Source organism: Streptomyces sp. NPDC014889, from assembly GCF_043081205.1.
GTDB lineage: Bacteria > Actinomycetota > Actinomycetes > Streptomycetales > Streptomycetaceae > Streptomyces.
This window is the reverse complement of the sequence record NZ_JBIBWH010000010.1, coordinates 112,541-168,937: the sequence shown is the minus strand read 5'-3', so window position 1 is coordinate 168,937 and position 56,397 is coordinate 112,541. Positions and strand designations below refer to the sequence as shown.

The following is a 56,397-nucleotide window of genomic DNA, read 5'->3' as shown; positions in this document are numbered from 1 at the left end:
TGAAGGCAGTGCTCGACGTCTTCCAGTCCAAGCTGATCAAGCGCGGCATCTCCCTGAAGGCCCTGGACGCGGGCGAGCCGCAGCTTTCCGGCAAGGAGTACAAGCTCTTCGCGTCGATCAAGGAGGGCATCTCCCAGGACAACGCGAAGAAGGTCGCGAAGCTCATCCGCGACGAGGGGCCCAAGGGCGTGAAGGCCCAGGTCCAGGGTGAGGAGCTGCGCGTCAGCTCCAAGAGCCGCGACGACCTTCAGACCGTGATCGCGCTGCTGAAGGGCCAGGACTTCGACTTCGCGCTCCAGTTCGTGAACTACCGGTAGGACAGACCGGCAGGACAGAGCAGAGGACAGAGCGAAGGGTGGGCACCTGCGCGGTGCCCACCCTTTTCCCACTCGGCCGCGTCTCCCACTCAGTCGCGCGAGTTGCCGAAGAAGATGCGGTAGGCGATCAGCAGCACGAGCGAGCCGCCGATCGCGGCGGCCCAGGTGGCGCCGTCGTAGAGTTGCCTGCTGATCGGGTGGTGCAGCCAGCGGGCGGAGATCCAGCCGCCGAGGAACGCCCCGGCGACGCCGATGAGGGTCGTGACGATGAAGCCGCCCGGGTCGCGCCCCGGCAGCAGGAGCTTCGCGATGGCGCCGGCCAGGAGCCCCAGGATGATCCAGCTGATGATGCCCATGCTCTGAACCTGCCCTTCCACGCCGTGCCTGCACTGTCCCGGTGCCTCGCGTTCGGTTCGGACAGGCTGTGCTGCTGCGCCCGCAGGCCGCGCGTCGTTCGTGTCGTGCGTGTCACGTGCTGTGATCGTGCCTACCACACGCGTGTGCGTCTCGCGCCAGGAGCGCGTCGTGGAGGAGGACGCCGCGGCCGCGTCCCGCGGTTGCACCGGTCGGCCGCGATCGCACAGGTCAGTAGGGTTCGGACCATGACTCGGTCCGCTGCTGCCCCCTCCCCGCCCGGGCTGCGGCGCACCCTCGGGGTCGGGGACGCCGTGGTCGTCGGGCTCGGCTCGATGATCGGCGCCGGGATCTTCGCCGCCCTGGGTCCAGCGGCCCGCGCGGCGGGCCCCGGGCTGCTCGTCGGGCTCGCGGTCGCCGCCGTGGTGGGCTACTGCAACGCCACCTCCTCGACACGGCTGGCCGCCCGGTATCCGGCCTCCGGCGGCACGTACGTGTACGGGCGGGAACGGCTCGGCATGTTCTGGGGGCACCTGGCGGGCTGGGCGTTCGTCGTCGGCAAGACGGCCTCCTGCGCGGCGATGGCACTCACCGTGGGCGCGTACGTCTGGCCGGGGCAGGCGCACGCGGTGGCGGTCGCGGCCGTGGTGGCGCTGACCGCCGTGAACTACGGCGGCGTCCAGAAGTCCGCCTGGCTGACGCGTGCGATCGTGGCGGTCGTGCTGGCGGTCCTCGCCGCCGTGGTCGTGGCGTGTCTGAGTTCCGGCGCCTCCGCCGCCGACCGGGCGGCCGTCGGCGGCTCCGTCGGCGCCGGCGGCGTCCTCCAGGCGGCCGGGCTGCTGTTCTTCGCCTTCGCCGGGTACGCGCGGATCGCGACCCTCGGTGAGGAGGTGCGGGATCCCGCGCGCACGATCCCGCGCGCGATCCCGCTCGCCCTCGGCATCACCCTGGCCGTGTACGTGTGCGTGGCGGTGGCCGCGCTCTCCGTGCTGGGGCCGGACGGGCTGGGCCGCGCGGCGGCACCGCTGGCCGACGCGGTGCGCGCGGCCGGGGCGCCGGGCCTGGTCCCGGTGGTGCGGGCCGGGGCCGCCGTGGCCGCCCTCGGGTCGCTGCTCGCCCTGGTCCTGGGCGTCTCGCGGACCACGCTGGCCATGGCCAGGGACCGGCATCTGCCCGGCGTGCTGGCGGCCGTGCACCCCCGTTTCCAGGTGCCGCACCGGGCGGAGCTGGCCGTGGGCGCCGTGGTCGCGGTGCTGGCCGCGACGGTCGACGTCCGGGGCGCGATCGGCTTCTCCTCCTTCGGCGTCCTGGCGTACTACGCGATCGCCAACGCCTCCGCCTGGACCCTCGACCCCGCTCCCGCCCGGCGCGCGGTGCCGGCCCTGGGCCTCGTCGGATGCGTGACGCTGGCGTTCGCCCTGCCGTGGCTCTCGGTGGCCGTGGGCGGCGGGGTGCTGGCGGCGGGCATGGCCTCGTACGGCGTTCGACGGTGGCGGGCGGCGCGGTAGGGCGGAGCGTGCGGCGCCGGTGCGCCGCGGGATCGTCTCCGAACGTTCCCGATCGCGCTACAAGGGAGCCCCGGACCACCCCCGATTCCCCTGACAGCGCTGATACTTGGGTCAGCAGGCAGTGCCGGCGGAAACGACCCTGAACGACCTTGGAGGATGCCGATCATGAAGGTGATCAACCTGCTGCTCAATCTCGTGTGGCTGGTCTTCTGCGGCATCTGGATGGCGATCGGCTACCTGATCGCCGCGCTGATCTGCTTCGTCCTGATCATCACCATCCCGTTCGGCATCGCGTCGCTGCGCCTGGCGGGGTTCGTCCTGTGGCCGTTCGGCCGCGACGCGGTGGAGCGTCCGGGGGCCGGGGCCGCGTCGTTCGTCGGCAACGTGATCTGGTTGGTCTTCGCGGGCTGGTGGCTGGCGCTGGGGCACCTGATCACCAGCATCCCGCTGTTCCTGTCGATCATCGGCATCCCCTTCGGATGGGCCAACCTGAAGCTCATCCCGGCCTCGCTCATGCCGTTGGGGCGTGAAGTGGTGCGGACGGACAACGGGTTCGGCGGGCGCTGAGCGGCACGCCTCGTCCCCGGTCGTCTCGTCCCCCGTCGTCTCAGAGCCGGCGGCCGGCCATCTGCTCGAGCCGGGCGATGCGCTCCGCCATCGGCGGGTGCGTGGAGAACATCTTCGACAGTCCCTGACCGGGGCGGAACGGGTTCGCGATCATCATGTGACTCGCCGTCTCGATGCGCGGCTCGGGGGGCAGCGGAAGCTGCTGGGTGCCCGTCTCCAGCTTGCGCAGGGCGCCTGCGAGGGCGAGCGGGTCGCCGGTGAGCCGGGCGCCTGACGCGTCCGCCTCGTACTCCCTGGAACGGCTGATGGCCAGTTGGATGAGGGACGCGGCGAGCGGGCCGAGGATCATGATCAGGAGCATGCCGATCAGGCCGGGGCCCTCGTCGTCGTCGGAGCGGCCGATCGGGATCAGCCAGGCGAAGTTGACCAGGAACATGATCACGGAGGCCAGCGCGCCGGCGACGGACGAGATGAGGATGTCGCGGTTGTAGACGTGGCTGAGCTCGTGGCCGATGACGCCGCGCAGCTCGCGCTCGTCCAGGATGCGCAGGATGCCCTCGGTGCAGCACACGGCGGCGTTGCGCGGGTTGCGGCCGGTCGCGAAGGCGTTGGGCGCCTCGGTCGGGGAGATGTACAGGCGGGGCATGGGCTGGCGGGCCTGGGTGGAGAGGTCGCGGACCATCCGGTACAGGGCCGGTGCCTCGAACTCGCTGACCGGGCGGGCCCGCATGGCGCGCAGCGCCAGCTTGTCGCTGTTCCAGTACGCGTACGCGTTGGTGCCGAGGGCGACGAGGACCGCGACGATCAGGCCGGTACGGCCGAAGAAACTGCCGATGAGGATGATGATTGCGGACAGTCCCCCGAGGAGGACTGCGGTCCTGAGCCCGTTGTGCCGGCGGTGCACGGTACGCCCTCCAAGTGGTGCGGCAGGGGAACCCTTCGCTTGCTGCGCTTCGACTCCACCGGTGCCGTGTGGTTGTCACGTCCAGTGGACCCTTCCGAACTGGTCAACGCCAGGCGGCGGCCACGGGTTCCCTGGTGGGTGCGTCGGCGCGCGGGCCGTCCGGGTGAGCGGGCACCGGGCGGCACGCGCGCGTGAGGGCCGGGCGGCACGCGTGCGCGTGGCGGGCCCAGGTGACCCCTACGCGCGCGCGGCGGGGCCCCGGGTGCTCAGAACAGGCCGGTACCGGCGAAGCGCAGCACCAGCTGCGGGGCGCCGGAGAGCGCTACGCCGAGGACGCCCGTCAGGGCGAGGGCGGCGGTGAGAGGGGCCGGAACGCGGTACCGGACGGGTTCACCCTCGGGGGCGCGGAACAGCAGGGCCGTCCACTGGAGGTAGTAGAACAGCGCGATGACGACGTTGACGGCCATGACGACGGCGAGCCAGCCGAGTCCGGCGTCGACGGCCGCGGAGAACACGGTGACCTTGGCGAACAGCCCGATGACGCCCGGCGGAAGGCCGGCCAGGCAGAGCAGGAAGAACGCCAGCAGCAGGGCGGCCGCCGGGTTGGTGGCGTACAGGCCGCGGTAGTCGCTGACGCGGTTGCGTTCCCTCGTACGGCCCACGAGCGCGGCCACGGCGAAGGCGCCGATGTTCACGGCGGCGTACATGAGCGCGTAGGCGACCGTGGAACCGATCGACTTCTGCGGGTCCCTGGAGTAGCCGGCGGCGGCGATCGGCACCAGGAGGTAGCCGGCCTGGCCGACGGAGGACCAGGCGAGCAGCCGTACCGCGCTGTACGCGCGCGTGGCCTGCTGGCGCAGGGCGCCGACGTTGCCGATGGTCATGGTGAGCGCGGCGAGCACGGCCATCGCGGGACCCCAGGCGCCGGAGTACGAGGGGAAGGCGACGACGGTGACGAGGATCAGTCCGGTGAAGCCGACGGCCTTGCCGACGACCGACAGGTAGGCGGCGATCGGCAGGGGGGCTCCCACGTAGGTGTCGGGCACCCAGAAGTGGAAGGGGACGGCGGCCGTCTTGAAGGCGAAGCCGACGAGGGTGAGGACGACTCCGGTCTGGGCGAGCGTGTGGAACTGTCCGTCGACGTGCTGGATGCGTTCGGCGATTCCGGTCAGGTAGAGGGTGCCGGTGGTGGCGTAGACGAAGCTGACGCCGAGCAGGCTGACGGCGGTGGCGGTGACCGAGGACAGGAAGAACTTCAGGGCCGCGTCGGAGGACCTGCGGTCGCCGCTCCGGAGGCCGACGAGGGCGAAGGCGGGCAGGGAGGCGACCTCCAGGGCGACGACGAGGGTCGCCAGGTCGCGGGCGGCGGGCAGGAGCGCGGCACCGGCGGCGGAGGCCAGCAGCAGGAACCAGAACTCCCCTTCGGGCAGTGCCCTGCGCGCGTCCTTCAGCGCGGTGACCGACAGCAGGGCGGTCAGGAGGGCGCCGCCGAGGACGAGGAACTGGATGACGAGGGTGAAGCGGTCGGCGGTGTAGCTGCAGAGGTCGGGGTGGCCGGTATGGCAGAACGTGGCCCGGTGGCCGTCGAGGAGCGGCAGGAGCAGCAGCGCGGCGGCGGCGAGTCCCGCGACGGAGAGCCAGCCGAGGAGCGGCTTGCGCGCTTCCGGCAGGAAGAGGTCGGCGACGAGGACCACGAGGGCGATCACCGCGGTCAGGGTGGGCGGCGCGACGGCGAGCCAGTCGACGGACTGGACCACCGACTGGGCCGCCGTCTGGGCCAGGGCGCTCATCGGGTGCCTCCTGCGAGGAGCTGCTGCACGGCCGGGTCGGTGAGCCCGAGCAGGGCCTTCGGCCAGAGTCCGGCGAGGACGGTGAGGGCGACGAGCGGGGTCCAGGCCGCGAACTCGTAGCCGCGGACGTCGGCGAGCCGGGGTGCCTGCCGCGGTACGTCGCCCATGCAGACGCGGCGGACCACGACGAGCATGTACGCGGCGGTCAGCAGGGTGCCGAAGGCGCCGATCGCCATGAAGGTGAGGAAGGCGGGCCGGCTGAGGTCGGCGGCGGGCCGGAACGAGCCGAACAGGGCGAGCATCTCGCCCCAGAACCCGGCGAGGCCCGGCAGTCCGAGGGAGGCGACGGCGCCGAAGGCGATGAGCGCGCCGAGGCGCGGGGCCTTTCCGTACAGCGCGGCACCCGATTTCTCTGCCAGGGCGTCGAGGTCGGTGGTGCCGGTGCGGTCCTTGAGCGCGCCGACGAGGAAGAACAGCAGGCCGGTGATGAGGCCGTGGGCGATGTTGGCGAACAGGGCGCCGTTCACGCCGGTGGGGGTCATGGTGGCGATGCCGAGCAGGACGAAGCCCATGTGGCCGACGGACGAGTAGGCGATGAGCCGCTTGAGGTCGCCCTTCGCGCCCCGCCTGGCGAGGGCGAGGCAGGCCAGGGATCCGTAGATGATGCCGACGACGGCGAGGGCGGCGAGGTAGGGCGCGAAGGTGCGGAAGCCGTCGGGTGCGATCGGCAGCAGGATGCGGACGAACCCGTACGTGCCCATCTTCAGCAGGACGCCGGCCAGCAGCACCGAGCCGACGGTCGGGGCGGCGGTGTGGGCGTCCGGCAGCCAGCTGTGCAGCGGCCACATCGGTGTTTTGACCGCGAGTCCGATGCCGATCGCCAGAACGGCGATGACCTGCACGGACGCGGTCAGTGACCGGCCGTTGTCAGTGGCGAGTGCCACCATGTCGAAGGTGCCGGCCCTGAGCCCGACGAGGAGCAGGCCGAGCAGCATGACGACCGAGCCGAGCAGGGTGTAGAGGATGAACCGCCAGGCGGCGGCCTGACGGCCCTCGCCGCCCCAGCGGGCGACGAGGAAGTACATCGGGATGAGGACCATCTCGAACGCCAGGAAGAACAGCAGCAGGTCGAGGACGGCGAAGGTCGCGAGGGTGCCGGACTCGAGCAGGAGCAGCAGCGCGACGAACGCCTTCGGGGTGGGGCCCGTGGGCGGCTTGAAGTAGGAGTACAGCGCGCAGAGGAAGGTCAGGAGCGCGGTCAGTACGACGAGGGGGAGGGAAATGCCGTCGACGCCGAGGTGGATGTGCACATGGAGTGCGGGGATCCAGCTGATGTCGGTCGTGGCCTGCATCTTCGACGGGTGGGCGTGGTCGAAGCCGGCCGCGAGGACGATCGCGGCGGCGAGGATCGCGCCGGTGACGGTCACGCCGTGCCGGAGCACGGCCTGCTCGGGTGACTTCCCCTTCAGTCCCGGCGGCGCGGGCAGGAGGGCGGCGAGCGCGCCGAGGAGCGGGCCGGCGACGAGGAATGCCAGAAGGAACTGCATCACGGACTCGTTGATATCGATCACGCCTGCTCACGCTCCCGTGGCCAGAAGGACGGCGGCGACCGCCAGGACGACGGTGCCCGCGAGCAGCGCGCTCACATAGGTCTGCACATTGCCGGTCTGGGCGCGCCGTACGGCGGCCCCGAGCAGGCGGGGTACGGCTCCCGCACCGCGTACGTAGGTCTCGACGACCTCCCGGTCGAGGAACCGGACGAGGCTCGCCCCGGCCAGCACCGGGCGGACGAAGAGGGCCGCGTACACGGCGTCGAGGTGGAAGCCGACGGCCGCGTGCCGGTGCAGCGGCCCGAGCAGCAGCCGTCCGGGGTCCGCGGGGTCGGGCGCGTGGGCGATGTCCCCGTACGCGGGCGTGTGGGTGGCGATGGCCTCGGCCTCCACGAGTGCGGCGTCGCCCTCGGGGTGGGCGGCGACGGCGCCGAGGGGGGTCCGGGCGGCGAGCGCGGTGGTGTGCTGCCAGGCCCCGTAGATGACGATGCCGCCGACCAGGGCCACGCCGGTGCCGAGGACGGAGGTGACGAGCGTCGGGGTCAGGTCGCGGCCGTCGAACCATCCGGGCAGGAGGCGGAAGGCGAGGCCGCCGAAGGCGAGGGACGGGATGGCGAGCACCCAGAGCACGGCGTTCATGACGAGGGGCTGCCTGCCGTGGTCGGGCGCCTCGGCGCCCCGGCCGCGGAAGGCCAGCAGCCACAGGCGCATGGCGTAGGCGCCGGTGAGCAGGGCGGTGACGAGGCCGGCCACGAGGACGCTCCAGCCCGCCGCCGCGGGGGCGTGGCCGGTGGGACCGGTGGCCACGTGTTCGGCGGCCCCGAGGACGGACTCCTTGGAGAAGAAGCCGCTGAAGGGAGGGAGCGCGGCGAGCGCGAGGAGCGCCACGGTCATCGTCCAGTAGGCGTCCGGGACGCGGGCGCGCAGGTTGCTCATGCGGGACATGGCGGCCAGCGAGTTGGTGCCGGAGGCGTGGATGATCACGCCGGCCGCAAGGAACAGCAGCGCCTTGAAGGCGCCGTGCGACAGGAGGTGGAAGACGGCCGCGCCGCGGTCGCCGACGGCGAGCGCGCCGGTCATGTAGCCGAGCTGGCCGATCGTCGAGTAGGCGAGGACGCGTTTGATGTCGTCCTGGGCGAGCGCGGCGAGCGCCGATCCGGCCATCGTCACGGCGGCCATGACGGCGAGGACGACCATCGCGGCCGAGGACGCCTGGAAGACGGGGAGGAGCCGGGCGACGAAGTAGACACCGGCGGCGACCATCGTCGCGGCGTGGATCAGCGCGGAGACGGGCGTCGGGCCCGCCATGGCGTCGGGGAGCCAGGTGTGGAGCGGGAACTGCGCCGACTTGCCCGCCACGCCGGCGAGGAGCAGCAGGGCGATCAGGGTCGGGTGGTGCAGTCCGCCGCTCGCGACGGTGCCGAGGACCCGGGTGATCCGGAAGGATCCCGCGTCGGTGCCGAGCGCGAACAGGCCGATCAGGAAGGGGACGTCGCCGAGCTTGGTGACCAGGAAGGCCTTGATGGAGGCGGCGCGGGCCTCGGGGGTCTCCCAGTAGTGACCGACCAGGAAGTAGGAGCAGATGCCCATGACCTCCCAGCCGACCAGCAGCACGATCAGGTCGCCGGAGTAGACGACGAGCAGCATCGCGGAGGTGAACAGGGAGACGAGCGCGGCGTACGAGGGGTAGCGCGGGTCGTCGCGCAGATAGCCCGTGGAGTAGATCTGCACGCAGGTGGCGACGACGCCGACCAGGACGGCGACGAGCGCGGCGAAGCCGTCGATGTGCAGGGCGAGTTCGACGGGCACCGAGCCGGTGGGGGTGAGCTCGGTGGCGGCGTCGACGGCCCGGCCGCCGCCCTGGTCCGCGGCGACCAGCACGGCCAGGACCAGGGAGGCGAGTGTCGGCAGGACGGCGAGCGGGCGGACGAAGCCGGGCGCGGTTCGGCCGAGCAGCAGGCCGGCCACGGCGCCGAGGAACGGAAGGAGCGGAACGAGGACGGCGAGGGTGGTCGTGGTCACGCGGTGGCCTCAGCCTTCTCAGCGGCCTCCGGGGTCGCGGCGCCGTGGGGGCCGTCGTCGGAGTCGTCGGGGCCCTCGGCGGAGTCGCGGAGCCGGTCGATGTCCGAGGTGCCGCGGTTGCGGTGGACGGCGAGGACGATCGCCAGGCCGATGCCGATCTCGGCGGCGGCGATGGCGATGGTGAACAGGGTCAGGGCCTGACCGGAGTGCAGGGTCTCGATCGCGGCCCTGCTGAGCCAGACGTCGAAGGCGACCAGGTTGAGGTTGACGGCGTTGAGCATGAGCTCGACGGACATCAGGACCAGGATCGCGTTGCGGCGGGCGAGGACGCCGTACAGGCCGGTGCAGAACAGGAGGGCGGAGAGCACGGCGGGATAGGCGAGGTGCATCAGCGGACACCTTCCTTCGCACCCGCGTCGCCGTCGGCGCCCGGGGCGGGGGCGGCGGCAGCGGCTCGGGCGGCGGCGTCGGCCGCCTTCGCCCTGCGGGACAGGACGATCGCGCCGACCAGCGCGGCCAGGAGCAGGACGGAGAGGGCCTCGAAGGGCAGGACCCAGTTCTGGAACAGGCTCTCGCCGGTGACCTTCGTCGATCCCGCGGCGGCGCCGTCCAGGTCGATCCAGGTGGCGCGGAAGGCGTCGACGACCACCCAGACCAGGGCGGCCGCGGCGGCGACGGCCACGGTCAGGGCGGCCCAGCGGTTGCCGGAGTCGGCGTCCGGGGAGCGGCCGATGGGCGCCTTGGTGAGCATCAGACCGAACAGGAGGAGGACGACGACGGAACCCACGTAGATGAGGACCTGCACCCAGGCGATGAACTCGGCGGTGAGCAGGAGGTACTCCACGGCGAGGCCGCCGAGGGTCACCACCAGCCACAGGGCGGCGTGCACGAGCTGCCGGGTGGTGACGGTGACGAGGGCGGCGCCGAAGGTGACCAGGCCGACCAGGAGGAAGGCGATCTCGACACCGGTCGGGGAGAGGAAGCCGTGGCTTGCGGCGGCGATGCTCACGCGTCCCCCTCCCGCGGTTCGGCCTGCGCGGCCGCCAGCTTCTCGGCGGTCTTGCGGGCGGCGGCGATCTCCTTGGGCTCCTCGGCGCCGGAGTCGAGGGCGGGCGGCGCGGGCACGGTCCACATCCACTCGCGCAGCTTGTCGCGCTCGTGGGTGAGTTCGCGGATGTCGGTCTCGGCGTACTCGAACTCCGGGGACCAGAACAGGGCGTCGAAGGGACAGACCTCGATGCAGATACCGCAGTACATGCACAGGGAGAAGTCGATGGCGAAGCGGTCGAGGACGTTGCGGCTGCGTTCGCGGCCGCCGGGGGTCGCCGCGGGGACCGTCTCCTTGTGGGAGTCGATGTAGATGCACCAGTCCGGGCACTCGCGGGCGCACAGCATGCAGACGGTGCAGTTCTCCTCGAACAGGCCGATGACGCCGCGGGTGCGCGGCGGGAGGTCGGGCTGGACGTCGGGGTACTGCTCGGTGACGGTCTTCTTCGTCATCGTGCGGAGGGTGACGGCCAGGCCCTTGGCCAGGCCGCTGCCGGGGATGGGTGCCATGGCTACTGGATCACCACCTTGACGATGCCGGTGAGGGCGATCTGGGCGAGGGAGAGGGGGACGAGGAGGGTCCAGGAGAACTTCTGGAGCTGGTCCTCGCGCAGCCGCGGGTAGGTGACGCGGAGCCAGATGACCACGAAGGCGAGGAGCGCCGTCTTCAGCAGGGTCCAGACCCAGCCGAGGCCCTCGGCGCCCCAGGGGCCGTGCCAGCCGCCCAGGAAGAGGACGGTGGTCAGGCCGCACAGGACGACGATCCCGGCGTACTCGGCGAGCAGGAACAGGGCGAAGCGCAGACCGGTGTACTCGGTGTACGCGCCGAAGATGATCTCCGAGTCGGCGACGGGCATGTCGAACGGCGGGCGTTGCAGTTCGGCGAGGCCCGCGACGAAGAAGACGATCGCGCCGACGATCTGCCAGGGCAGCCACCACCAGTGGAAGGCGTGGACGATGCCGGGCAGGGAGACCGTGCCGGCCGCCATCGCGACGGAGGCGGCGGCGAGCAGCATCGGCAGCTCGTAGGCGAGGAGCTGTGCGGCGGTGCGCAGGCCGCCGAGGAGGGAGAACTTGTTGGCGGAGGCCCAGCCGGCCATCAGCGAGCCGAGGACGCCGATGGCCATGACCGCGAGCACGAAGAAGATGCCCGCGTCGAGGACCTGGCCGACCGCGCCCTCGCCGGGGCCGATCGGGATGGCGAGCAGCACGAGGAGGTAGGGCAGCAGGGCCACGGCGGGGGCGAGCTGGAAGACGCGGCGGTCGGCGCCGGCCGGGACCACGTCCTCCTTCTGCGCGAACTTCACGCCGTCCGCGACAAGTTGGGCCCAGCCGTGGAAGCCTCCGGCGTACATGGGGCCGAGGCGGCCCTGCATGTGCGCCATCACCTTGTGCTCGGTCTGCCCCACGATCAGCGGGAAGGTCAGGAACACCACGAAGACGATCAGGAGTCGCAGGGCGACGTCGAGGGCATCGTTCACTGCGGGCCTCCTTCCGGGTCGTCGGGGGTGGTGTGGGGGTTCGTGGCGTCGGGGTCGTCCTCGGGGGACGGCCCTGGTTCCGGCTCGTGTCCGGGTTCGTCGAACGCCGGGCGGGCGTGGTGCCAGGGGGCGTCCGAGCTGCGCGGCGCCGTGGGCGGCTTCCGGGCCGCCGCCTGCCCGCGCTGCGACGCGGAGCCCTCGCTCGCGCTGCGCGCCCGCCGGGATCCCGTGGCCCCGGCCCGCTGCGACGCGGATCCGCCGGCCGCGCTGCGCGCGCGCCGGCCCCCTGCGGCGGGTTCGGCCGGCACGTCCGCGGCCGCGCCTTCGCCTTCCGTGGCCCGCGCGGCCGTACCGGCCTCCGCCTCCTCTGCGGCACTCTCGCGGCCGACGGCCCCGTCGCGCCCGGGCGTGCCTTCGGCACCGTCCGCGGACTCCGCCGCCGACTGACGGCCGCCGTCCTCGGGCGTGCCCTCAGCCGCGGCGTCCGTGCGTTCCGTCGTCTCGCTCTCGCGCCGCGCCGCCGCGCTGTCGGCCTCCGGGCGGCGGCCGCCGTCACCGGGCCTGCCCTGAGCCGCGGCGCGCTGGGGCGCGTCGTTGGCGTCGGCGGGAACCTCCGCCGCGCCCTCGGGTGCGGCCGCGGACTCCGCCGCCGCACGTTCCGTGCGTTCGGCCGTCCCGCCCTCCGGCCGCGTCACCGCGTCCTCAGTCGCCGGGCGGCGGACGCCGTCTCCCCGCGTGTCCTCGGCGGCCGGCCCGGCCTTCGGCGCCGCCTGCGCCGCGGTCGCGGCGCGCTCGGCCGCCACCCCGGTCTCCGCCGCCGCGGCAATCTCGGGCGCCGCCTCGTCGCGGCGGGCCGCCTGGCTTGCCGAGCCCTCGCCGGCGCTGCGCATTCGGCGCGGCCCGGCGGGGGGTGCCGTGGCCGCGGGTGCCGTGGCCGACTGGCCCGTGGAGCCCTCCGCCGCCGTGCGGGTGCGGCGGGCCGGGCGGTCGCCCGCCGCCCGGGCCGCGCCCCGGGCGGGGCGGGACGGGGCCGGTGGGAGCTGGCCCTTCTGGGGGCCCCACTCGTTGGGGTCGGGCACGCCCGGCGGGAGCATCTGGCGGCGCTTGGGCCCGCCGTGGTCCGAGTCGCCCGGTTCCTTGGCGCCCGGCCAGGCCTTGGCGACGCGGGCCGCGAGGACGAAGTCCTTGCGCAGGGGGTGGCCCTCGAAGGTCTCCGGCAGGAGCAGGTGATCCAGGCCGGGATGGTCCTGGAAGGAGACGCCGAACATCTCGTGCGTCTCCCGTTCGTGCCAGGCGGCACCCGCGTAGACGTCCACCGCGGTCGGCAGGACGGGCTCCTCGTGCGGAACCGTCGTACGCACCAGCAGACGGCGTACCGGGTCGAGGGCGACGACGTGGGCCGAGACTCGGAAGCCCGTGCCCGGCTCGTCGACGGCGCTCAGCCAGTCGAAGTACGTGCAGCCCAGCTCGTCGCGGGCGGTCAGCAGCGCGGAGACCCAGGTCTCCGGCGGCACGTCCACCGTCAGGACCTCGTAGGACTCCTCCGCCGTGGCCCCGGTCCCGAAGAGTTCCTCGACGGGCGCGGGCAGCCAGCCGGCCCCACTCATCGCGGGTCCCCCTCGCCGGTGGTCGCGGCGGCGGGCGGCCGTACGAGCCCGCTCTGCAGCGCCGCCGTCGAAGGACGGGCCGCCCCGGTCGCGTACCGCTCCCCCAGCGACTCGCGCGCGATCTTCTCCTGGAGTTTCAGGATCCCCTGGAGCAGCGCCTCGGGGCGCGGCGGGCAGCCGGGGACGTAGACGTCCACCGGGATGATCTGGTCGACGCCCTTGGTGACGGAGTACGAGTCCCAGTAGGGGCCGCCGCAGTTGGAGCAGGCGCCGAAGGAGATGACGTACTTGGGCTCCGGCATCTGCTCGTACAGCCGCTTGACCGCTGGGGCCATCTTGTCCGTGACCGTGCCGGACACCACCATCAGGTCGGCCTGGCGGGGCCCGGGCGCGAACGGGATCACGCCGAGGCGGATGAAGTCGTGCCGTGCCATCGACGCGGCGATGAACTCGATCGCGCAGCAGGCGAGGCCGAAGTTGAAGACCCAGAGCGAGTAGCGCCGCCCCCAGTTCAGGACGACCTTCATAGGCTCCGGGGCGAGCCGGGAGAGCGCGCCCAGCCGCTTCGGCTCCGGCAACGCTACCGGTTCGGGGGTGCGGGGGGTCACGTCCATGCCAGGACGCCCTTCTTGTATGCGTACAGCAGGCCCACGGCCAGGAAGCCGAGGAAGATGAACATCTCCACGAGCGTCGTCGCGCCGTAGCCGGGGGCGGCGAAGACCGTCGCCCAGGGGAACAGGAAGATCGAGTCGACGGCGAAGATCACGTACAGGAAGGCGTAGACGTAGTAGCGGACCTGGGTGTGCGCCCAGCCCTCGCCGACGGGGTCGACGCCGCACTCGTACGTCAGCAGTTTCTCCGGGGTGGGGACCACCGGGCGCAGCAGGCGTCCCGCTCCGAAGGCGACGGCGACGAACAGCACGCCGACGAGGGCGAGCAGTCCGACGACCGAATAGGACTGGAAGTAGTCCGCCGCGACGACGGCGGTCGACCCCCGCAACGTCTCCCGCACCGTCCGTTCCTCACTCCCTGGCCCTGTCGGACCCGTTTCCCCGGCCCCGTGCTGTTCGGCTGTTCGACGATCTGTACGCACGGGAGTCTAGGCCCTGATAAAGGACGGGTAAGCAGCCCGTCGCACCGTGGGACGCGAAGGTGGGGTTTTCCCCCGTCGGGTGAGGGCGGCCCACCTCATGGCGCCGTCGGCCGCCGCACGGCACGCTGGCCCCTATGACCGCTCGCATCCCCGCCGCAGATCCCGCGGCAGACGGCGCCGAGGACCGGCTGCCACCGGCTCGTTTCGCCTACGACCTGCCCACCTGGAAGGAGATCACGCATCTCCTGGTGAATCTGCCAGTGTCGCTGCTCGGTTTCGTCTACGTGGTGACGGTGCTGGTGACCGGCAGCGCGCTGACGCTCAACGTGATCGGCTTCCCGCTGCTGGCGCTCGGGCTGACGGGCTCGCGCCTGCTGGGCCGGCTGGAGCGGTCGCGGGCACGGGCGCTGCTCGGGGTGCGGATCGACGAGCCGAGCCCGCTGTCGCTGCACGGCTCCAAGGGACTGGTCGGGCGGATCTGGACGTCGCTGAAGGACCCGGTGGGCTGGCGTTCGTCGCTGTACCACTTCATACGGATGCCCTGGGGCGTGCTCACCTTCGCGGTGACGCTGACCTCGCTCTTCGTGCTCTGGCCGGTGCTGCCCTTCATCGCGCGGGGCCTGGCGAACGTGGACCGGGCGATGGTGCGGGGCCTGCTGTCGCCGTCCGACGAGCTGGAGCGGCGCATCGCCGAGCTGGAGTCGGACCGTGGGGTCGTGGTGGACACGGCCGCCGCGGACCTGCGGCGCATCGAGCGGGACCTGCACGACGGGGCGCAGGCCCGGCTGGTCAATCTGGCCATGGGCCTGGGTCTGGCCAAGGAGAAGCTGCTGGAGGGCCAGTCGGACGAACATGTCGCCGCGATGGTCGAGGAGGCCCACGGTGAGGTGAAGCTCGCGCTCCAGGAGCTGCGCGACCTGGCCCGCGGCATCCATCCCGCCGTGCTGACCGACCGCGGCCTCGACGCGGCCCTTTCGTCGGTGGCCTCGCGCTGCACGGTTCCGGTGCAGGTGTCGGTCGACCTGGAGGCGCGTCCGGCCGCGGCCATCGAGGGCATCGCCTATTTCACGGTCTCCGAACTGCTCCAGAACGTCAGCAAGCACAGCGGGGCGCGCACCGCGTCCGTCGACGTGTGGCGGACCGACGACCGGCTGCTGATCCAGGTCGGGGACGACGGCCGCGGCGGCGCCCGGCTGGACGGCGGGACGGGCATGCGCGGTCTGGCCGAGCGGCTGGACGCGGTCGACGGCCTGTTCGTCGTCGAGTCGCCGCCGGGCGGTCCGACGACGGTCACGGCGGAGCTGCCGTGGCGGGACCGCACGGAGGGGGCGGGCCCGGCCGGGTCCGGCGCGGCCGCCTCCGGCAGGGGCGCCCCCGGCCTGAGGTAGGGAAAACCCCCCGCCCAAGAGGCCGACGTGCTCCATGGTCCCGCCGGACGGGGCCGAGCACCCTGGGAGTACGGCGGAACAGCCGTAGGAAACACCGAACGAGGGGACGGGACGACGCCGATGGCCACCCAGTACCGATCGCAGCACGCACCGGGGTACGGGCCCTACAGCGCGGGCGGGTTCCACGACGGTGGCACCCGCCGGGAACGGCACCTGCTGCCGGCCGGGCTGCGGGCGCCGTTCGAGGCCCGGAGTTGGCGCGAGTTCGGATATGTGCTGCTGAACCTGCCGATCGGCATCATGCTGTTCACGTACGCGGTGACCATGGTGTCGCTGGGCGCGGGCCTGCTGGTGACGTTCCTGGGGGTCCCGGTGCTCGCGGCGGCGCTCGGCGGCTGCCGCCTGTTCGGCGTGCTGGAGCGGGCGCGGGCGCGCCGGCTGCTCGGCCTTGAGGTGGCCGAGCCGCAGCCGCTGCGGGCGACGAAGCCGGGCGTCCTGGCCTGGACGGGGGCCCTGCTGAAGAGCGGCTCCTCCTGGCGGGCCCTGCTCTACGCGATCCTGCACTTCCCGTGGGCGGTGTTCTCCTTCACGGTGTCGCTGGTCTTCTGGACGCTGGGCTGGAGCCTGCTGACGTATCCGCTGTGGTTCTGGGTGTTCCCGATGTGGGCCGGCCAGGGCGGGCTCCAGCTCTACGGCGACGGTCATCACGGCGTCTATCTGGACAACCCGTTCGAGATCACGGTGACCGCGCTGGTGGGGCTGCTGTTCACGCTGGCCACGCCGTGGATCGTGCGGGCGCTGACGATGGTGGACCGGGTGCTGGTGTACGGGCTGCTGGGGCCGTCGCGGCTGTCGGCGCGCGTGGTGGAGCTGGAGTCGGACCGCGGAGTCGTGGTGGACACGGCCGCCGCGGACCTGCGGCGCATCGAGCGGGACCTGCACGACGGGGCGCAGGCCCGGCTGGTCAATCTGGCCATGGGCCTGGGTCTGGCCAAGGAGAAGCTGGCGGAGGATCCGCAGGCGGCGGCGCGGATGGTGGACGAGGCGCACGGCGAGGTGAAGACCGCGCTGCAGGAGCTGCGGGACCTGGCGCGGGGCATCCACCCGGCGGTGCTGACGGACCGCGGTCTGGACGCGGCCCTGTCGGCGGTGGCCTCGCGCTGCACAGTTCCGGTGCGGGTGGAGGTCGATCTGGCCGAGCGGCCGGCGGCAGCCATCGAGGGCATCGCGTACTTCACGGTCTCCGAGCTGCTCCAGAACATCAGCAAGCACAGCGGGGCACGGTCCGCCTCGGTGGACGTCTGGCGGACGGAGGACCGGCTGATGCTCCAGGTCGAGGACGACGGGGTCGGGAACGCGGACGTGTCCAAGGGGTCGGGCCTCGCCGGACTGGCCGAACGGCTGGACGCCGTGGACGGGATCCTGGTCGTGGACTCGCCGCCCGGGGGCCCCACCCGGGTGACGGCGGAACTGCCCTGGCGGCGCTGAGCACGCCCCGGCCCCTTGCTCCGGCGGCGCGGAGCGCCCCCGAAGTCTGCTGACGGCGGCCTGCCGCCCGCGGCCGCACCGGTCGCGGGCGGCAGGCCGAAAGATGTGGTCGCCTCCCTACACTTCCCCTGGCCCGGGCGCGGCACGGTCCGAATACTGGAATGCTGGACCGTGTCGCACGGAAGGCCGTGGGGCGAGGCTGTGGGGGGCCGAGGATCGTGGAGGACAGGGTGCGGGTGGTCATCGCCGAGGATTCAGTGCTGCTCAGGGAGGGCCTGACCCGGCTGCTGACCGACCGCGGGCACGAGGTCGTGGCGGGCGTCGGGGACGCCGAGGCGCTGATCAAGACCATCGCGGAGCTGCACGACCAGCAGGCGCTGCCGGACGTCGTCGTGGCGGACGTGCGGATGCCGCCGACGCACACCGACGAGGGGGTCCGGGCCGCGGTGCAGCTGCGCAAGGCGCACCCCGCGCTGGGCGTGCTCGTGCTGTCGCAGTACGTGGAGGAGCGGTACGCCACCGAGCTGCTGGCCGGTTCCAGCCGCGGGGTCGGCTATCTGCTCAAGGACCGTGTGGCCGAGGTCCGCGAGTTCGTGGACGCGGTGGTCCGGGTGGCCGAGGGCGGTACGGCCCTGGACCCGGAGGTCGTCGCCCAGTTGCTCGGCCGCAGCCGCAAGCAGGACGTGCTGGCCGGGCTCACCCCGCGGGAGCGGGAGGTGCTGGGTCTGATGGCCGAGGGCCGGACGAACTCGGCGATCGCCCGCCAGCTCGTGGTGAGCGACGGCGCGGTCGAGAAGCACGTCAGCAACATCTTCCTCAAACTCGGACTGTCCCAAAGTGATGGGGATCACCGGCGTGTTCTGGCCGTGCTCACCTATCTGAACTCGTGATCGTCCGACACTGTCTCGGAGCCTGCGAGCCGTCTCATCGGTACGTCCAGCATGCGAACGATGCCGGGAAGGCGACCCTCGCGGTCGTAGGGTTGAAGCCGGGGAAGGTCTTCGGGAAGGCCGCTCCCACACAGCAGCCTCGAAGGAGGTCCAGTTCAGTGACCAGCCAGGTCAGCAGTCCAGCGGAGCAGGCCGATGGTGCCGTCGTAGGGGAGCAGCGCAGGGTGGCCGGAACGAAGGACGTCCGCCGCCTGGACCGGGTGATCATCCGGTTCGCCGGTGACTCGGGTGACGGTATGCAGCTCACCGGTGACCGCTTCACCTCGGAGACGGCGACGTTCGGGAACGATCTGTCGACGCTGCCGAACTTCCCGGCCGAGATCCGGGCCCCCGCGGGAACCCTGCCGGGTGTGTCCTCCTTCCAGCTGCACTTCGCCGACCACGACATCCTGACCCCCGGGGACGCGCCGAACGTGCTGGTCGCGATGAACCCGGCCGCGCTGAAGGCCAACGTCGGCGACCTGCCGCGGGGCGCGGAGATCATCGTCAACACCGACGAGTTCACCAAGCGCGCGATGCAGAAGGTCGGCTACGAGGCCTCCCCGCTGGAGGACGGCTCGCTGGACGGCTACCACCTGCACCCGGTGCCGCTGACCACCCTGACGGTCGAGGCCCTCAAGGAGTTCGACCTCTCCCGCAAGGAGGCCGAGCGCAGCAAGAACATGTTCGCGCTGGGCCTGCTGAGCTGGATGTACCACCGGCCCACGGAGGGCACGGAGAAGTTCCTGCGGACGAAGTTCGCCCGGAAGCCGGACATCGCGGCGGCGAACATCGCCGCGTTCCGGGCGGGCTGGAACTTCGGTGAGACGACGGAGGACTTCGCGGTCTCCTACGAGGTCGCCCCGGCCGCCAAGGCCTTCCCCGTCGGCACGTACCGCAACATCTCCGGGAACCTGGCCCTGGCCTACGGCCTGGTGGCGGCCTCCCGCCAGGCGGACCTGCCGCTGTACCTGGGCTCCTACCCGATCACCCCGGCCTCGGACATCCTGCACGAGCTGTCCAAGCACAAGAACTTCGGTGTGCGGACCTTCCAGGCCGAGGACGAGATCGCCGGCATCGGCGCCGCCCTCGGGGCCGCCTTCGGCGGGTCGCTCGCGGTGACCACCACCTCGGGCCCCGGCGTGGCGCTCAAGAGCGAGACGATCGGTCTTGCGGTGTCGCTGGAGCTGCCGCTGGTGGTGGTCGACATCCAGCGCGGCGGGCCGTCCACCGGCCTGCCCACCAAGACCGAGCAGGCCGACCTGCTGCAGGCGATGTACGGCCGCAACGGCGAGGCGCCGGTCCCGGTCGTCGCCCCGTGCACCCCGGCGGACTGCTTCGACGCGGCCCTGGAGGCGGCCCGGATCGCGCTGACCTACCGCACCCCGGTCTTCCTGCTCTCCGACGGCTACCTCGCCAACGGCTCCGAACCCTGGCGCATCCCCGAGCCGGACGAACTGCCCGACCTGCGCGTGCAGTTCGCGCAGGGCCCGAACCACACCACGGCCGACGGCACCGAGGTGTTCCGGCCCTACAAGCGCGACACCAAGACCCTGGCCCGCCCGTGGGCGGTCCCGGGCACGCCGGGCCTGGAGCACCGCATCGGCGGCATCGAGAAGCAGGACGGCACCGGCAACATCTCCTACGACCCCGCCAACCACGACTTCATGGTGCGCACCCGGCAGGCCAAGGTCGACGGCATCGAGGTCCCCGACGTCGAGGTCGACGACCCGGACGGCGCGCGCATCCTCGTCCTGGGCTGGGGCTCCACCTACGGGCCCATCACGGCGGCGGTGCGCCGGCTGCGCGCGGCCGGGGAGTCCATCGCGCAGGCCCACCTGCGCCACCTCAACCCCTTCCCGAAGAACCTCGGCGCGGTCCTGGGGCGTTACGACAAGGTGGTGATCCCCGAGATGAACCTCGGCCAGCTCGCCACCCTGGTCCGGGCGAAGTACCTGGTGGACGCGCACTCGTACAACCAGGTCAACGGCATGCCGTTCAAGGCGGAGCAGCTCGCCACGGCTCTCAAGGAGGCCATCGATGGCTGAGACGTCCACGGAAGGCACGGGCACGGCCGAGGCGCTCACCCTGGTGCCGAAGGCCCAGGCCCGGCAGTCCATGAAGGACTTCAAGTCCGACCAGGAAGTGCGCTGGTGCCCCGGCTGCGGCGACTACGCGATCCTCGCGGCCGTCCAGGGCTTCATGCCGGAGCTGGGACTGGCCAGGGAGAACATCGTCTTCGTCTCCGGCATCGGCTGCTCCTCCCGCTTCCCGTACTACATGAACACCTACGGGATGCACTCCATCCACGGCCGCGCCCCCGCCATCGCCACCGGCCTGGCCACCTCGCGCCGCGACCTTTCGGTGTGGGTCGTCACCGGTGACGGCGACGCGCTGTCCATCGGCGGCAACCACCTCATCCACGCTCTGCGCCGCAACGTCAACCTCAAGATCCTGCTGTTCAACAACCGGATCTACGGCCTGACCAAGGGCCAGTACAGCCCCACCTCCGAGATCGGCAAGATCACCAAGTCGACGCCGATGGGCTCGCTGGACGCGCCCTTCAACCCGGTCTCGCTGGCGATCGGCGCGGAGGCGTCCTTCGTGGCGCGGACGATCGACTCCGACCGCAAGCACCTCACCGAGGTGCTGCGCCAGGCCGCCGCCCACCCGGGCACCGCGCTGATCGAGATCTACCAGAACTGCAACATCTTCAACGACGGCGCCTTCGACGCCCTCAAGGACCGCCAGCAGGCCCAGGAGGCGCTGATCCGCCTGGAGCACGGGCAGCCGATCCGCTTCGGCACGGACGGCGAGCGCGGTGTGGTCCGCGACCCGCGCACCGGTGACCTGTCCGTCGTGGACGTCACCCCGGCCAACGAGTCCGAGATCGTGGTCCACGACGCCCACGCGGCCTCCCCGACCACGGCGTTCGCGCTGTCCCGGCTGGCCGACCCCGACACCCTCCACCACACCCCGATCGGTGTCTTCCGGTCCGTCGACCGCCCGGTCTACGACACCGCGATGGCCGACCAGCTCGACGCGGCGATCGAGCAGCGGGGCAAGGGCGACCTGGCCGCGCTGCTGGCCGGCGGGGACACCTGGACGGTCGTCGGCTGAGCCGCCCGCCCGGACAGCCCCGGCTGCTCCGGTCTCACGAGGCCCGGGTCCGCGCGACCCGGGCCTCGTCTCATGCCCGCCGGGCCTCGTCCTGTGCCCTGCGGGCTTCGTCGTACGTCCGCCGGGCCCGCTCGACGTCCGCCATGCGCTCCTGGGTCCAGAGCGCGAGTGTCCGTACCTGTTCGGCGGCCTCCCGGCCGAGGCCGGTGAGGGAGTAGTCGACCCGGGGCGGGATCACGGGCTTGGCGTCGCGGTGGACCAGCCCGTCGCGCTCCAGGGTCTTCAGCGTCTGGGTGAGCATCTTCTCGCTGACGCCTGCCGCGCTGACCCGGCCGACGGCGCGGCGCAGCTCGCTGAAGCGGTGCGGCCGCTCCAGCAGCTCGATCAGGACGAGGACCCCCCACCTGCTGGTGACGTGCTCCAGGACCAGCCGGTACGGGCAGCTCGCCGCGTCGGCGGCGTCCCTGGCCACTCCGGCTGTCCTCACTCCTGCTGTACTCGCTCCTGCACTTACCGCCATGTCAGTACCTTACTTCAAAGTGGGTACTTTCGAAGAGATAGTGCTTCTCCTAGCGTGGGGGCACAGGCACCCCCACAAGGAGACTTCCGTCATGAGCATCGTCGTCACCGGAGCCACCGGACACCTCGGCCGCCACGTCGTGGAACAACTGCTGGAGAAGGTTCCGGCCGGCCAGGTCACCGCTGTTGTGCGCAGCCCCGAGAAGGCCGCCGCTCTCGCCGAGCGCGGGGTGCGGATCGCGGTCGCCGACTACAACGCGCCCGAGACCTTCGAAGGTCTGTTCTCGGCCGGCGACAAGGTCCTGCTGATCTCCGGCAACGAGTTCGACAAGGGCCGGGTCCAGCAGCACCGGGTCGTCATCGACGCGGCCCGGGCCGCCGGTGTCGCGCTGCTCGCCTACACGAGCGCCCCCGGCCCCCTGAAGGCCGCCCTCGCCGACGACCACCGCGGCACCGAGGAGGCCCTGCTGGCCTCCGGGGTGCCCTACGTGCTGCTGCGCAACGGCTGGTACCACGAGAACTACACCGAGCAGCTCGCCCCCGTCCTGGAGCACGGCGCCGTCGTCCACGCCGCAGGCGAGGGGCGTATCTCCTCCGCCTCGCGCGCCGATTACGCGGCCGCCGCCGTCGCCGTCCTCACCGGCGAGGGCCACGAGAACCGGACGTACGAGCTGGGCGGGGACGAGGCGTGGAGCCTCGCCGAGTACGCCGCCGAGCTGAGCCGGCAGACCGGCAGGACGATCACGTCCAACCCGGTCACCGTCGAGGAGTTCGCCGGCGTCCTGGCCGGCGCCGGGCTGCCCGGGCCGATCGCCGCGATCCTGGCGGGCGTGGACGCCTCCATCGAGAAGGGCGAGCTGGTGGTCACCTCCGGCGACCTGTCCCGTCTGACCGGCCGGCCCACCAGCCCGGTCTCGGAGGCGATCACCGCGGCGCTGGCGGGCTGAGCGACACCGGGGGAACGCCGGAGAAACCGCCGGAGAAGCCCCTGGAGAAACCGTCACCCACCCGTCATGACCGTTTGGCGATACGGACATGACAGGCGGGGGCGCGTGGCGCTACCTTCTTTGATGCCCGCCGCACGGCACGCGGCCGGGCACGAAGGAGGAACCAGTGAGCGAGCAGCCGAGGGGTGAGCGGCGCACAGGACTGCTGAACGGCTTCGCCGCCTACGGGATGTGGGGCCTCGTCCCCATCTTCTGGCCGCTGCTCAAACCCGCCGGGGCGATCGAGATCCTCGCCCACCGCATGGTGTGGTCCCTCGCGTTCGTCGGCGTGGCCCTGCTCGTCGTACGCCGCTGGGCCTGGGCCGGCGAACTGCTGCGCCAGCCGCGCAGGCTGGCCCTCGTCGTCCTCGCGGCCGCGGTAATCACCGTCAACTGGGGCGTCTACATCTGGTCCGTCAACAGCGGGCACGTGGTGGAGGCCTCGCTCGGCTACTTCATCAACCCGCTGGTCACCATCGCGATGGGCGTGCTGCTCCTCAAGGAGCGACTGCGGCCCGTGCAGTGGGCGGCGGTCGGCACCGGCCTCGCCGCGGTCGTCGTGCTCACCATCGGCTACGGCCGCCCGCCGTGGATCTCCCTCTGCCTCGCCTTCTCCTTCGCCACCTACGGGCTGGTGAAGAAGAAGGTCAACCTGGGCGGCATCGAGTCGCTGACCGCCGAGACGGCGGTCCAGTTCCTGCCCGCTCTGGCCTATCTGCTGTGGCTGGGCGCGCACGGCACGTCGACGTTCGCCGCCGAGGGCGCCGGGCACGCCGCCCTGCTCGCCTCCACCGGCATCGTCACCGCGCTGCCGCTGGTCTGCTTCGGCGCGGCGGCGATACGGGTGCCGCTGTCCACGCTCGGCCTGCTGCAGTACATGGCCCCGGTCTTCCAGTTCCTGCTCGGCGTCGCCTACTTCCACGAGTCCATGCCGGCCGAGCGCTGGGCCGGCTTCGCCCTGGTCTGGCTCGCGCTGACCATGCTGACCTGGGACGGCCTGCGCATGGCCCGGCGGGCGGCACGGGACAGGGCCCGGCTCGCCGCCTCCCGGCCCGCGCCGGCGGCGACGACGACGGCCGATCCGGTGGACGCGTAGCCGCTGCCACGGACACCGGCCGCGGGACGAGTCGGCGCTCCCTCCCGTCCCCAACTCCGGTAAGTTCCAGCGCCTGGGCGGGCCCTCGCATATAACTGGTGCATGACTCGGACACCCACGGACGCCGCGCCCGCCCCGCTGCACTGGAAGCTCGTCATCGACGCCACCGACCCGCACGCACAGGCCGACTTCTGGGCCGCCGCGCTGCACTACGCGGTGGAGGACAACAGCGCGCTGGTCGAGCGACTGCTGGAGCTCGGGGCGCTGCCGGGCGAGGCCACCGTCGAGTTCCACGGCCGCCCGGCCTTCCGGGACCTGATCGGCGTACGGCACCCCGACGACCCGTACGACAAGGAACGCGGCACCGGTCTGGGGAGACGGCTGCTGTTCCAGCGGGTGCCGGAGTCCAAGGCCGGCAAGAACCGGCTCCACCTCGACCTGCACCCCGGCGAGGACCGGCGTGCGGACGAGGTGGAGCGGCTGACGGCACTCGGGGCTCGCGTGCTGCGGCAGGTCCGGGAGCCCGCCGGGGAGTGGGTGGTCATGGAGGACCCGGAGGGCAACGTCTTCTGCCTGGTGTAGGACGCCGGGTCAGCTCGTGGGCGGCGGTGCCGCCTTGCGGGCCCGGTCGGCCAGGCGGCCCATGCGGGCGCGGGCGGACTCCAGTTGTTCGATGTCGTCGGCGGCGGGACCGTTCTCGGCGGTGAGTCCGGTCCACAGGCCGATCAGGTCCCGGCCGAGCCTCAGGCCCTGCTCGGGGTCGCGGACCGCGCGCCAGGCGGCGGCCGCGCTCTGCACGTCTCCGTAGGCCGCCTCCGTGTCCCCGGCACGGTGACGGATGCGGGCGAGGCCGAGGGAGATGCCGAAGGAACGGAGCGGATCGCCCGCGAGATAGGCGATGTAGGCGGTGAGTTCGCGCGCCCGCAGCACCTCGGGGTGCTCGGGGCCGAGCGTGCCGGACGCCTCCGCGACGGTGCGTTCGGCCAGGGTCGCCGCCTCCTCGATCCGGCCCTCCTTCACGGCCTCGTTGACCCGCGCCAGGGGTTCGGCGAGCAGGACGACGCCCGCTTCACCGGCCGCGGTCCTGGGATCCTCCCCGAGCACCGCCTCGGCCACGGCGTCGAACCCGCGGGCGGGGGTGGGGGTGGGCTTGGGGTCGGGCTCGGGCCCGGGCTCGTCCAGGTCGGGTTCGGCCGGGTGGGGGCCGCGTTCGGACAGGTGGGGTTCAGCCCGGTCGGGTCCGGGGTCCGGATGCCGGCGGTGGGGCGCGGCTGCGCCGGGGGCAGGGGCCTGGTCGCCGGGCGCCGGGACCCCGTCGGCGGGGGCAAGGACCCCGTCGGCGGGCGCGTCCGGTTCCGGGCGCGCCTTCGCGTCGGCCGGGCTCGCGTCCATCACCGGTGGTGGGCCGAACACCCCCGTGGGGGCGACGGCCGTACCGAAGGGCGTGTCACCCGCCGGTTCCGGCACGGTCCGCAGCACGAACGTGGGTGCGGCCTCACCGGCCGGCGCCGGCGGCTGGGGAACCGGCGGCGGCGGGAAAGCGGGCGCGCTCTCGCCGGGCGGCGCGGCCGGCGGGTCCGGCGGTGCCGTGTGCAGGGGTTCCGCCGCGAACGCGCTGGCGCCGTCGGGGTGGACCTGGAGGGGGACGACGTAGCCGATGCGCTCGTCGGTGACCGTGGCGAGGACGGCGTGGCCGCAGGCGAGGGCGATGCGGTGGAGGTGGTTCAGGACGGTCTGCTGGATCTCCTCGCCGGCAGCCGGGTGGACCGGTACGCCGCCGACCGAGGCCCCGGCGCCGTCCACCGGCACATGGACGGCGACCGGCGTCGCCACGGGAGCCGCCGGCCGCACGGCGTGCTCGTGTTCCCGCTTCTTCCCGCGGCTCAGTCGAGACATCGGTTCCCTCACTCGGATGAGTGCCATCCGGTCGTCAACGTACATTCGAGTCTCTCCGCCCGCCTGCCCTCCCCGCGTCACCACGACGTCACAGACTCGCACCAGGAACCGCACTCCTGTGACCCGGGTAACGTTCCGCGGGCGACGATCGTCGGAACGCGACACGGAAGAGGGACGGGCATGCGGCCAGGCGTGCGACAGGGGCCGGAGATCTGGATTCGCGGACCGGTGACCGACGCCCCCGCCGAGCCCGGCGGACGGGAGGGCGGTCCCGAGCGGCCCGCCGGCCGTCCCGTCACGCCCCGCCGGTTCTCCTGGCTGGCCACCCACGGCGGCGCGGGCACGACCACGCTCGCGGCGGTCTACGGCGGCCACGACTGCGGACGCGCCTGGCCGGAGCCGGGTGCTCCCCGGTCGGTGCTGCTGGTGGCCAGGACCCACGCGGCCGGGCTGGACGCCGTGGTACGGGCCCTGGAGATCTTCCGCAGGGGCGAGGCACCCGCCGGACTCGACCTGGACGCCGTGGTGCTCGTCGCGGACGCGCCGGGACGGCTGCCGAGGCGGCTCGCCCAGCGCGTGCAGCCGATCGAGTCCGTGATCGACGTCTACCGCGTCCCGTGGGTGGAGGCCTGGCGGCTGGGCGACCTGAGCGGAGCGCCGCCGCGCGAGACCGAGCCGCTGGCCCGTCTCACCGGGGCGGGAGGCGCACGGCCGGGGACCGCGGGGGCCGCGCCTACGCCGTGATGTCCTTCGCCGTGAACCGTGCCCAGGCCGCCGAGCCGAACACCGCCGCGTACAGGGCCTGCAACTCCAGGTTCTTCACCAGGCCGTCCCAGTAGACCGGCTCGCGCATGAGGTCGGCGAACGACAGCCAGTAGTGCGGGAAGAGGTACGGCTGGATCGCGTGCAGCTGCGGTATCTGGTCGAGGATCTGAACGGTGATCAGCAGACCTACGGTCGTGGCCATCGCCGCGATCCCGCTGCTGGTCAGCGTCGAGACGAACAGGCCGAGGGCGGCGAGCCCGATCAGAGACGCGGCGACGACGAGGGCGATCAGCAGGGCCCGGACCAGTCCGTCGGCGAAGCTGATCCGCGTGCCGGAGATGGTCGTCGGATCGCCGAGCGGGAACAGCAGCGCGCCCACGAGGAGCGCCGAGACGGCGACCACCAGGGTGGCGACCAGGCAGAAGGCCATGGTCGTGGCGTACTTGACGAGCAGCAGGCGGGTACGGCCGGCGGGGGCGACCAGCAGATAGCGCAGGGTGCCGGCGTTCGCCTCCCCGGCGACGGCGTCGCCCGCGACCACGCCCACGGCCATCGGCAGGAAGAACGGCAGGGTGGCGGCCAGCGCGGTGAAGACCAGGAACAGTCCGTTGTTGGTCACCTGCGCGATGAACGCCGGTCCCTCGCCGCCTCCGCCGCCTCCACCGCCGACGGTCGAACCGCCCCTCGTCTCGATCCTGACGGCCACCCCCACCAGCACCGGCACTCCGGCCAGCACGCCCAGCAGCGCGAGGGTGCGCCAGCGCCGGAAGGTGGTCACCAGCTCGCTGCGCAGCAGCCCGAAGGTCCACAGCGGGCCCGGGGCGCGGACGGCCGGGTCCGCGGCCCGCCCCGGTGAGACCTCAGCCCGCGACATCGAAGCCCTCCCCCGTGAGTGCCACGAACGCGTCCTCCAGCGAGGCCCGTTCGACCCCGAAGCCGCGTACGCGCACGCCTGCCTCCACCAGCGCGGCGTTCACGTCGGCGAGGTCGCGCTCCGGCGGTTCACCGGTCACCCGGTCCTCGCCCACGGCGACGTCGCCGACGCCCTGTTCCTTCAGCACCCGGGCCGCCTCCCCCGTGTCGGGCGTGGTCACCACCAGCCGGCCGCGCGCACCGGCGGCCAGCTCCGCCACGGCTCCCTGGGTGATCAGCCGTCCCTGCGCCATGACGGCCGCGTGGGTGCACACCTGCTCGATCTCGTCCAGCAGATGGGAGGAGAGGAAGACGGTCGTGCCGTCCGAGGCCAACTCCCGGACCAGGGAGCGGATCTCGCGCATGCCCTGCGGGTCGAGGCCGTTGGTCGGCTCGTCCAGGACGAGCAGTCTGCGCGGCTGGAGCAGCGCGGCGGCCAGCCCCAGGCGCTGTTTCATGCCCAGGGAGTAGGCCTTGGCCCTCTTGCCCGCCGCGGCCGTCAGGCCCACCCGGTCCAGGGCGGCCGCGACCCGGGCGCGCCGGGTGCGGGGGTCGGCGGTCGGGTCGGCGGCGTCGTAACGCACCAGGTTGTCCCGGCCGGAGAGGAAGCCGTACAGGGCCGGGCCCTCGATGAGGGCGCCGACCTGCGGGAGCACGGTGGGCGAGGACCGGGGCATGGGGTGCCCCAGTACCCGCGCCGTGCCGGAGGTGGGCTCGATGAGCCCCATCAGCATGCGGATGGTGGTGGTCTTGCCGGAGCCGTTGGGGCCGAGGAAGCCGAAGACGCTGCCCGCCGGGACGGTCAGATCGAGACCGTCGACGGCGAGCTGTCCGCCGCGGTAGCGCTTGGTGAGCCCGCGGGTGTGGATGACGCCGTCATCCGCTTCGTCCATCGGCTCCCCCGATCCCTCGTGTCCGGCGCGTGCTCACTTCGCGGCGTCGGCCGCCTTCACCAGCGTGTCCTTGGTGACGGCACCGACGTACACCTTGCCGTTGTCGGTGATCAGCGCGTTGACCAGGCGGGTGGAGAAGACCGTGCCCTTGCCGAACGTGCCGCTGACCTGGTCGCCGAGCGAGTCGAGGAACCCGCCCAGCTCGCCCTTGCCGGCGGACGACGGGATGCCGCCCTTGGTGCCGGTGTCGATCACGGCGATGGAGTTCCAGCCCTTGCCGAGGATCTCCGGGCCCTTCTCCGCCAGGCCCTTCTCCTGCGCGCCGGGCTCGTGGAACTGCCGGCCCGGGCCGGCCTTCCGCTCGGCGCCCTTTCCGGCGTCCTTCCCAGCGTCCTTCTCCTCGGTGACCTTCGCGCCCTTGGGCGGCGTGAAGTCGAAGGTCGAGGCGGCGGGCCTGGCGAAGTCGATCCGGGTGAAGCCCGCGTCCACCACGGCGGCGCCGCCGCTCGCCGGGGTGAGCGTGAACTTCAGCGGCAGTCCGGTCTTGGCGTCGACCGCGATGCTGATCGCGCCGACCGTGGTGCCGGAGGCGTGCTTCGGCTCGATGACCAGCTTGTAGGCGTCGCGGCCGGCGACCTGCGCGGTGCCGTCGACCTTCACCGAGGTGGTGTCGTCGACCGACTTCAGGGCCTCGTCGGCGAAGTCCTTGGGCGTGGCGGGGACCTCGTCCCGGTGCTTCTTGCCGCTGTCGGCGGCCGTGCCGTGGAAGACCTCGTTCGACTTGCTGTCGTAGCCCCAGACGTCCTTGCCGTTGTGGATGAGGCTGTACTCGGCGGCGCTCTCGATCAGGGAGACCTTCTGCCGGTCCTCGCCGTCGGCGGCGACGCGCAGGGTGTGCGTACCGGATGCCAGCTCGGGCAGCTTTGACGCCGGGTCGGCCGACGAACCGTCACCGCCCCCGAGTGCGCCGGACGCGAGGCCGCTCTCCAGGCCGCCGAGGTTCGGCAGACCGAGATCGGTGCTGATCTTGACCGTGCCGGACAGCTGCTCGACGTCCGACTTGGCGATTTTCTCTATGAGTTGCTGTGCGGTGATCTTCGGCAGGTCGGGGTCGCCGGACGCGGCGAGTGCCGGGACGAGCCCGATGGTCGCCGCGGCCACCCCCACCACCGTGACCGGGACGACGTAGCGCGCGGCCTTGCGGCGCCCCGCGCGCAGGTCGTCGGCTTCGGATCCGTTCGGTGCCATGTGTGCCCTACCTCCGTCATCGGCGGCGGCTGTCCTGCTGCACTGGGGTCTCACCCTCAGCCGCCATTCTCACCCAGATCGGTGAGGAGTGGTGTGGTCCGTGGTCTCCATCTGACCAAATCGGCCGGGCAAAAGCGTCAGACCCCGGAGCCAACTCCGTGTACGCCTGCGGTATGACACACAAAGGGCGACGCCTCCCCACCCCGTAGGGGTAGGCCTGGAGAGCGCCGCTCGGAAGGGGCCGCCGGCGGGGCGTCCGGGCAGGTCGGGGAACCGGGCGTCAGCCGGCCCGGTGCACCACCGCGTCGCACATCTGCAGCAGCGCGGCCTTCGCCTCGCACTCCCGCAGCGGCGCCAGCGCGGCCCGCGCCTCCTTGGCGTAGCGCACGGTGTCCCGTCGGGCCTGCTCCAGGGCCGGATGCTCCCGCAGCGCGCCCAGCGCCTCCGCGAGCCGCGCGTCGTCGGTCAGGTCGGAGTCCAGCAGCTCGCACAGGGCGATGTCTTCGGGCAGCCCCAGCCGGGCGGCGCGCTCGCGCAGCCGCAGCACCGGCAGCGTGGCGATGCCCTCGCGCAGGTCGGTGCCGGGGGTCTTGCCCGACTCGCGCGAGTCGGAGGCGATGTCCAGGACGTCGTCCGCGAGCTGGAAGGCGACGCCCAGCCGCTCGCCGTACTGCGTCAGCACGTCCACGACGGTCTCGTCGGCGCCGGACATCATCGCGCCGAACCGGCACGACACCGCCACCAGCGATCCGGTCTTGCCGCCCAGCACGTCCAGGTAGTGGTCGACCGGGTCCCGGCCGTCCTGCGGGCCCGCCGTCTCCAGGATCTGACCGGTGACCAGCCGTTCGAACGCCACGGCCTGCACCCGCACGGCCTCCGGGCCGAGGTCGGCGAGGATCTGCGAGGCGCGGGCGAACAGGAAGTCGCCGGTCAGGACCGCGACCGAGTTGCCCCAGCGGGTGTTGGCGCTGGCCACCCCGCGGCGCACGGCGGCCTCGTCCATCACGTCGTCGTGGTACAGCGTGGCCAGATGGGTCAGCTCCACCACCACGGCCGACGGCACGATCCCCGGCGCGTACGGGTCACCGAACTGGGACGCGAGCATCACGAGCAGCGGCCGGAACCGCTTCCCGCCCGCCTTGACGAGGTGCTGCGCGGCCCCCGTGATGAACGGGACCTCGCTCTTGGTGGCTTCGAGCAGCCCTTCCTCGACAGCCGCCAATCCGGCCTGGACATCGGCTTCGAGAGCCTGGTCCCGCACGCTCAGCCCGAATGGCCCGACGACGGTCACGAGGGGTCTCCTGTCTGCTGGTGTCTGCTGGGGATTACACGGTTTGTCGATACGTCGCTGCCCTCACTCAAGTCAGCGTATCCGGTCACGTTTCGATCACCGATATCGCCCACCTATACGGGTCAGGCCACATCACCCGACGTGACCACCGTCACGCGTCGGCCACATGGCCCATCCACGCTCACACTCGAAGTCCGATTCGCCCCTATTGGGGTTTCAATTCTCTTTAGTGGTAATTGCCCTTCGGGCACCCAAACCGTGAGTTGGGTCACTTCACCTCCTCTCCGCACCACCCCTCTCATCCCTTCACATTCCCTTTACGCCCAACGGAGTTGAGCGTTGGCGGACGCAAAGGATCAAGCACCACATACACCCCAGACCAAGGTCAAATAGGACGATGTGTGATTCCGCCACTTGTTCGGGACATGTGCTCTCGCATACGTTCCCGGCCATCGGGCGGACGCCGAATCCTGCCGCCGCCCGTCATCCCAACGACCGAATGAACCACGGCAGGAGCGGGGGACCCAGGTAAGCCGCCGGACCGGGCTCGTACGTCCTACGTCGTACGCCGCACCGGAACGGCTCGGGGTGAAGCCGCGCCCAACAGGGCGCGGCCGGGCACCTCCCCGCCCGAACCCGACAGCTCACCTCGCAGGCGACGGAGAGGAATTCCCCCATGCCTGCAAACGGTCAGCGCCGCTCTTCCCGCACCGCCCGCCTCGTCCGCACCCTCGCCGTCACCGGCACGGGCGCAGCCGTCCTCGCCGTGCCGCTGCTCGGCGCGACGAGCGCGTCCGCGGCGACCCCCGCCACCGTCCGGACGGCCGCGAGCTTCGGCTACCCGAACAACCTCGACGGCTGGATCCGCGCCTCCCTGGCGGTCATGGCGCAGAAGGGCATCCCGGGCTCCTACAACGGGATCCACCGCAACATCATCCGCGAGTCCTCCGGCAACCCGCGTGCCATCAACCTCTGGGACTCCAACGCCAAGAAGGGCATACCGTCCAAGGGCCTGCTCCAGGTCATCGACCCGACCTTCCGGGCCTACCACGTGAACGGGACGTCCTGGAACATCTACGACCCGGTCGCCAACATCACGGCCGCCTGCAACTACGCGGCCAAGCGGTACGGCTCCATCGACAACGTCAACGGCGCCTACTGACCGGACCACGGCCGGCTCCACACCGGCTGGTGCCCCGGCACCAGTGCCGCGGCACTAGACAAACAGTCGTTCGAGGACGACGGCGATGCCGTCGTCCTCGTTCGACGTCGTGACCTCGTCGGCCACCGCCTTGAGTTCGGGGTGGGCGTTGGCCATGGCGATCCCCCGGGCGGCCCACTGGAACATCGGGATGTCGTTGGGCATGTCGCCGAAGGCGAGGGCGCTCTCGCGGCCCAGTCCCAGGTGTTCGGCGGCCAGCGCCAGTCCGGTCGCCTTGGTGATGCCGCACGGCTGGAGCTCCACGGTCCCGGGGCCCGACATGGTGACCGTGGCGAGGGGCCCCACCACACCGCGGGCCGCCGCCGCCAGTTCGTCGTCGGACAGCTCCGGGTGACGCAGCAGCACCTTGCTGATGGGCGCGCGCCACAGCTCGTCGCGCCGCTCGACCCGTACGGCGGGAAGCGCCGCGTGCGGCATGCGGTACCCCGGCTCGATGAGCGTGAGCCCCTCGACCCCGTCCTGGTCGACCGCGGCGTACACCTCCCCCACCTCGGCCTCGATCTTGCCGAGCGCGGTCTCCGCCAGCTCGCGGTCCAGGGTGACCGACCACAGCAGACGGTCGCTGCCGGCGTCGTAGAGCTGTGCGCCCTGACCGCACACCGCGAGGCCCGTGGTGTGGAGGACGCCGAGCAGCTCCCGCACCCTCGGCGCCGGCCGTCCGGTCACCACGAGGTGCCGGGCGCCGGCGGCCGCCGTCCTCGCGAGCGCGGCGAGGGACCGTTCGGACACGGTGTCGTCGCCGCGCAGCAGCGTCCCGTCCAGGTCGGTGGCGATGAGGGTGTATGCGAGGGCGGCCATGATCAGAGAATACGGATGCCCCGGCCCACCGACTCGACCGGAGCCGGACGACCGCGCTTCAGGCCGCCTTTCCTCAACTGCCCTTCGGGTGAGGGACCTTCGCGCCGTGCGCGAGGCGGTACTCGACCGTGCGCCGCCGCGGTGGGCGGCCGCGGGGCGGTTCGGGCGGCGGGACGGCAGCCCGCCCGGTCGTGCTCCGCCTCAACCGGTCGTGCCGCCACGGCGGTTGGTCCGCCACAGCTGATAGAGGTGCCGCGCGCCCGGCCGCACGAAACGGGCGAGCATCGTGAGGAACGGCAGCGGATCGTCACCCGCCAGCCAGGCCAGTTCCGTGCCGCTCGCCCTCGCCGGCGCGTGCGGTGTGGTGTAGCCGCTGCGGCGGTAGGCGAGAAGGGCGGGCAGGTCGATGTTCTCCACGACGTAGCGGTGGCCGGTGCGCTGCTCGCCCTCCGGGACGGGGCGCCCGGTCAGGTCGAGGTGCATGGCACGCACGACGTCCACGCCCGACTCGCTCTCGAAGAGCCGGAACTGCGCGCCCATGCGCGGATTGAAGTCGAGGAGCTTGTACCGCCCGTCCCGCCGGTCGAAACGCAGGTCGAGGTCGACGATGCCGGTGAAGCCGATCTGCTTGATGAACCGGGCGGCGAGGTCGGCGAGTTCCGGGTTGTCGACGACGTACGCGTTCGCCGTCATGCCCGCGTGCGGCGGCCAGGAACGGACCTTGACGCCGGTGAACATCGCGAGCGGGGTGGAACTCCGGTCGAAGTAGGCGTGCACGATCCAGTCCTCGGCCTCCTCCCTCGGCAGGTACTCCTGGAGGATCACTCCGGGCTGCTCGCCCCAGTCGCGGGCCAGGGCCAGCAGGCCCTCGCGGCTGTTGATCCTCGTGGTGCCGTTCACCGCGGGGCTGCTGCGCCGCACGAACGCCTCGCGATTCTTGGCCACCACCGGGAAACGGGTCCTCTCGGCGAACGCCACGATGTCGTCGTACGTCTGCGGGAAGGCGGCCTCGGGACTCGGGATGCCGTGCTCCACGCACAGTTCGTGCAGGCCCTGCTTGCTGGCCAGGCGGCGCGGCAGGCCGGGGGCGACGGGCGGGAAGAGGAAGGGGCCCCTGAGCTCCTCCTGGTGCTCCGCGATCAGGACCGCGGCCTCCTCGTCGGTGGGCACCAGGACGGCGGGCCGGCCGATGCGGCGTCCGATCCGCAGCAGCCCCTCCACCAGACGGTCCGCACCCTCCGTGCCCCTGGTCGGCCACACGAACGCGCGTTTGAGATAACGGGAGGAGGCCGCCGGCGTGTAGGCGTCCTCGGTGATCGCGTACATGGGCACGCCCAGACGGCCCAGACTGCGGATCGCTCCCACCCCGCCATGGTGCAGCGGGTAGTCGCCGAACTTCACGATCAGGCCCGGCACCTCGCGGTCGGCCCGGAAAGGCACACTGACGGCATTCCTGGCCACGGGTCCCCCCACGTGTCCCCCATTGAGCGGACCCACCCCGTCCGCGTCCCCAGAGGACGCTAAGCCGGAATTGCCCCCTCCCACAAGACCAATTCGGACATTGCAAACTCTTTAGGCACTGCCCAAGACATGCGATGCCCCCGTAACGTGTGGCCCGACCACATGGCATTTCGGAAAGGAAGGCAGCACCCCATGCCCCCCTTCGAGGTCCCCGAGGGCGACCCCTTCGGTCCGCACAACCTTCCCTACGGCGTCTTCTCCCGCGCCGGGTCGCCGGAGAGGACCGTGGGCGTCCGGCTCGGCGACCACGTGCTCGACGCGGGGGCGGCGGCGCGGGCGCTCGGTTCGCCGTACGCCGACCTGCTCGCGCGGCCGAACCTGAACCCGCTGCTGGCCGCGGGTCGCACCGCGTGGTCCGACGTGCGGCGCGCGCTGACGTCGTGGGTGACCGTGCCGGCCCACCGGGAGACCGTCGCGCCCTTCCTGCACCCGCTGTCCTCGGTGACGCTGCACCTCCCCTTCGAGGTCGCGGACTACGTCGACTTCTACGCCTCGGAGAACCACGCCCGGAACGTGGGGCAGATCTTCCGCCCGGACGCCGAGGACTCGCTGACCCCCAACTGGAAGCACCTGCCCATCGGTTACCACGGCCGCTCCGGCACGGTGGTGGTCTCCGGCACGGACGTGGTGCGCCCGTCGGGCCAGCGGAAGGCTCCCACGGACCCCGCGCCGGTGTTCGGCCCCTCGGTCCGGCTGGACATCGAGGCGGAGGTCGGCTTCGTGGTCGGCACCCCCTCGCCGATGGGGCAGCCGGTCGCGCTCGGCGACTTCCGCGAGCACGTCTTCGGGCTGTGCCTGCTGAACGACTGGTCGGCGCGCGACATCCAGGCCTGGGAGTACGTCCCGCTCGGGCCGTTCCTCGGCAAGTCCTTCGCCACCTCGGTGTCGGCGTGGATCACTCCGCTGGACGCGCTGGAGGAGGCGCGGGTCGCCCCGCCGCGGCGGACGCACCCGCTGCTGCCCTACCTCGACGACTCCGCGCAGGAGCCCGGAGGTTACGACCTGCGCATCTCCGTCGCGATCAACGGTCATACGGTGTCCGAGCCGCCGTTCTCCACCATGTACTGGACAGCCGCGCAGCAGCTCGCCCACATGACGGTCAACGGCGCGTCCCTGCGCACGGGCGACCTGTACGGCTCGGGCACGGTGAGCGGATCGTCCGAGCGCGAACGCGGCTCGCTGCTCGAGCTGACCTGGAACGGCCGCGAGCCTCTGGAACTCCCCGACGGCAAGCGGGCGTTCCTGGAGGACGGCGACGTGGTCACGCTCTCGGCCTGGGCTCCGGGCGCCGACGGCACACGGGTGGGGCTCGGAGAGGTGACGGGCCGGATCGTCTCGGGCTGAACCAAGGCCCTGCGGCCCTTGCGCCGCGGGGATTTGATGGTCGCGCACCCCTGACTCCCGGTCCCGCGGCCGTCATACTGGCGGCAGGCCGCGCGCGCCCGGCGCGCCGGCCGGCCGCACAGCACGCTTCACCGCACGACCCCGACACCCGCCCACCTCCCACGAGGATCCGGAGTCCGAGGCATGACCGCCTGCCTGCTCCTGCTGAGCGCCGTCGCCCTGACGCTCGCCGTGCCGGTCCCCCGCACACTGGCCCGGGCGGGGTGGCCCGAACGGGAGCCCGTCGTCGCGCTGTGGGTGTGGCAGTGCCTGGTCGCCACCGTCCTGCTGTGCTGCCTCGCGGGGCTCGTGCTGGGCACCGCGGCCGTCTTCGGCACCGTTCACGACCAGGTCTTCGCCCCCGCGCCGCCGGCCGTGACGGCCGCCTACGACCTGTCGGTGGCACCGGCCTGGGCCGCCGGCCTCACCCTGCTGCTGGCCGGCGGGGCCGCCTGGACCACCGCGATGCTCGCCCGCGAGTTCGTCGAGGCCCGGCGCCGGCGCGGCCTGGCCCGCGCGCATCTGCGTGAACGCGCCCCCGATCTGCCCGCGGGCCTTCCGGCGGCCCGCGGACCGCTGCTGGTGCTGGAGGACGAGTACCCCGACGCCTGGTGGATGCCCGGTCACCCGCCCCAGCTCGTCGTCACCACCGGCGCCCTGCACCGGCTCACCGGCCACCAGCTCGACGCCGTCCTCGCCCACGAGCGCGGCCACGCCCGCGCCCACCACGACTGGCTGCTGCACCTGTCGACCGCGCTGGCGACCGGTTTTCCGCGTATCCCGCTGTTCACGCACTTCTGCGAGCAGAACCACCGCCTGGTGGAACTGGCCGCCGACGACACGGCCTCCCGCCGCCACGGCCACCTCACCACGGCCCTCGCGCTGATCGAGCTCAACCAGCACCGCGGGGTGCTGTCCTGCTCCTCCAGCAACCGGCTGCTGAGCGAGCGGGTGGACCGCCTGCTGGAGCCCCCGCCGCGGCTGGACCGCGGGCGCCGGGCGCTGACCACGGCGGTCGCGGCCCTGGTGCCCCTGCTCCCGCTCCTGATCACGTTCGCCCCGGGCCTGACGGCACTGGGCTGAGCAGCGGACCGGTCGCCGCGACCCGCGCGGCGCGGCTGTCTCCAGCCCGCTATATCCAGTCGTCTATATCCAGTCGTCCGGTTCCGGCTCGGGCAGGTCCTCCACCGGTTCCGGCTCGCCCGTGCGAGCCGTCCCTGTCCCGGCCGTCCCCGATCCGGCCGTATCCGTACCGGCCAGCGACTCCAGCACCGCGAGCACGCCCTCCCCGTACGTCGCCAGCTTCTTCTCGCCGACGCCGCCGACCGTGCCGAGCTGTGCCACCGACGTCGGCCAGAGCGAGACGATCTCCCGGAGGGTGGCGTCGTGGAAGATGACGTACGCCGGGACGCCCTGCTCACGGGCCTGCTCGGCGCGCCAGGCGCGCAGGGCCTCGAAGGCGGGCAGCAGTTCCTCGGGCAGCTCGGCCGCCGCCGTCCTCGCCTTGCGGTCGTCCCGGGTGCCCGAGGCCCGCGCGGCGGCCGGCTTCTTCGGCTCCTTGCGCAGCGGCACCTCCCGCTCGCCGCGCAGCACCGACGCGCTGGTGTCGGTCAGCACCAGCGTGCCGTACTCACCCTCGACCGCGAGCAGTCCCTGCGCGAGCAACTGCCGTACGACGCCCCGCCATTCGCCCTCGGACAGCTCGTCGCCGATGCCGAACACGGACAGCTGGTCGTGGTCGAACTGGATCACCTTGCCGGTGCGCTTGCCGAGCAGGATGTCGATGATCTGGCCCGCGCCGAACTTCTGCCCCCGCTCCCGCTTCAGCCGCACCACCGTCGACAGCACCTTCTGGGCCGCGACCGTGCCGTCCCAGGTCTCGGGCGGGGTCAGGCAGGTGTCGCAGTTGCCGCAGCCTGCCTGACCCGGCTCCTGGCCGAAGTAGGTGAGAAGCCGGCCCCGGCGGCACCCGGCCGTCTCGCACAGGGCGAGCATCGCGTCCAGGTGGGACTGGGCCCGGCGGCGGAACGCCTCGTCGCCCTCGCCGGACTGGATGAGCTTGCGCTGCTGCACGACGTCGTTCAGACCGTAGGCCATCCAGGCCGTGGACGGCAGTCCGTCCCGGCCCGCACGGCCCGTCTCCTGGTAGTAGCCCTCCACCGACTTGGGCAGGTCCAGGTGGGCGACGAACCGGACGTCGGGCTTGTCGATGCCCATGCCGAAGGCGATGGTGGCGACCACGACCAGGCCGTCCTCGCGCAGGAAGCGGGACTGGTGCGCGGCGCGGGTGCCCGCGTCGAGGCCCGCGTGGTACGGCACCGCCGCGACGCCGTTGCGGATGAGGAACTCGGCCGTCTTCTCGACGGAGTTGCGCGACAGGCAGTACACGATGCCCGCGTCGCCCGGGTGCTCCTGACGCAGGAAGGTCAGCAGCTGCTTCTTGGCGTCGGCCTTGGGCACGATCCGGTACTGGATGTTGGGCCGGTCGAAGCTGGCCACGAAGTGCCGGGCCTGCGGCATGTTCAGCCGCTGGGTGATCTCCTGGTGGGTGGCGTGCGTGGCCGTCGCGGTGAGCGCGATCCGCGGCACGTCCGGCCAGCGCTCGCCCAGCAGGGACAGCGCCAGGTAGTCGGGGCGGAAGTCGTGGCCCCACTGGGACACGCAGTGCGCCTCGTCGATGGCGAAGACGGAGATCTTGCCGCGGGAGAGCAGGTCGAGCGTGGCGTCCAGGCGCAGCCGCTCCGGTGCCAGGTAGAGCAGGTCGAGCTCGCCGGCCAGGAACTCCGCCTCGACCACGCGGCGCTCGTCGAAGTCCTGGGTGGAGTTCATGAACCCGGCGCGCACGCCCAGCGCCCGCAGCGCGTCCACCTGGTCCTGCATCAGCGCGATGAGCGGCGACACCACGACGCCCGTACCGGGCCTGACCAGGGACGGAAGCTGGTAGCACAGCGACTTGCCGCCACCGGTCGGCATGAGCACGACGGCGTCACCGCCCGCCACGACATGCTCGACGACCGCTTCCTGCTCACCCCGGAAGTCCTCGTACCCGAAGACCCGGCGCAGTGTCGCCAGCGCCTCGCTCTCCGTCACCGACACCTCCGTGACACCACCAGTCCCACCCATCGCCTCGACCCCCGCACACCGTCCTTCAACCACTGCCTCCACGATAGGGCCCCGGACCGACAGCCCCGGAGTTGTCCACAGGTTCCCCCGGACGCACCAGGTCAACGACACGGCAGTCGTTCACACGTACGCAGGAGACTCGTCCCTTTCGGGCCGATAACCTGAAAGCACCCGCGAGACTCCGTCCCATGGGAGCACTGATGAGCGTCGCACCGAAGGCCTCCAAGCCCACCTGGCCGACCCCGCCGGAAGGCGGCTGGACCGCCGACGACCTGGACCGCCTCCCGAATCTGCCTCCGCATACGGAACTGATCGACGGGAGCCTCGTCTTCGTGAGTCCGCAAACCTCCTTCCACGAGCGTGCTGTCGATTTCTTCAAGTGGCACTTGCAGTCGCTGGCACCAGAGGACTACGAGGTCTTTCGTGAGTTCACCATCGACATCGACCGTCAGAACAGGCCCGAGCCCGACGTGGTCGTCGTACGAGGAGACGTGGTGGACGAAGTCCCGGCGCAGACGAGGTTCCCGGCCGAGGCCGTGCTCCTCGCCATCGAGGTCGTCTCGGAGGACTCCGTCTCCCGGGACCGCGAGACCAAGCCGCTGAAGTACGCGCGGGCGAAGATCCCCCACTACTGGCGGGTCGAGAACGAGAACGGCCGCGCCGCCGTGCATGCCTTCGAGCTGGAACCGACGACCGGCGCCTACACCAGCGTGGGCATCTTCAGGCAGCGGATGAAGGTGGACACCCCGTTCTCCGTGGACCTGGACCTCACAGGGATCAGGACGCGCCACGGCGGGGGCCGGTAGGTCCGGAGGCTGCGGAACGCGGTGGCCCGGCCCCACCAGGGGACCGGGCCACCGCGTTCCGGAGCTGCTCAGCGCACGAACACTCCCGCCTGGTTCGCCAGGTCCAGGAAGTACTGCGGGGCCACGCCGAGGACCACCGTGACCGCCACGCCCACGCCGATCGCGGTCATGGTGAGCGGGGACGGGACCGCGACCGTCGGGCCCTCCGGGTGGGGGTCGCTGAAGAACATCAGCACGATGACGCGGATGTAGAAGAACGCCGCGATCGCCGACGAGATCACACCGATCACGACCAGCGGCATCGCACCGCCCTCGGCCGCCGCCTTGAACACCGCGAACTTCCCGGCGAAGCCGGAGGTCAGCGGAATGCCCGCGAAGGCCAGCAGGAACACCGCGAACACGGCGGCCACCAGCGGGGAACGCCGGCCGAGTCCCGCCCACTTCGACAGGTGGGTCGCCTCGCCGCCCGCGTCGCGCACCAGCGTGACCACCGCGAAGGCGCCGATCGTCACGAAGGAGTAGGCGGCCAGGTAGAACAGGACGGACGAGACGCCGTCCTTCGAGGTCGCGATCACACCCGCGAGGATGAAGCCCGCGTGGGCGATCGAGGAGTACGCGAGCAGCCGCTTGATGTCGGTCTGCGTGATCGCGACGATCGCACCGCCCAGCATGGTGATGATCGCGACGCCCCACATGACCGGCCGCCAGTCCCAGCGCATCCCCGGCAGGACGACGTACAGCAGCCGCAGCAGCGCGCCGAAGGCCGCCACCTTGGTCGCCGCCGCCATGAACCCGGTGACCGGGGTCGGAGCGCCCTGGTAGACGTCCGGCGTCCACATGTGGAACGGGACCGCGCCCACCTTGAACAGCAGGCCCATCACGACCATCGCGGTGCCGATGAGCAGCAGCACGTCGTTGCCCATGGTGCCCGCGAGCGCCGGGTCGATGTTCGGCACGTTGCCCTCGACGACCTGCGCGATGTGGGCGTAGGACACCGAGCCCGCGTACCCGTACAGCAGAGCGATGCCGAACAGGGTGAACGCGGAGGCGAAGGCGCCCAGCAGGAAGTACTTGACCGCGGCCTCCTGCGACATGAGCCGCTTGCGGCGGGCCAGCGCGCACAGGAGGTACAGCGGCAGGGAGAAGACCTCCAGGGCCACGAACAGGGTCAGCAGGTCGTTGGCCGAGGGGAACACCAGCATCCCGGCGACCGCGAAGAGCAGCAGCGGGAAGACCTCGGTGGTGGTGAAACCGGCCTTGACCGCGGCCTTCTCGCTCTCGCTGCCCGGCACGGACGCCGCCTGCGCGGCGAAGGAGTCGACGCGGTTGCCGTGCGCCTCCGGGTCAAGTCGCCGTTCGGCGAAGGTGAACAGGGCGACCAGGCTCGCCAGCAGGATCGTGCCCTGCAGGAAGAGCGAGGGGCCGTCGACGGAGATGGCTCCCATGGCCGCGATGTGCGCCTTGGTGGTGCCGTACCCGTCCGCCGCCAGCGCGACGACCGCGGCGAAGGCGGCGGCGAGCGCGACGACGGAGACGAACACCTGCGCGTAGTAGCGCGACTTGCGCGGGACGAACGCCTCGACGAGCATTCCGACGATCGCCGCGCCCACGACGATCAGGGTGGGCGACAACTGCCCGTATTCGATCTTCGGCGCCTCGATCTTCGAGATCGGGTCGGCCGCGGTTGTCCACAGGCTGTGGACGGCTGCTCCGCTCACTTGGCCGCCTCCACTGCGGGCTTCGGGTCGGTCTTGTGTACGTCGGACATGGTCTGCTTGACCGCCGGGTTGACGATGTCCGTGACGGGCTTCGGATAGACGCCCAGGAAGATCAGCAGCACCACCAGCGGGGCCACGACCACCAGTTCCCGCACCCGCAGGTCCGGCATCGCCGAGACCTCCGGCTTGACGGGACCGGTCATCGTCCGCTGGTACAGGACGAGCGTGTACAGCGCGGCGAGCACGATGCCGAGGGTGGCGACGATGCCGATCGCCGGGTAGCGCGTGAACGTGCCGACCAGGACCAGGAACTCACTCACGAAGGGCGCGAGTCCCGGCAGGGACAGGGTGGCGAGGCCACCGATCAGGAACGTGCCGGCGAGCACCGGGGCGACCTTCTGCACACCGCCGAAGTCGGAGATGAGCCGGGAGCCGCGCCGGGAGATCAGGAAGCCGGCGATCAGCATCAGCACGGCGGTCGAGAGACCGTGGTTGACCATGTAGAGCGTCGCCCCGGACTGGCCCTGGCTGGTCATCGCGAAGATGCCCATGATGATGAAGCCGAAGTGCGAGATCGACGCGTACGCGATCAGGCGCTTGATGTCCCGCTGGCCCACCGCGAGCAGCGCCCCGTAGATGATGCTGATCACGGCGAGGACCAGGATGGCCGGCGTGGCCCACTTGCTCGCCTCCGGGAACAGCTGGAGGCAGAAGCGGAGCATCGCGAAGGTGCCCACCTTGTCGACGACCGCCGTGATGAGGACGGCGACCGGCGCGGTCGACTCCTGCATCGCGTTGGGCAGCCAGGTGTGCAGCGGCCACAGCGGCGCCTTCACCGCGAAGGCGAAGAAGAAGCCGAGGAACAGCCACCGCTCGGTGCTCGTCGCCATGTGCAGCGAGCCACTGGCGCGCGCCTGCGCGATCTCGGAGAGCGAGAAGCTCCCGGCGACCGCGTACAGCCCGATCACCGCGGCCAGCATGATCAGACCGCCGGTGAGGTTGTAGAGGAGGAACTTCACCGCCGCGTACGACCGCTGCGTCGACGCCGTCTCCTCGCCGTGCTCGTGGGCACGGTCCCCGAAGCCGCCGATGAGGAAGTACAGCGGGATCAGCATGGCTTCGAAGAAGATGTAGAAGAGGAAGACGTCGGTGGCCTCGAACGAGATGATCACCATCGCCTCGACGGCCAGGATCAGCGCGAAGAAGCCCTGGGTCGGCCGCCAGCGGCGGCTTCCGGTCTCCAGCGGGTCGGCGTCGTGCCAGCCGGCCAGGATCACGAACGGAATGAGCAGGGCGGTCAGCCCGATCAGCGCCACCCCGATGCCGTCCACGCCCAGTTCGTAGCGGACGCCGAACGACGCGATCCAGGAGTGGGACTCGGTGAGCTGGTACCGGGCGCCGCCCGGGTCGAAGCGGACCAGGACGGTGACGGCCAGCGCGAGCGTGGCCAGCGAGGCGACCAGCGCGAGCCACTTCGCGGCGGTGCGCCGGGCGGCCGGCACGGCCGCCGTGGCGACGGCCCCCAGGGCCGGGAGCACCGCCGTCGCTGTCAGCAGAGGAAAGGACATCGGTATCAGACCGCCCTCATCAGCAGGGTCGCGGCGACCAGGAGTGCCGCACCGCCGAACATCGAGACCGCGTAGGAGCGCGCGAAGCCGTTCTGCAGGCGGCGCATCCTCCCGGACAGGCCGCCGACCGAGGCCGCCGTGCCGTTGACGACTCCGTCGACCAGGGTGTGGTCGACGTAGACAAGGGACCGCGTGAGGTGCTCGCCGCCGCGGACCAGGACGACGTGGTTGAAGTCGTCCTGGAGCAGGTCCCGCCGGGCGGCCCGGGTGAGCAGCGACCCGCGCGGGGCGACGACCGGGACCGGCTTGCGGCCGTACTGCGCCCAGGCGATGGCCACGCCGATGACCAGGCACACCATCGTCGCGCCGGTGACCGTCCACGCGCTGAGCGGCGAGTTGCCCTCGCTGTGCCCGGTGACCGGCTCCAGCCAGTGCAGGAAGCGGTCGCCGATGCTGAAGAACGCGCCGCCCAGGACCGAGCCGACGGCCAGCACGATCATCGGGATCGTCATGGCCTTCGGCGACTCGTGCGGGTGCGGCTCGTTGCCGTTCCCCGCGGCGGAGCCGCTGTCGGACGCAGTGGGCTGCCAGCGCTTCTCGCCGAAGAACGTCATCAGCATCACGCGGGTCATGTAGAACGCCGTGATGGCCGCGCCCAGCAGGGCCGCGCCGCCGAGGATCCAGCCCTCGGTGCCGCCCTTGGCGAAGGCCGCCTCGATGATCTTGTCCTTGGAGAAGAAGCCGGACAGGCCCGGGAAGCCGATGATGGCGAGATAGCCGAGGCCGAAGGTGATGAAGGTGATCGGCATGTACTTGCGCAGACCGCCGTACTTGCGCATGTCGACCTCGTCGTTCATGCCGTGCATGACCGAACCGGCGCCGAGGAACAGGCCGGCCTTGAAGAAGCCGTGCGTCACCAGGTGCATGATCGCGAAGACGTAGCCGATGGGGCCGAGGCCCGCGGCCAGCACCATGTAACCGATCTGCGACATGGTCGAGCCGGCCAGCGCCTTCTTGATGTCGTCCTTCGCGCAACCGACGATCGCACCGAACAGGAGCGTGACCGCGCCGACGACGGTGACCACGAGCTGCGCGTTCGGCGCCGCGTTGAAGATCGCGGCGGAGCGGACGATGAGGTAGACGCCCGCCGTCACCATCGTCGCGGCGTGGATGAGGGCCGAGACCGGGGTCGGGCCCTCCATCGCGTCACCGAGCCAGGACTGCAGCGGCACCTGGGCGGACTTGCCGCAGGCCGCGAGCAGCAGCATCAGCGCGATGGCGGTGAGCTTGCCCTCGGAGGTGTCGCCGACGTGGCTGAACACCGGCCCGAAGGCGAAGGTGCCGAACGTCGCGAACATCAGCATGATCGCGATGGACAGGCCCATGTCGCCGACCCGGTTGACCAGGAAGGCCTTCTTCGCCGCGGTCGCCGCGCTGGGCTTGTGCTGCCAGAAGCCGATCAGCAGGTAGGAGGCGAGACCGACGCCCTCCCAGCCGACGTACAGCAGCAGGTAGTTGTCGGCGAGGACGAGCAGCAGCATCGCCGCGAGGAACAGGTTGAGGTAGCCGAAGAAGCGGCGGCGCCGCTCGTCGTGCTCCATGTACGCGACCGAGTACAGGTGGATCAGCGAGCCGACGCCGGTGATCAGCAGGACGAACGTCATCGACAACTGGTCGAGGCGGAACGTGATGTCCGCCTGGAAACCGGACACCGGGATCCAGCTGAACAGGTGCTGGGTCAGGGTCCGTTGGTCGGCACTCCGGCCGAGCAGGTCGGCGAAGAGGACCAGGCCGATCACGAAGGAGACGGCCGCGAGCAGGGTGCCGAGCCAGTGACCGACGGCGTCGAGCCGCCGGCCGCCGACCAGGAGGACGGCCGCTCCGAGCAGGGGCGCCGCGATCAGCAGCGCAATCAGGTTCTCCACGATTACTCCGACCCCTTACAGCTTCATCAGGCTGGCGTCGTCGACCGAGGCCGAGTGGCGGGAACGGAACACCGACACGATGATCGCGAGCCCGACCACGACCTCCGCTGCGGCGACGACCATCGTGAAGAACGCGATGATCTGACCGTCGAGGTTGCCGTGCATCCGGGAGAAGGTGACGAGCGCGAGGTTGCAGGCGTTCAGCATCAACTCGATGCACATGAAGACCACGATGGCGTTGCGCCGGATCAGCACGCCGGTGGCGCCGATCGTGAACAGCAGGGCGGCGAGGTAGAGGTAGTTCACAGGGTTCACTTCGACGCCTCCTCGGGCCGCTTGAAGGCCGTCGGCTCGATCTCGGTGCGCTCCAGGCGTTCCGTGGCGCGCTGCTCCAGTGCCTTGAGGTCGTTGAGTGCCTCGGCCGAGACGTCGCGGATCTGCCCGCGCTCGCGCAGCGTCTTGCTGACGGTGAGCTCGGACGGGGTGCCGTCGGGCAGCAGTCCGGCGATGTCCACGGCGTTGTGCCGGGCGTAGACGCCGGGCGCCGGCAGCGGCGGTACGTGCCGTCCCTCGCGCACGCGCTGCTCGGCCAGCTCGCGCTGGGTCCTGGCCCGCTCGGTGCGCTCCCGGTGGGTGAGCACCATGGCGCCGACCGTGGCCGTGATCAGCAGCGCGCCGGTGAGTTCGAAGGCGAAGACGTAGCGGGTGAAGAGGAGGGAGGCCAGGCCCTCCACGTTGCCGCCCGCGTTGGCCCTGCCGGTGCCGTTGAACTCCTTCAGGGAGGCGTGGGCGATGCCCGCGAACAGCAGGACGCCGAAGCCGAGCCCGCACAGCAGGGCCAGCCAGCGCTGGCCCTTGATGGTCTCCTTCAGGGAGTCCGCCGCGGTCACGCCGACGAGCATCACCACGAACAGGAACAGCATCATGATCGCGCCGGTGTAGACGACGATCTGCACGATGCCCAGGAAGTAGGCGCCGTTGGTGAGGTAGAACACCGCCAGCACGATCATGGTGGCGGCCAGGCACAGCGCGCTGTGCACGGCCCTCTTCATGAAGACGGTGCACAGTGCGCCGATCACCGCGACGGTGCCGAGCACCCAGAACTGGAAGGCCTCTCCGGTGGAGGTGGAGTAGGCGGCGAGCTGCGCGCTCATGCGTCCACCTCCTCGTCCTCGGCCGCGCCCGAAGGGCCTGCCATGTGACCCTGTTCGCCCTTGGAGACGGCGACCTGGCGCACCGTGCCCGGCGCGGCCTCCGTCACCAGGCCCCGGTAGTAGTCCTGCTCGTCCGTGCCCGGGTAGATGGCGTGCGGCGTGTCGACCATGCCCTCTTCAAGACCGGCGAGCAGCTGCTCCTTGGTGTAGATGAGGTTGGCGCGGCTGGAGTCGGCCAGTTCGAACTCGTTGGTCATCGTCAGCGCGCGCGTGGGGCACGCCTCGATGCACAGGCCGCACAGGATGCAGCGGGCGTAGTTGATCTGGTACACCCGCCCGTACCGCTCGCCCGGCGAGTAGCGCTCCTCGTCGGTGTTGTCGGCGCCCTCCACGTAGATGGCGTCGGCGGGGCAGGCCCAGGCGCACAGCTCGCAGCCGACGCACTTCTCCAGGCCGTCCGGATGGCGGTTGAGCTGGTGCCGTCCGTGGAAGCGCGGAGCCGTGGTCTTCTGCTGCTCCGGGTACTGCTCGGTCAGCCGCTTCTTGAACATGGCCTTGAAGGTCACGCCGAAGCCGGCCACGGGGTTCAGGAAACCGGGTTTGGTCTCCTTGGGCTCCTCAGCCATCGGACGCCTCCTTTCCATCCAGAGGTCCGTCACTGGCAGTGTCCGACCCGCCACTGACAATCAACTCCCGCTCGCGGCGCGAGCGGCGCCGCGGCACCGGCGGCAGCTCCTGCCCCGGCAGCGGCGGTACGGGGAATCCGCCGGCCATCGCGTCGAAGGCGGCCGGCCCGGCCTCCGGCTTCTCCTCGGTCTTCGTCCGCTCGCGGAACATGTCGACGACGAAGGACAGGACCAGCACCGTCAGCACCGCCCCGGCGACGTAGAGGGCGATGTCGGTGAAGCCGTAGTTCTCGTTGCGCAGGACCCGGACGGTCGCGACGAGCATCAGCCAGACCACGGAGACCGGGATCAGGACCTTCCAGCCGAGCTTCATGAGCTGGTCGTAGCGGACCCGCGGGAGCGTGCCGCGCAGCCAGATGAAGAAGAACAGCAGCAACTGGACCTTGATCACGAACCAGAGCAGCGGCCACCAGCCGTGGTTGGCGCCCTCCCAGAAGGTGCTGATCGGCCAGGGCGCCCGCCAGCCGCCCAGGAAGAGCGTGGTCGACACCGCGGAGACCGTCACCATGTTCACGTACTCGGCGAGCATGAACATCGCGAACTTGATCGACGAGTACTCGGTGTTGAAGCCGCCGACCAGGTCGCCCTCGGACTCCGGCATGTCGAACGGCGCGCGGTTGGTCTCCCCGACCATCGTGACGATGTAGAGGATGAACGACACCGGCAGCAGCAGGATGTACCAGCGGTCGTGCTGCTGCTCGACGATCGTCGACGTCGACATCGAGCCCGAGTACAGGAAGACCGAGGCGAACGCGGCGCCCATGGCGATCTCGTAGGAGATCATCTGCGCGCAGGAGCGCAGACCGCCCAGGAGCGGGTAGGTCGATCCGGAGCTCCAGCCCGCCAGCACGATGCCGTAGATGCCGACGGAGGCGACCGCGAGGATGTAGAGCATCGCGATCGGCAGGTCGGTCAGCTGCATCGCGGTGCGGTGACCGAAGATCGAGACCTCGTTGTTCGCCGGTCCGAAGGGGATCACGGCGATCGCCATGAAGGCCGGGATGGCCGCGACGATCGGCGCGAGGACATAGACCACCTTGTCCGCGCGCTTGACGACGACGTCCTCCTTGAGCATCAGCTTCACACCGTCGGCGAGCGACTGGAGCATGCCCCAGGGCCCGTTCCGGTTGGGGCCGATGCGCAGCTGCATCCAGGCGACGACCTTGCGCTCCCAGACGATGGAGAACAGCACCGTCACCATCAGGAAGGCGAAGCAGAACACCGCCTTGACGACGACCAGCCACCAGGGATCGGTGCCGAACATCGACAGGTTCTCAGCGGCGAGGTACGGGCTCATGCCTCCACCTCCTTGGGGGCCTCGGTCGAGGACGTCGCCGGGCCGATGCGGACGAGGGAGCCGGGCAGCGCCCCCGTGTCGGAGGCGACGCCCCCGCCGACGGAGTTCAGCGGGAGCCACACCACCCGGTCGGGCATCTCGGTGATCTCCAGCGGAAGTTCGACCGTTCCGGCGGGACCGGTCACGGCGAGCACGGCGGAGTCCGCGACGCCCGCCTCGGCGGCCGTGGCGGCCGACACGCGTGCGCGTGCGGCGTGCCGGGTCCCGGCGAGCGCGTCGTCGCCCTCCTGGAGGACACCCTGGTCGAGCAGCAGCCGGTGCCCGGCGAGCAGGGCCTCCCCGGCGGCCGGGCGCGGCGCCGGGTCGGCGCTCTGCACCGGGTCCGCGGCGCGCGGTCCGGTCCAGGCACCCAGCCGGTCGAGCTCCGCACGCACGGTCCGCAGGTCCGGCAGACCCAGGTGGACGTCCATGGCGTCGGCCAGCATCTGCAGCACGCGCGCGTCGGTGGGCGACAGGGTGCGCGTCATCTGCTCCGGCTTGAGCGCGGCCTCGAAGAGGCGGACCCTGCCCTCCCAGTTGAGGAAGGTGCCGGCCTTCTCGGCGACGGCGGCGACGGGCAGGACCACGTCCGCGTGCTCGGTGACCTCGCTGGGCCGCAGTTCGAGCGACACCACGAAACCCGCCTCGGACAGGGCCGCACGCGCGCGTGCCGGATCGGGCAGGTCAGCGACCTCCACACCGGCGACGAGCAGTGCCTGGAGCCGGCCCGAGGCCACGGCCTCGATGATCTGTCCGGTGTCGCGGCCGTAGCTGTGCGGGAGTTCGGCGACGCCCCAGAGCGCGGCGACCTCCTCCCGCGCGCGCGGGTCGGTGGCCGGGCGCCCGCCCGGCAGCAGCGACGGCAGCGCGCCGGCCTCGACCGCGCCGCGCTCACCGGCCCGGCGCGGGATCCACACCAGCTGTGCGCCGGTCGCGGCGGAGGCCCGTACGGCGGCGGTCAGGCCGCCGGCGACCGAGGCGAGCCGCTCGCCTACGACGATGACCGCGCCCTCACCACGCAGGGCCTCGGCGGCCCGGGTGCCGTCGTCCTGAAGTCCGACGCCGCCCGCCAGCGCGTCCAGCCACTCGTTCTCGGTGCCCGGCGCGGCGGGCAGCAGGGTGCCGCCCGCCTTTTCCAGACCCCGCGTGGCGTGCGTGGCCAGCGCGAACACCTTCTGTCCGTGCCCCCGCCAGGCCTTGCGCAGCCGGAGGAAGACGCCGGGCGCCTCCTCCTCGGACTCGAACCCGACGAGCAGCACGGCGGGCGCCTTCTCCAGCGCGGTGTACGTGACACCGCTGCCGTCGAGGTCGCGGCCGCGTCCGGCGATCCGGGCGGCGAGGAAGTCGGCCTCCTCACCGCTGTGCACGCGCGCGCGGAAGTCGATGTCGTTGGTGTCCAGCGCCACGCGCGCGAACTTGCTGTACGCGTAGGCGTCCTCGACGGTGAGCCGGCCGCCGGTGAGGACACCGGTCCGCCCGCGCGAGGCGAGCAGGCCCTGGGCGGCGATCTCCAGCGCCTCCGGCCAGGACGCCGGCACCAGCTCGCCCTCGGGGTTGCGGACCAGGGGCGTGGTGAGCCGGTCCTTCATCTGTGCGTACCGGAACGCGAAGCGCCCTTTGTCGCACATCCACTCCTCGTTGACCTCGGGGTCGTTGGCGGCGAGCCGCCGCATGACCTTGCCGCGCCGGTGGTCGGTGCGGGTGGCGCAGCCGCCCGAGCAGTGCTCGCACACCGACGGCGAGGAGACCAGGTCGAAGGGGCGGGAGCGGAAGCGGTACGCCGCCGACGTGAGCGCCCCGACCGGGCAGATCTGGATGGTGTTGCCGGAGAAGTACGACTCGAAGGGGTCGCCCTCGCCGGTGCCGACCTGCTGGAGCGCGCCGCGCTCGATCAGCTCGATCATCGGGTCGCCGGCGATCTGGTTGGAGAACCGGGTGCAGCGGGCGCACAGGACGCACCGTTCCCGGTCGAGCAGCACCTGTGTGGAGATCGGCACGGGCTTCTCGTAGGTCCGCTTCTTTCCTTCGAAGCGGGACTCGGAGTTGCCGTGCGACATGGCCTGGTTCTGCAGCGGGCACTCGCCGCCCTTGTCGCAGACCGGGCAGTCCAGCGGGTGGTTGATGAGCAGCAGCTCCATCACGCCGTGCTGGGCCTTCTCGGCGACCGGCGAGGTGAGCTGGGTCCTGACGACCATCCCGTCGGTGCAGGTGATCGTGCAGGAGGCCATCGGCTTGCGCTGGCCCTCCACCTCGACGATGCACTGGCGGCAGGCGCCGGCCGGGTCGAGCAGCGGGTGGTCGCAGAACCGGGGGATCTCGATGCCGAGCTGTTCGGCGGCCCGGATGACCAGGGTGCCCTTGGGCACGCTGATCTCGGCGCCGTCGATCGTCAGCGTCACGAGGTCTTCCGGCGGGACCGCCGCCTCTCCCCCGCCCGCGGGAGCGTTCGTGGTCACAGTCACGGGTTCACCTCCGTGCGATCGGCCCATGCCGTGGACTTGGCCGGGTCGAAGGGGCAGCCCCGGCCCGTGATGTGCTGCTCGTACTCCTCGCGGAAGTACTTCAGGGAGGAGAAGATCGGGGAGGCGGCACCGTCACCGAGGGCGCAGAAGGACTTGCCGTTGATGTTGTCGGCGATGTCGTTCAGCTTGTCGAGGTCGGACATCGCGCCCTTGCCGGCCTCGATGTCCCGCATCAACTGCACGAGCCAGTACGTTCCTTCACGGCACGGCGTGCACTTGCCGCAGGACTCGTGGGCGTAGAACTCGGTCCACCGGGTCACGGCCCGCACCACGCAGGTGGTCTCGTCGAAGCACTGGAGGGCCTTGGTGCCGAGCATCGAGCCCGCGGCGCCCACGCCCTCGTAGTCGAGCGGGACGTCGAGGTGCTCGTCGGTGAACATCGGCGTCGAGGAGCCGCCCGGCGTCCAGAACTTCAGCCGGTGCCCGGGCCGCATTCCGCCGCTCATGTCGAGGAGCTGACGCAGCGTGATGCCGAGCGGGGCCTCGTACTGGCCGGGGCTCGCGACATGGCCGCTGAGCGAGTAGAGCGTGAAGCCCGGGGACTTCTCGCTGCCCATCGACCTGAACCAGTCCTTGCCGTTGTTCAGGATCGCGGGAACCGACGCGATGGACTCGACGTTGTTCACCACAGTGGGGCACGCGTAGAGGCCCGCGACGGCAGGGAAGGGAGGACGCAGCCGCGGTTGGCCACGGCGGCCTTCGAGCGAGTCCAGCAGCGCGGTCTCCTCACCGCAGATGTACGCGCCGGCGCCGGCGTGGACGGTGAGTTCGAGGTCGAGGCCGCTGCCCAGGATGTTCTCGCCGAGGTAGCCGGCCGCGTAGGCCTCGCGTACGGCCTCGTGCAACCGCCGCAGTACGGGGACGACTTCGCCCCGCAGGTAGATGAAGGCGTGCGACGACCTGATGGCGTAGCACGCGATGACGATGCCCTCGATGAGGCTGTGCGGGTTCGCGAAGAGGAGCGGGATGTCCTTGCAGGTCCCGGGCTCCGATTCGTCGGCGTTGACAACAAGATAGTGCGGTTTGCCATCGCCCTGGGGAATGAACTGCCACTTCATTCCCGTCGGGAACCCGGCGCCGCCGCGGCCGCGCAGACCGGAGTCCTTGACGTACGCGATCACGTCGTCCGGCGACATGGCGAGCGCTTTGCGCAGTCCTTCGTACCCGTCGTGCCTCCGGTACACGTCCATCGTCCAGGACCTGTCCTCGTCCCAGAAGGCCGACAGCACGGGTACGAGCAGCTTCTCGGGGCTGCTCTCTCCCCCACCCTCGAATCCGCTCGGGCGGGCGGTGCCCCCATCCTCGGGTGCCAAGGTCATCCCTCCCCCTCCTCTCCGACAGGTCCCGCCGGGTGGGACGGATCGGATGCCGAAGTGTCCTGCGGCGCGTCGTGCGAGCTCAGGTGCTCGGTCGGCGACGGCTGGTGCACGGCGTCCTGCGGGCCGCCATCACGCGGGTGGACCACGCGCGGGGGTGCGGCCTCTCCCTTGGCCAGGCGGAGGCCCACCAGCGAGGCGGGTCCCGCGCTGCCGCCGGACTCCGTCGCGCCTTCGCGCTCGTCGGGGAAGCCGGCCAGGATCCGGGCGGTCTCCTTGAACGTGCACAGGGGCGCGCCGCGCGTGGGTGTCACCGGCCGTCCCGCGCGCAGGTCGTCGACCAGGCGCTTCATGCTCGCCGGGGTCTGGTTGTCGAAGAACTCCCAGTTGACCATCACGACCGGCGCGTAGTCGCAGGCCGCGTTGCACTCGATGTGCTCCAGGGTGACCTTGCCGTCGTCGGTGGTCTCGCCGTTGCCGACGCCGAGGTGCTCCTGAAGGGCCTCGAAGATGGCGTCGCCGCCCATCACGGCGCACAGGGTGTTGGTGCAGACGCCCACCTGGTAGTCGCCGGACGGCTTGCGCCGGTACATGGTGTAGAAGGTGGCGACCGCGGTGACCTCGGCCGTGGTCAGGCCGAGCACGTCCGCGCAGAACCGCATCCCGGTGCGCGTGACGTGTCCCTCCTCCGACTGCACCAGGTGCAGCAGCGGCAGAAGGGCGGACCGGGAGTCCGGGTAGCGGTCGATGATCTCGCGCGCGTCCCGCTCGAGCCGGTTGCGGACGTCGTCCGGGTAGTCGGGCGCGGGCAGTTCGGGCATGCCCAGGCTGACGCCCTGCTCCTTGGAACTGGTGGTCACCGGTCGACGCCTCCCATCACGGGGTCGATGGACGCGACGGCGACGATGACGTCGGCGACCTGGCCGCCCTCGCACATCGCCGCCATCGCCTGAAGGTTGGTGAAGGACGGGTCCCGGAAGTGGACCCGGTACGGGCGGGTGCCTCCGTCGGAGACGACGTGCACCCCGAGTTCGCCCTTGGGCGACTCGACCGCCGCGTAGGCCTGTCCCGGCGGGACCCGGAAGCCCTCGGTGACCAGCTTGAAGTGGTGGATCAGGGCCTCCATGGAGGTGCCCATGATCTTCTTGATGTGGTCGAGGGAGTTGCCGAGTCCATCCGGTCCCAGGGCGAGCTGGGCGGGCCAGGCGATCTTCTTGTCGGCGACCATGACCGGGCCCGGCTCCAGCCGGTCCAGGCACTGCTCGACGATCCTGAGCGACTGGCGCATCTCCTCCAGGCGGATCAGGAAGCGGCCGTAGGAGTCGCAGGTGTCGGCGGTCGGGATGTCGAAGTCGTACGTCTCGTAACCGCAGTAGGGCTGGGTCTTGCGCAGGTCGTGCGGCAGGCCGGTGGAGCGCAGGATCGGGCCGGTGGCGCCGAGCGCCATGCAGCCGGCCAGGTCGAGGTAGCCGACGTCCTGCATACGGGCCTTGAAGATGGGGTTCCCGGTGGCGAGCTTGTCGTACTCCGGGAGGTTCTTCGTCATCTTCTTCACGAACTCGCGGATCTGGTCCACCGCGCCGGGCGGCAGGTCCTGGGCGAGTCCGCCGGGCCGGATGTACGCGTGGTTCATCCGCAGGCCGGTGATGAGCTCGTAGAGGTCGAGAATCATTTCACGATCACGGAATCCGTAGATCATGATCGTGGTGGCGCCCAGCTCCATGCCGCCGGTGGCGATGCACACCAGGTGGGAGGAGAGCCGGTTCAGCTCCATCAGGAGCACCCGGATGATCTTGGCGCGTTCGGTGATCTGGTCCTCGATGCCGAGGAGTTTCTCGACGGCGAGGCAGTAGGCGGTCTCGTTGAAGAAGGACGTCAGGTAGTCCATGCGCGTGACGAAGGTGGTGCCCTGCGTCCACGTGCGGTACTCGAGGTTCTTCTCGATGCCGGTGTGCAGATAGCCGATGCCGCAGCGGGCCTCGGTGACCGTCTCGCCGTCGATCTCCAGGATCAGCCGGAGCACGCCGTGGGTGGACGGGTGCTGGGGGCCCATGTTGACGACGATGCGCTCGTCGTCGGCGCGGGCCGCGGACCGGGCGACCTCGTCCCAGTCGCCACCGGTGACCGTGTAGACGGTGCCCTCGGTGGTCTCGCGCGCGGAGGCGGACGGGGTGTGCGTGCTCATGAGTACGACCTCCGCTGGTCCGGAGCCGGGATCTGGGCGCCCTTGTACTCGACGGGGATGCCGCCGAGGGGATAGTCCTTGCGCTGCGGATGGCCCTGCCAGTCGTCCGGCATCATGATCCGCGTCAGGGCCGGGTGGCCGTCGAAGACGATCCCGAAGAAGTCGTAGGTCTCGCGCTCGTGCCAGTCGTTGGTCGGGTAGACGGAGACCAGCGACGGGATGTGCGGGTCGGCGTCGGGGGCGCTGACCTCCAGGCGGACCAGCCGGTTGTGGGTGATCGAGCGCAGGTGGTACACGGCGTGCAGCTCGCGGCCCTTGTCCTGCGGGTAGTGGACGCCGCTGACGCCGGTGCACAGCTCGAAGCGCAGGGCGGGGTCGTCGCGCAGGGTGCGGGCGACGCGCACCAGGTGCTCGCGCTCGATGTGGAAGGTCAGTTCGCCGCGGTCGACGATCGTCTTCTCGATCGCGTTCTCCGGGAGGAGGCCCTGTTCCTCCAGCGCGCCCTCGAGTTCGTCGGCGATCTCGTCGAAGGCTCCGCCGGGGCCGCCGTAGGGGCGGGTCGCCGGGCCCGGAAGCCGGACCGAGCGGACCAGCCCGCCGTAGCCGGAGGTGTCGCCGCCGTTGTTGGCGCCGAACATGCCGCGCTGGACGCGGATCTCCTCGCCGCCCTGGCCGCGCTGGCCGGGGAGGTTGTCGGCGGACAGGTCCTTCTCGGGGTTCACCCCGTTCGAGGACCCGTTCACGTCCTTGCCGTGTCCGTCGCTCATCGCAGCAGCCCCTTCATCTCGATCGTGGGCAGGGCCTTGAGCGCGGCCTCCTCCGCCTCGCGGGCGGCCTCCTCGGCGTTCACGCCGAGCTTGGTGGACTGGATCTTCTGGTGCAGCTTGAGGATCGCGTCCATCAGCATCTCGGGCCGCGGCGGACATCCCGGCAGGTAGATGTCGACCGGGACGATGTGGTCGACGCCCTGGACGATCGCGTAGTTGTTGAACATGCCGCCCGAGGAGGCGCACACGCCCATCGAGATCACCCACTTGGGGTTGGGCATCTGGTCGTAGACCTGCCTGAGGACCGGCGCCATCTTCTGGCTGACCCGGCCGGCCACGATCATCAGGTCCGCCTGACGGGGCGAACCGCGGAAGACCTCCATGCCGAAGCGCGCCAGGTCGTAGCGGCCGGCGCCGGTGGTCATCATCTCGATCGCGCAGCAGGCGAGGCCGAAGGTGGCCGGAAAGACGGACGCCTTGCGCACCCAGCCCGCGGCCTGCTCGACGGTGGTCAGCAGGAAGCCGCTCGGCAGCTTTTCTTCGAGTCCCATGTCGTTAAAGGCCCCTCAGTCCCATTCCAGGCCGCCGCGCCGCCATACGTACGCGTACGCGACGAAGACCGTGAGCACGAAGAGCAGCATCTCCACGAGCCCGAAAACACCCAGGGCGTCGAAGCTGACGGCCCATGGGTAGAGGAAGACGATCTCGATGTCGAAGACGATGAAGAGCATCGCCGTCAGGTAGTACTTGATGGGGAAGCGCCCGCCGCCGGCCGGCGTGGGGGTCGGCTCGATACCGCACTCGTATGCCTCGAGTTTGGCGCGGTTGTACCGCTTCGGTCCGATCAGCGTGGCCATGACCACGGAGAAGATCGCAAAGCCTGCCCCGAGGGCTCCCAGTACGAGGATGGGCGCATACGCGTTCACCGCTCCTCGCTCCTCTCAGTCGGCACTGACTGCTGGCGGTCGCTGGGCCACCGGTGTCCCGCGCACCCCCCGTTCCCGGCCCGTCCGGCCAAGATCGAGAACATGTGAAGCAGGTCACAAGCCCAACTGCCTCGCATCCTATGCCCGACGCTCTGTGATCTGCGACACGGGGTATTGCATGAGCTTTGTGATCTCCACCACCTGACGAACGATCATCAAGTCGGATGAGCGGTGATCTTCGCACGCGAAGCACCTGTGTGATCACTACTGGTCACATTTTACCTCGTATTTGCAGGTCGGAGGCGGTGTGCACTATCAGATGCCCGGCGCCCGGCGCAAAGTGGCGAACTATGTCAAGCCCTTGATATAGGCCGGCTTTTCACACATCAGGGGGACAGCGACGCGAGGTGTGGACACGTTCACTCGTTCACAAGCGGATGCCGTGAATCAGGAGGCTCCGCGGGCGCGGTTTCACCAATGGGACTCAAGTGACAAATGGGACCGGTGAGTCAGTCCGTGCACAGACCCCGCCGTACGGTGATCACTCCGTGACCTCCGTCACGTTCATGAGAGGAGTCTGAGAGCGGGGCTTGGCCAACGATCCACACGGATGGTAGGCCGAGAGCAATTCGGGCGTAACAGCGAAAGACCATGATCAAAGGCATGATCA

General features: G+C 71.2%; 51 protein-coding genes and 1 riboswitch (1 of these 52 running past the window's edge). Of the genes, 16 read left to right on the top strand and 35 right to left on the bottom strand.

All coding sequences use genetic code 11. The features are described from left to right. Positions 1 to 317, top strand: the 3' portion of a protein-coding gene (locus ACF09J_RS21540) for a YajQ family cyclic di-GMP-binding protein (protein ID WP_392307062.1). Its footprint begins 172 nt before the window's first position; the window shows 317 of its 489 coding nt (coding positions 173-489); its start codon lies beyond the left edge, outside the window; the stop codon is at positions 315 to 317. 89 nt (positions 318 to 406) lie between these two features. Here ACF09J_RS21540 and ACF09J_RS21535 read toward each other — a convergent pair whose 3' ends face one another. Beyond that, complete coding sequence (locus tag ACF09J_RS21535; protein ID WP_141359418.1) at positions 407 to 673, bottom strand: GlsB/YeaQ/YmgE family stress response membrane protein; 267 nt, start codon at positions 671 to 673, stop codon at positions 407 to 409. Positions 674 to 919: 246 nt separating this feature from the next. Here ACF09J_RS21535 and ACF09J_RS21530 point away from each other — a divergent pair, with 246 nt between their 5' ends. Together ACF09J_RS21530 and ACF09J_RS21525 are read left to right on the top strand one after the other, a co-directional pair. Then, entirely contained in the window at positions 920 to 2,179 is a 1,260-nt protein-coding gene (locus ACF09J_RS21530) for an APC family permease (protein WP_392307061.1), read from the top strand. Between the two features lie 165 nt (positions 2,180 to 2,344). Further along, positions 2,345 to 2,746: a YccF domain-containing protein gene (locus ACF09J_RS21525; protein ID WP_392307060.1), complete on the top strand. Its 402-nt coding sequence runs from the start codon at positions 2,345 to 2,347 to the stop codon at positions 2,744 to 2,746. A 40-nt stretch (positions 2,747 to 2,786) separates the two neighbouring features. On the opposite strand, the gene htpX is transcribed toward ACF09J_RS21525, so the two are convergent. The 11 genes from htpX to ACF09J_RS21470 form a co-directional block, all read right to left on the bottom strand. Next, positions 2,787 to 3,650, bottom strand: coding sequence for a zinc metalloprotease HtpX (gene htpX / locus ACF09J_RS21520; RefSeq protein ID WP_392307059.1), 864 nt, complete (start codon positions 3,648 to 3,650; stop codon positions 2,787 to 2,789). A gap of 266 nt (positions 3,651 to 3,916) precedes the next feature. Continuing rightward, positions 3,917 to 5,440, bottom strand: coding sequence for an NADH-quinone oxidoreductase subunit N (locus tag ACF09J_RS21515; protein WP_392307058.1), 1,524 nt, complete (start codon positions 5,438 to 5,440; stop codon positions 3,917 to 3,919). Next, positions 5,437 to 7,011: a NuoM family protein gene (locus ACF09J_RS21510; protein ID WP_392307057.1), complete on the bottom strand. Its 1,575-nt coding sequence runs from the start codon at positions 7,009 to 7,011 to the stop codon at positions 5,437 to 5,439. The genes ACF09J_RS21515 and ACF09J_RS21510 overlap by 4 nt, the downstream gene beginning before the upstream one ends. Positions 7,012 to 7,017: 6 nt before the next feature. After that, positions 7,018 to 9,012 carry an NADH-quinone oxidoreductase subunit L gene (locus tag ACF09J_RS21505; protein ID WP_392307056.1) on the bottom strand — a complete coding sequence of 665 codons (1,995 nt, stop codon included), beginning with the start codon at positions 9,010 to 9,012 and terminating at the stop codon, positions 7,018 to 7,020. Then, complete coding sequence (gene nuoK, locus ACF09J_RS21500) at positions 9,009 to 9,401, bottom strand: NADH-quinone oxidoreductase subunit NuoK (protein WP_392307055.1); 393 nt, start codon at positions 9,399 to 9,401, stop codon at positions 9,009 to 9,011. Before nuoK (ACF09J_RS21500) ends, ACF09J_RS21505 begins: the two co-directional genes overlap by 4 nt. Then, positions 9,401 to 10,021 (bottom strand): NADH-quinone oxidoreductase subunit J, encoded by a 621-nt coding sequence (locus ACF09J_RS21495; RefSeq protein WP_392307054.1) that lies wholly within the window; start codon positions 10,019 to 10,021, stop codon positions 9,401 to 9,403. Before ACF09J_RS21495 ends, nuoK (ACF09J_RS21500) begins: the two co-directional genes overlap by 1 nt. After that, positions 10,018 to 10,569: a NuoI/complex I 23 kDa subunit family protein gene (locus ACF09J_RS21490; protein ID WP_392307053.1), complete on the bottom strand. Its 552-nt coding sequence runs from the start codon at positions 10,567 to 10,569 to the stop codon at positions 10,018 to 10,020. The genes ACF09J_RS21495 and ACF09J_RS21490 overlap by 4 nt, the downstream gene beginning before the upstream one ends. Positions 10,570 to 10,571: 2 nt before the next feature. Continuing rightward, positions 10,572 to 11,540 carry an NADH-quinone oxidoreductase subunit H gene (locus tag ACF09J_RS21485; protein WP_392307052.1) on the bottom strand — a complete coding sequence of 323 codons (969 nt, stop codon included), beginning with the start codon at positions 11,538 to 11,540 and terminating at the stop codon, positions 10,572 to 10,574. After that, a complete protein-coding gene (locus ACF09J_RS21480) occupies positions 11,537 to 13,147 on the bottom strand; it encodes an NADH-quinone oxidoreductase subunit C (RefSeq protein ID WP_392307051.1) in 1,611 nt (536 codons plus the stop codon). Before ACF09J_RS21480 ends, ACF09J_RS21485 begins: the two co-directional genes overlap by 4 nt. Further along, positions 13,144 to 13,761: an NADH-quinone oxidoreductase subunit B gene (locus ACF09J_RS21475; RefSeq protein ID WP_392307050.1), complete on the bottom strand. Its 618-nt coding sequence runs from the start codon at positions 13,759 to 13,761 to the stop codon at positions 13,144 to 13,146. Before ACF09J_RS21475 ends, ACF09J_RS21480 begins: the two co-directional genes overlap by 4 nt. Beyond that, positions 13,752 to 14,159, bottom strand: coding sequence for an NADH-quinone oxidoreductase subunit A (locus ACF09J_RS21470; RefSeq protein WP_141359431.1), 408 nt, complete (start codon positions 14,157 to 14,159; stop codon positions 13,752 to 13,754). The genes ACF09J_RS21475 and ACF09J_RS21470 overlap by 10 nt, the downstream gene beginning before the upstream one ends. Before the next feature lie 215 nt (positions 14,160 to 14,374). Between ACF09J_RS21470 and ACF09J_RS21465 the strand changes: the two genes are divergently transcribed. The 5 genes from ACF09J_RS21465 (at position 14,375) to ACF09J_RS21445 (ending at position 21,165) form a co-directional block, all read left to right on the top strand. Continuing rightward, positions 14,375 to 15,628, top strand: coding sequence for a sensor histidine kinase (locus tag ACF09J_RS21465; RefSeq protein WP_392307049.1), 1,254 nt, complete (start codon positions 14,375 to 14,377; stop codon positions 15,626 to 15,628). Positions 15,629 to 15,748: 120 nt separating this feature from the next. Beyond that, complete coding sequence (locus ACF09J_RS21460; RefSeq protein ID WP_392307048.1) at positions 15,749 to 17,116, top strand: sensor histidine kinase; 1,368 nt, start codon at positions 15,749 to 15,751, stop codon at positions 17,114 to 17,116. A 230-nt stretch (positions 17,117 to 17,346) separates the two neighbouring features. Next, positions 17,347 to 18,006, top strand: a complete 660-nt coding sequence (locus ACF09J_RS21455; RefSeq protein ID WP_392307181.1) for a LuxR C-terminal-related transcriptional regulator — start codon at positions 17,347 to 17,349, stop codon at positions 18,004 to 18,006. Between the two features lie 158 nt (positions 18,007 to 18,164). Next, complete coding sequence (locus ACF09J_RS21450) at positions 18,165 to 20,093, top strand: 2-oxoacid:acceptor oxidoreductase subunit alpha (RefSeq protein ID WP_392307047.1); 1,929 nt, start codon at positions 18,165 to 18,167, stop codon at positions 20,091 to 20,093. Beyond that, on the top strand, positions 20,086 to 21,165 hold the full coding sequence (locus ACF09J_RS21445; RefSeq protein ID WP_392307046.1) for a 2-oxoacid:ferredoxin oxidoreductase subunit beta: 1,080 nt from the start codon (positions 20,086 to 20,088) through the stop codon (positions 21,163 to 21,165). The genes ACF09J_RS21450 and ACF09J_RS21445 overlap by 8 nt, the downstream gene beginning before the upstream one ends. A gap of 70 nt (positions 21,166 to 21,235) precedes the next feature. Here ACF09J_RS21445 and ACF09J_RS21440 read toward each other — a convergent pair whose 3' ends face one another. Beyond that, positions 21,236 to 21,685, bottom strand: coding sequence for a winged helix-turn-helix transcriptional regulator (locus tag ACF09J_RS21440; protein ID WP_392307045.1), 450 nt, complete (start codon positions 21,683 to 21,685; stop codon positions 21,236 to 21,238). Positions 21,686 to 21,776: 91 nt separating this feature from the next. On the opposite strand from ACF09J_RS21440, the gene ACF09J_RS21435 reads away from it, so the two are divergent. From ACF09J_RS21435 to ACF09J_RS21425, 3 genes are all read left to right on the top strand, one after another. Then, on the top strand, positions 21,777 to 22,631 hold the full coding sequence (locus ACF09J_RS21435) for an SDR family oxidoreductase (RefSeq protein ID WP_392307044.1): 855 nt from the start codon (positions 21,777 to 21,779) through the stop codon (positions 22,629 to 22,631). A gap of 229 nt (positions 22,632 to 22,860) precedes the next feature. Continuing rightward, positions 22,861 to 23,766, top strand: coding sequence for an EamA family transporter RarD (gene rarD / locus ACF09J_RS21430; protein ID WP_392307180.1), 906 nt, complete (start codon positions 22,861 to 22,863; stop codon positions 23,764 to 23,766). Positions 23,767 to 23,868: 102 nt separating this feature from the next. Continuing rightward, a complete protein-coding gene (locus tag ACF09J_RS21425; RefSeq protein WP_392307043.1) occupies positions 23,869 to 24,348 on the top strand; it encodes a VOC family protein in 480 nt (159 codons plus the stop codon). Between the two features lie 9 nt (positions 24,349 to 24,357). Here the strand turns inward: ACF09J_RS21425 and ACF09J_RS21420 are convergent, their stop codons facing one another. Next, positions 24,358 to 25,662 (bottom strand): tetratricopeptide repeat protein, encoded by a 1,305-nt coding sequence (locus tag ACF09J_RS21420; protein ID WP_392307042.1) that lies wholly within the window; start codon positions 25,660 to 25,662, stop codon positions 24,358 to 24,360. A 180-nt stretch (positions 25,663 to 25,842) separates the two neighbouring features. Between ACF09J_RS21420 and ACF09J_RS21415 the strand changes: the two genes are divergently transcribed. After that, positions 25,843 to 26,406 (top strand): DUF6668 family protein, encoded by a 564-nt coding sequence (locus ACF09J_RS21415; protein ID WP_392307041.1) that lies wholly within the window; start codon positions 25,843 to 25,845, stop codon positions 26,404 to 26,406. Here ACF09J_RS21415 and ACF09J_RS21410 read toward each other — a convergent pair. The 4 genes from ACF09J_RS21410 to ACF09J_RS21395 all read right to left on the bottom strand — a co-directional run bounded on the left by ACF09J_RS21410 (position 26,396) and on the right by ACF09J_RS21395 (position 30,771). Next, positions 26,396 to 27,301 carry an ABC transporter permease gene (locus ACF09J_RS21410; protein WP_392307040.1) on the bottom strand — a complete coding sequence of 302 codons (906 nt, stop codon included), beginning with the start codon at positions 27,299 to 27,301 and terminating at the stop codon, positions 26,396 to 26,398. The two genes, ACF09J_RS21415 and ACF09J_RS21410, sit on opposite strands and share 11 nt — an antisense overlap. Next, a complete protein-coding gene (locus tag ACF09J_RS21405; RefSeq protein ID WP_392307039.1) occupies positions 27,288 to 28,232 on the bottom strand; it encodes an ABC transporter ATP-binding protein in 945 nt (314 codons plus the stop codon). The genes ACF09J_RS21410 and ACF09J_RS21405 overlap by 14 nt, the downstream gene beginning before the upstream one ends. Before the next feature lie 33 nt (positions 28,233 to 28,265). Then, complete coding sequence (locus tag ACF09J_RS21400; RefSeq protein ID WP_392307038.1) at positions 28,266 to 29,480, bottom strand: outer membrane lipoprotein carrier protein LolA; 1,215 nt, start codon at positions 29,478 to 29,480, stop codon at positions 28,266 to 28,268. A 280-nt stretch (positions 29,481 to 29,760) separates the two neighbouring features. Further along, positions 29,761 to 30,771 (bottom strand): polyprenyl synthetase family protein, encoded by a 1,011-nt coding sequence (locus tag ACF09J_RS21395; protein WP_392307037.1) that lies wholly within the window; start codon positions 30,769 to 30,771, stop codon positions 29,761 to 29,763. Positions 30,772 to 31,254: 483 nt separating this feature from the next. After that, positions 31,255 to 31,442, top strand: a riboswitch (cyclic di-AMP (ydaO/yuaA leader). A gap of 5 nt (positions 31,443 to 31,447) precedes the next feature. Here ACF09J_RS21395 and ACF09J_RS21390 point away from each other — a divergent pair. Continuing rightward, positions 31,448 to 31,933, top strand: coding sequence for a transglycosylase SLT domain-containing protein (locus ACF09J_RS21390; RefSeq protein WP_392307036.1), 486 nt, complete (start codon positions 31,448 to 31,450; stop codon positions 31,931 to 31,933). Positions 31,934 to 31,987: 54 nt separating this feature from the next. Here the strand turns inward: ACF09J_RS21390 and ACF09J_RS21385 are convergent, their stop codons facing one another. Continuing rightward, positions 31,988 to 32,791, bottom strand: a complete 804-nt coding sequence (locus ACF09J_RS21385; RefSeq protein WP_392307035.1) for an HAD family hydrolase — start codon at positions 32,789 to 32,791, stop codon at positions 31,988 to 31,990. A gap of 201 nt (positions 32,792 to 32,992) precedes the next feature. After that, on the bottom strand, positions 32,993 to 34,231 hold the full coding sequence (locus ACF09J_RS21380) for an ATP-grasp domain-containing protein (RefSeq protein WP_392307034.1): 1,239 nt from the start codon (positions 34,229 to 34,231) through the stop codon (positions 32,993 to 32,995). Positions 34,232 to 34,444: 213 nt separating this feature from the next. Here ACF09J_RS21380 and fahA point away from each other — a divergent pair, with 213 nt between their 5' ends. Both fahA and ACF09J_RS21370 read left to right on the top strand, forming a co-directional pair. After that, positions 34,445 to 35,656, top strand: coding sequence for a fumarylacetoacetase (fahA, locus tag ACF09J_RS21375; protein WP_392307033.1), 1,212 nt, complete (start codon positions 34,445 to 34,447; stop codon positions 35,654 to 35,656). 183 nt (positions 35,657 to 35,839) lie between these two features. After that, complete coding sequence (locus ACF09J_RS21370) at positions 35,840 to 36,778, top strand: M56 family metallopeptidase (protein WP_392307032.1); 939 nt, start codon at positions 35,840 to 35,842, stop codon at positions 36,776 to 36,778. Positions 36,779 to 36,841: 63 nt separating this feature from the next. Here the strand turns inward: ACF09J_RS21370 and recQ are convergent, their stop codons facing one another. Next, positions 36,842 to 38,818: a DNA helicase RecQ gene (gene recQ / locus ACF09J_RS21365; protein WP_392307031.1), complete on the bottom strand. Its 1,977-nt coding sequence runs from the start codon at positions 38,816 to 38,818 to the stop codon at positions 36,842 to 36,844. Between the two features lie 200 nt (positions 38,819 to 39,018). Here recQ and ACF09J_RS21360 point away from each other — a divergent pair, with 200 nt between their 5' ends. Continuing rightward, positions 39,019 to 39,624 (top strand): Uma2 family endonuclease, encoded by a 606-nt coding sequence (locus ACF09J_RS21360; protein WP_392307030.1) that lies wholly within the window; start codon positions 39,019 to 39,021, stop codon positions 39,622 to 39,624. A 68-nt stretch (positions 39,625 to 39,692) separates the two neighbouring features. Here ACF09J_RS21360 and nuoN read toward each other — a convergent pair whose 3' ends face one another. From nuoN to ACF09J_RS21290, 14 genes are read right to left on the bottom strand one after another with little or no spacing between them, the layout of a single operon-like run. Beyond that, entirely contained in the window at positions 39,693 to 41,342 is a 1,650-nt protein-coding gene (nuoN, locus tag ACF09J_RS21355) for an NADH-quinone oxidoreductase subunit NuoN (RefSeq protein WP_392307029.1), read from the bottom strand. Further along, positions 41,339 to 42,910 carry an NADH-quinone oxidoreductase subunit M gene (locus tag ACF09J_RS21350; RefSeq protein ID WP_392307028.1) on the bottom strand — a complete coding sequence of 524 codons (1,572 nt, stop codon included), beginning with the start codon at positions 42,908 to 42,910 and terminating at the stop codon, positions 41,339 to 41,341. Before ACF09J_RS21350 ends, nuoN begins: the two co-directional genes overlap by 4 nt. A gap of 5 nt (positions 42,911 to 42,915) precedes the next feature. Then, entirely contained in the window at positions 42,916 to 44,835 is a 1,920-nt protein-coding gene (gene nuoL, locus ACF09J_RS21345; RefSeq protein WP_392307027.1) for an NADH-quinone oxidoreductase subunit L, read from the bottom strand. Positions 44,836 to 44,850: 15 nt separating this feature from the next. Beyond that, positions 44,851 to 45,150, bottom strand: coding sequence for an NADH-quinone oxidoreductase subunit NuoK (gene nuoK / locus ACF09J_RS21340; RefSeq protein WP_100569676.1), 300 nt, complete (start codon positions 45,148 to 45,150; stop codon positions 44,851 to 44,853). Further along, entirely contained in the window at positions 45,147 to 45,989 is an 843-nt protein-coding gene (locus ACF09J_RS21335; RefSeq protein WP_392307026.1) for an NADH-quinone oxidoreductase subunit J, read from the bottom strand. The genes nuoK (ACF09J_RS21340) and ACF09J_RS21335 overlap by 4 nt, the downstream gene beginning before the upstream one ends. Further along, entirely contained in the window at positions 45,986 to 46,615 is a 630-nt protein-coding gene (gene nuoI / locus ACF09J_RS21330) for an NADH-quinone oxidoreductase subunit NuoI (RefSeq protein WP_392307025.1), read from the bottom strand. The genes ACF09J_RS21335 and nuoI overlap by 4 nt, the downstream gene beginning before the upstream one ends. Further along, entirely contained in the window at positions 46,608 to 47,972 is a 1,365-nt protein-coding gene (gene nuoH / locus ACF09J_RS21325) for an NADH-quinone oxidoreductase subunit NuoH (protein WP_392307024.1), read from the bottom strand. The genes nuoI and nuoH overlap by 8 nt, the downstream gene beginning before the upstream one ends. Then, positions 47,969 to 50,473, bottom strand: a complete 2,505-nt coding sequence (locus ACF09J_RS21320; protein WP_392307023.1) for an NADH-quinone oxidoreductase subunit G — start codon at positions 50,471 to 50,473, stop codon at positions 47,969 to 47,971. Before ACF09J_RS21320 ends, nuoH begins: the two co-directional genes overlap by 4 nt. Then, positions 50,470 to 51,852 carry an NADH-quinone oxidoreductase subunit NuoF gene (gene nuoF / locus ACF09J_RS21315; protein ID WP_392307022.1) on the bottom strand — a complete coding sequence of 461 codons (1,383 nt, stop codon included), beginning with the start codon at positions 51,850 to 51,852 and terminating at the stop codon, positions 50,470 to 50,472. The genes ACF09J_RS21320 and nuoF overlap by 4 nt, the downstream gene beginning before the upstream one ends. Beyond that, positions 51,849 to 52,709: an NADH-quinone oxidoreductase subunit NuoE gene (gene nuoE / locus ACF09J_RS21310; protein WP_392307021.1), complete on the bottom strand. Its 861-nt coding sequence runs from the start codon at positions 52,707 to 52,709 to the stop codon at positions 51,849 to 51,851. Before nuoE ends, nuoF begins: the two co-directional genes overlap by 4 nt. Continuing rightward, a complete protein-coding gene (locus tag ACF09J_RS21305) occupies positions 52,706 to 54,034 on the bottom strand; it encodes an NADH-quinone oxidoreductase subunit D (protein ID WP_392307020.1) in 1,329 nt (442 codons plus the stop codon). The genes nuoE and ACF09J_RS21305 overlap by 4 nt, the downstream gene beginning before the upstream one ends. Next, entirely contained in the window at positions 54,031 to 54,801 is a 771-nt protein-coding gene (locus tag ACF09J_RS21300; protein ID WP_392307019.1) for an NADH-quinone oxidoreductase subunit C, read from the bottom strand. The genes ACF09J_RS21305 and ACF09J_RS21300 overlap by 4 nt, the downstream gene beginning before the upstream one ends. Beyond that, positions 54,798 to 55,352 carry an NADH-quinone oxidoreductase subunit B family protein gene (locus ACF09J_RS21295; RefSeq protein ID WP_009190037.1) on the bottom strand — a complete coding sequence of 185 codons (555 nt, stop codon included), beginning with the start codon at positions 55,350 to 55,352 and terminating at the stop codon, positions 54,798 to 54,800. Before ACF09J_RS21295 ends, ACF09J_RS21300 begins: the two co-directional genes overlap by 4 nt. A gap of 15 nt (positions 55,353 to 55,367) precedes the next feature. After that, positions 55,368 to 55,727, bottom strand: coding sequence for an NADH-quinone oxidoreductase subunit A (locus ACF09J_RS21290; RefSeq protein WP_100569667.1), 360 nt, complete (start codon positions 55,725 to 55,727; stop codon positions 55,368 to 55,370). Between the last annotated feature and the right edge of the window lie 670 nt (positions 55,728 to 56,397).

Excerpts from the sequence above, each read along its gene's own strand:
- rarD (WP_392307180.1), top strand. The coding sequence starts at position 22,861 with ATGTGGGGCCTCGTCCCCATCTTCTGGCCGCTGCTCAAACCCGCCGGG.
- ACF09J_RS21370 (WP_392307032.1), top strand. The coding sequence starts at position 35,840 with ATGACCGCCTGCCTGCTCCTGCTGAGCGCCGTCGCCCTGACGCTCGCC.
- ACF09J_RS21535 (WP_141359418.1), bottom strand. The coding sequence starts at position 673 with ATGGGCATCATCAGCTGGATCATCCTGGGGCTCCTGGCCGGCGCCATC.
- nuoI (WP_392307025.1), bottom strand. The coding sequence starts at position 46,615 with ATGGCTGAGGAGCCCAAGGAGACCAAACCCGGTTTCCTGAACCCCGTG.
- ACF09J_RS21400 (WP_392307038.1), bottom strand. The coding sequence starts at position 29,480 with ATGGCACCGAACGGATCCGAAGCCGACGACCTGCGCGCGGGGCGCCGC.
- ACF09J_RS21435 (WP_392307044.1), top strand. The coding sequence starts at position 21,777 with ATGAGCATCGTCGTCACCGGAGCCACCGGACACCTCGGCCGCCACGTC.
- recQ (WP_392307031.1), bottom strand. The coding sequence starts at position 38,818 with ATGGGTGGGACTGGTGGTGTCACGGAGGTGTCGGTGACGGAGAGCGAG.
- nuoH (WP_392307024.1), bottom strand. The coding sequence starts at position 47,972 with ATGAGCCCGTACCTCGCCGCTGAGAACCTGTCGATGTTCGGCACCGAT.
- nuoK (WP_392307055.1), bottom strand. The coding sequence starts at position 9,401 with ATGCACCTCGCCTATCCCGCCGTGCTCTCCGCCCTCCTGTTCTGCACC.
- ACF09J_RS21405 (WP_392307039.1), bottom strand. The coding sequence starts at position 28,232 with ATGGACGAAGCGGATGACGGCGTCATCCACACCCGCGGGCTCACCAAG.
- ACF09J_RS21415 (WP_392307041.1), top strand. The coding sequence starts at position 25,843 with ATGCGGCCAGGCGTGCGACAGGGGCCGGAGATCTGGATTCGCGGACCG.
- ACF09J_RS21525 (WP_392307060.1), top strand. The coding sequence starts at position 2,345 with ATGAAGGTGATCAACCTGCTGCTCAATCTCGTGTGGCTGGTCTTCTGC.
- ACF09J_RS21515 (WP_392307058.1), bottom strand. The coding sequence starts at position 5,440 with ATGAGCGCCCTGGCCCAGACGGCGGCCCAGTCGGTGGTCCAGTCCGTC.
- ACF09J_RS21385 (WP_392307035.1), bottom strand. The coding sequence starts at position 32,791 with ATGGCCGCCCTCGCATACACCCTCATCGCCACCGACCTGGACGGGACG.
- ACF09J_RS21460 (WP_392307048.1), top strand. The coding sequence starts at position 15,749 with ATGGCCACCCAGTACCGATCGCAGCACGCACCGGGGTACGGGCCCTAC.
- ACF09J_RS21410 (WP_392307040.1), bottom strand. The coding sequence starts at position 27,301 with ATGTCGCGGGCTGAGGTCTCACCGGGGCGGGCCGCGGACCCGGCCGTC.
- ACF09J_RS21350 (WP_392307028.1), bottom strand. The coding sequence starts at position 42,910 with ATGTCCTTTCCTCTGCTGACAGCGACGGCGGTGCTCCCGGCCCTGGGG.
- ACF09J_RS21425 (WP_392307043.1), top strand. The coding sequence starts at position 23,869 with ATGACTCGGACACCCACGGACGCCGCGCCCGCCCCGCTGCACTGGAAG.
- ACF09J_RS21420 (WP_392307042.1), bottom strand. The coding sequence starts at position 25,662 with ATGTCTCGACTGAGCCGCGGGAAGAAGCGGGAACACGAGCACGCCGTG.
- fahA (WP_392307033.1), top strand. The coding sequence starts at position 34,445 with ATGCCCCCCTTCGAGGTCCCCGAGGGCGACCCCTTCGGTCCGCACAAC.
- ACF09J_RS21490 (WP_392307053.1), bottom strand. The coding sequence starts at position 10,569 with ATGGCACCCATCCCCGGCAGCGGCCTGGCCAAGGGCCTGGCCGTCACC.
- ACF09J_RS21445 (WP_392307046.1), top strand. The coding sequence starts at position 20,086 with ATGGCTGAGACGTCCACGGAAGGCACGGGCACGGCCGAGGCGCTCACC.
- ACF09J_RS21475 (WP_392307050.1), bottom strand. The coding sequence starts at position 13,761 with ATGGACGTGACCCCCCGCACCCCCGAACCGGTAGCGTTGCCGGAGCCG.
- ACF09J_RS21305 (WP_392307020.1), bottom strand. The coding sequence starts at position 54,034 with ATGAGCACGCACACCCCGTCCGCCTCCGCGCGCGAGACCACCGAGGGC.
- ACF09J_RS21335 (WP_392307026.1), bottom strand. The coding sequence starts at position 45,989 with ATGAGCGCGCAGCTCGCCGCCTACTCCACCTCCACCGGAGAGGCCTTC.
- nuoF (WP_392307022.1), bottom strand. The coding sequence starts at position 51,852 with ATGACCTTGGCACCCGAGGATGGGGGCACCGCCCGCCCGAGCGGATTC.
- ACF09J_RS21295 (WP_009190037.1), bottom strand. The coding sequence starts at position 55,352 with ATGGGACTCGAAGAAAAGCTGCCGAGCGGCTTCCTGCTGACCACCGTC.
- ACF09J_RS21530 (WP_392307061.1), top strand. The coding sequence starts at position 920 with ATGACTCGGTCCGCTGCTGCCCCCTCCCCGCCCGGGCTGCGGCGCACC.
- ACF09J_RS21300 (WP_392307019.1), bottom strand. The coding sequence starts at position 54,801 with ATGAGCGACGGACACGGCAAGGACGTGAACGGGTCCTCGAACGGGGTG.
- ACF09J_RS21390 (WP_392307036.1), top strand. The coding sequence starts at position 31,448 with ATGCCTGCAAACGGTCAGCGCCGCTCTTCCCGCACCGCCCGCCTCGTC.
- ACF09J_RS21440 (WP_392307045.1), bottom strand. The coding sequence starts at position 21,685 with ATGGCGGTAAGTGCAGGAGCGAGTACAGCAGGAGTGAGGACAGCCGGA.
- ACF09J_RS21465 (WP_392307049.1), top strand. The coding sequence starts at position 14,375 with ATGACCGCTCGCATCCCCGCCGCAGATCCCGCGGCAGACGGCGCCGAG.
- ACF09J_RS21360 (WP_392307030.1), top strand. The coding sequence starts at position 39,019 with ATGAGCGTCGCACCGAAGGCCTCCAAGCCCACCTGGCCGACCCCGCCG.
- ACF09J_RS21480 (WP_392307051.1), bottom strand. The coding sequence starts at position 13,147 with ATGAGTGGGGCCGGCTGGCTGCCCGCGCCCGTCGAGGAACTCTTCGGG.